The organism is Vallitalea longa (genome assembly GCF_027923465.1).
In the GTDB taxonomy this organism is placed as follows: domain Bacteria; phylum Bacillota; class Clostridia; order Lachnospirales; family Vallitaleaceae; genus Vallitalea; species Vallitalea longa.
In genome coordinates, this window is sequence record NZ_BRLB01000013.1 from 1 (window position 1) to 57671 (window position 57671).

52 protein-coding genes, 2 pseudogenes and 1 riboswitch (1 of these 55 running past the window's edge) are annotated in these 57671 nt (G+C 30.3%); of the genes and pseudogenes, 47 read left to right on the plus strand and 7 right to left on the minus strand.

The features are described from left to right. Positions 1-69: 69 nt before the first annotated feature. The 10 genes from QMG30_RS17310 (at position 70) to QMG30_RS17355 (ending at position 12219) form a co-directional block, all read left to right on the plus strand. The gene (locus QMG30_RS17310) at positions 70-579 is read left to right on the plus strand and encodes a DUF6106 family protein (RefSeq protein ID WP_281817533.1); all 510 of its coding nucleotides are present in this window, start codon (positions 70-72) and stop codon (positions 577-579) included. 256 nt (positions 580-835) lie between these two features. Further along, positions 836-2287 carry an IMP dehydrogenase gene (gene guaB / locus QMG30_RS17315; RefSeq protein WP_281817536.1) on the plus strand — a complete coding sequence of 484 codons (1452 nt, stop codon included), beginning with the start codon at positions 836-838 and terminating at the stop codon, positions 2285-2287. Positions 2288-2604: 317 nt separating this feature from the next. Continuing rightward, positions 2605-3543, plus strand: coding sequence for a phosphate ABC transporter substrate-binding protein (locus QMG30_RS17320; RefSeq protein ID WP_281817537.1), 939 nt, complete (start codon positions 2605-2607; stop codon positions 3541-3543). A gap of 196 nt (positions 3544-3739) precedes the next feature. Next, positions 3740-4708 (plus strand): phosphate ABC transporter permease subunit PstC, encoded by a 969-nt coding sequence (pstC, locus tag QMG30_RS17325; RefSeq protein ID WP_330680773.1) that lies wholly within the window; start codon positions 3740-3742, stop codon positions 4706-4708. Beyond that, a complete protein-coding gene (gene pstA, locus QMG30_RS25070) occupies positions 4708-5823 on the plus strand; it encodes a phosphate ABC transporter permease PstA (RefSeq protein ID WP_281817539.1) in 1116 nt (371 codons plus the stop codon). The genes pstC and pstA overlap by 1 nt, the downstream gene beginning before the upstream one ends. Positions 5824-5836: 13 nt before the next feature. Next, on the plus strand, positions 5837-6595 hold the full coding sequence (gene pstB, locus QMG30_RS17335) for a phosphate ABC transporter ATP-binding protein PstB (protein ID WP_281817540.1): 759 nt from the start codon (positions 5837-5839) through the stop codon (positions 6593-6595). Positions 6596-6621: 26 nt separating this feature from the next. Continuing rightward, positions 6622-7269, plus strand: coding sequence for a phosphate signaling complex protein PhoU (phoU, locus tag QMG30_RS17340; RefSeq protein WP_281817541.1), 648 nt, complete (start codon positions 6622-6624; stop codon positions 7267-7269). 66 nt (positions 7270-7335) lie between these two features. Continuing rightward, positions 7336-8037, plus strand: a complete 702-nt coding sequence (locus tag QMG30_RS17345; RefSeq protein WP_281817542.1) for a response regulator — start codon at positions 7336-7338, stop codon at positions 8035-8037. 20 nt (positions 8038-8057) lie between these two features. Further along, on the plus strand, positions 8058-9809 hold the full coding sequence (locus QMG30_RS17350) for an ATP-binding protein (protein ID WP_281817543.1): 1752 nt from the start codon (positions 8058-8060) through the stop codon (positions 9807-9809). A 106-nt stretch (positions 9810-9915) separates the two neighbouring features. Then, positions 9916-12219: a family 65 glycosyl hydrolase domain-containing protein gene (locus tag QMG30_RS17355; RefSeq protein ID WP_281817544.1), complete on the plus strand. Its 2304-nt coding sequence runs from the start codon at positions 9916-9918 to the stop codon at positions 12217-12219. A gap of 110 nt (positions 12220-12329) precedes the next feature. On the opposite strand, the gene QMG30_RS17360 is transcribed toward QMG30_RS17355, so the two are convergent. Next, a complete protein-coding gene (locus QMG30_RS17360; RefSeq protein WP_330680774.1) occupies positions 12330-13328 on the minus strand; it encodes a LacI family DNA-binding transcriptional regulator in 999 nt (332 codons plus the stop codon). A gap of 611 nt (positions 13329-13939) precedes the next feature. On the opposite strand from QMG30_RS17360, the gene guaA reads away from it, so the two are divergent. Next, complete coding sequence (gene guaA, locus QMG30_RS17365; RefSeq protein ID WP_281817547.1) at positions 13940-15475, plus strand: glutamine-hydrolyzing GMP synthase; 1536 nt, start codon at positions 13940-13942, stop codon at positions 15473-15475. A gap of 96 nt (positions 15476-15571) precedes the next feature. On the opposite strand, the gene QMG30_RS17370 is transcribed toward guaA, so the two are convergent. Beyond that, a complete protein-coding gene (locus QMG30_RS17370; RefSeq protein ID WP_281817548.1) occupies positions 15572-15922 on the minus strand; it encodes a hypothetical protein in 351 nt (116 codons plus the stop codon). 183 nt (positions 15923-16105) lie between these two features. Here QMG30_RS17370 and QMG30_RS17375 point away from each other — a divergent pair. The 7 genes and pseudogenes from QMG30_RS17375 to QMG30_RS17405 form a co-directional block, all read left to right on the plus strand. Beyond that, positions 16106-16342 (plus strand): annotated as a pseudogene (locus tag QMG30_RS17375) (tyrosine-type recombinase/integrase); the annotation flags it as partial. Next, positions 16339-16662, plus strand: coding sequence for a plasmid mobilization protein (locus tag QMG30_RS17380; RefSeq protein WP_281817549.1), 324 nt, complete (start codon positions 16339-16341; stop codon positions 16660-16662). The pseudogene QMG30_RS17375 and the gene QMG30_RS17380, both read left to right, overlap by 4 nt. An 82-nt stretch (positions 16663-16744) precedes the next feature. Continuing rightward, on the plus strand, positions 16745-16909 hold the full coding sequence (locus tag QMG30_RS17385; RefSeq protein WP_281817551.1) for a hypothetical protein: 165 nt from the start codon (positions 16745-16747) through the stop codon (positions 16907-16909). Between the two features lie 260 nt (positions 16910-17169). Beyond that, a complete protein-coding gene (locus QMG30_RS17390; RefSeq protein WP_281817552.1) occupies positions 17170-18885 on the plus strand; it encodes an N-6 DNA methylase in 1716 nt (571 codons plus the stop codon). Next, entirely contained in the window at positions 18885-19418 is a 534-nt protein-coding gene (locus tag QMG30_RS17395) for a hypothetical protein (protein WP_281817554.1), read from the plus strand. The genes QMG30_RS17390 and QMG30_RS17395 overlap by 1 nt, the downstream gene beginning before the upstream one ends. 379 nt (positions 19419-19797) lie before the next feature. Beyond that, the gene (locus QMG30_RS17400; protein ID WP_281817556.1) at positions 19798-20415 is read left to right on the plus strand and encodes a class I SAM-dependent DNA methyltransferase; all 618 of its coding nucleotides are present in this window, start codon (positions 19798-19800) and stop codon (positions 20413-20415) included. An 89-nt stretch (positions 20416-20504) separates the two neighbouring features. Beyond that, entirely contained in the window at positions 20505-20879 is a 375-nt protein-coding gene (locus tag QMG30_RS17405; RefSeq protein ID WP_281817557.1) for a restriction endonuclease, read from the plus strand. A gap of 366 nt (positions 20880-21245) precedes the next feature. On the opposite strand, the pseudogene QMG30_RS17410 reads toward QMG30_RS17405, so the two are convergent. Next, positions 21246-22712: pseudogene (locus QMG30_RS17410) on the minus strand (IS6 family transposase). A gap of 175 nt (positions 22713-22887) precedes the next feature. Between QMG30_RS17410 and QMG30_RS17415 the strand changes: the two are divergent. The 12 genes from QMG30_RS17415 (at position 22888) to QMG30_RS17470 (ending at position 33960) form a co-directional block, all read left to right on the plus strand. Continuing rightward, positions 22888-23502 carry a zinc ribbon domain-containing protein gene (locus QMG30_RS17415; protein ID WP_281817558.1) on the plus strand — a complete coding sequence of 205 codons (615 nt, stop codon included), beginning with the start codon at positions 22888-22890 and terminating at the stop codon, positions 23500-23502. 258 nt (positions 23503-23760) lie between these two features. Next, the gene (locus QMG30_RS17420; RefSeq protein WP_281817559.1) at positions 23761-24264 is read left to right on the plus strand and encodes a hypothetical protein; all 504 of its coding nucleotides are present in this window, start codon (positions 23761-23763) and stop codon (positions 24262-24264) included. A gap of 34 nt (positions 24265-24298) precedes the next feature. Then, positions 24299-26083 carry a hypothetical protein gene (locus QMG30_RS17425; RefSeq protein ID WP_281817560.1) on the plus strand — a complete coding sequence of 595 codons (1785 nt, stop codon included), beginning with the start codon at positions 24299-24301 and terminating at the stop codon, positions 26081-26083. Further along, complete coding sequence (locus QMG30_RS17430; protein WP_281817561.1) at positions 26084-27439, plus strand: small ribosomal subunit Rsm22 family protein; 1356 nt, start codon at positions 26084-26086, stop codon at positions 27437-27439. Positions 27440-27452: 13 nt separating this feature from the next. Further along, positions 27453-28394: a DUF1848 domain-containing protein gene (locus tag QMG30_RS17435; protein ID WP_281817563.1), complete on the plus strand. Its 942-nt coding sequence runs from the start codon at positions 27453-27455 to the stop codon at positions 28392-28394. A 107-nt stretch (positions 28395-28501) separates the two neighbouring features. Next, positions 28502-28606: an RNase H1/viroplasmin domain-containing protein gene (locus QMG30_RS17440; protein WP_330680777.1), complete on the plus strand. Its 105-nt coding sequence runs from the start codon at positions 28502-28504 to the stop codon at positions 28604-28606. Between the two features lie 360 nt (positions 28607-28966). Continuing rightward, complete coding sequence (locus QMG30_RS17445) at positions 28967-29431, plus strand: nucleotide-binding domain-containing protein (protein ID WP_281817564.1); 465 nt, start codon at positions 28967-28969, stop codon at positions 29429-29431. Positions 29432-29853: 422 nt separating this feature from the next. Further along, positions 29854-30480, plus strand: coding sequence for a TetR/AcrR family transcriptional regulator (locus QMG30_RS17450; RefSeq protein WP_281817565.1), 627 nt, complete (start codon positions 29854-29856; stop codon positions 30478-30480). Beyond that, complete coding sequence (locus tag QMG30_RS17455; RefSeq protein WP_281817566.1) at positions 30464-31249, plus strand: alpha/beta fold hydrolase; 786 nt, start codon at positions 30464-30466, stop codon at positions 31247-31249. The genes QMG30_RS17450 and QMG30_RS17455 overlap by 17 nt, the downstream gene beginning before the upstream one ends. A 424-nt stretch (positions 31250-31673) precedes the next feature. Further along, positions 31674-32288, plus strand: a complete 615-nt coding sequence (locus QMG30_RS17460) for a DUF6273 domain-containing protein (RefSeq protein WP_281817569.1) — start codon at positions 31674-31676, stop codon at positions 32286-32288. A 356-nt stretch (positions 32289-32644) separates the two neighbouring features. Next, positions 32645-33241, plus strand: a complete 597-nt coding sequence (locus tag QMG30_RS17465) for a hypothetical protein (RefSeq protein WP_281817570.1) — start codon at positions 32645-32647, stop codon at positions 33239-33241. Between the two features lie 98 nt (positions 33242-33339). Continuing rightward, entirely contained in the window at positions 33340-33960 is a 621-nt protein-coding gene (locus QMG30_RS17470) for a TetR/AcrR family transcriptional regulator (RefSeq protein WP_281817571.1), read from the plus strand. Between the two features lie 129 nt (positions 33961-34089). Here the strand turns inward: QMG30_RS17470 and QMG30_RS17475 are convergent, their stop codons facing one another. Beyond that, complete coding sequence (locus tag QMG30_RS17475) at positions 34090-34650, minus strand: nucleotidyltransferase domain-containing protein (protein WP_281817574.1); 561 nt, start codon at positions 34648-34650, stop codon at positions 34090-34092. 621 nt (positions 34651-35271) lie between these two features. On the opposite strand from QMG30_RS17475, the gene QMG30_RS17480 reads away from it, so the two are divergent. From QMG30_RS17480 to QMG30_RS17545, 14 genes are all read left to right on the plus strand, one after another. Next, a complete protein-coding gene (locus QMG30_RS17480; RefSeq protein WP_281817575.1) occupies positions 35272-36075 on the plus strand; it encodes an ABC transporter ATP-binding protein in 804 nt (267 codons plus the stop codon). Continuing rightward, entirely contained in the window at positions 36068-36805 is a 738-nt protein-coding gene (locus tag QMG30_RS17485; protein ID WP_281817576.1) for a hypothetical protein, read from the plus strand. The genes QMG30_RS17480 and QMG30_RS17485 overlap by 8 nt, the downstream gene beginning before the upstream one ends. A gap of 9 nt (positions 36806-36814) precedes the next feature. Further along, positions 36815-37222: a YxeA family protein gene (locus QMG30_RS17490; protein ID WP_281817578.1), complete on the plus strand. Its 408-nt coding sequence runs from the start codon at positions 36815-36817 to the stop codon at positions 37220-37222. Positions 37223-37342: 120 nt separating this feature from the next. Continuing rightward, complete coding sequence (locus QMG30_RS17495; protein WP_281817580.1) at positions 37343-37663, plus strand: DUF4234 domain-containing protein; 321 nt, start codon at positions 37343-37345, stop codon at positions 37661-37663. A 307-nt stretch (positions 37664-37970) separates the two neighbouring features. Further along, entirely contained in the window at positions 37971-39311 is a 1341-nt protein-coding gene (locus tag QMG30_RS17500) for an NCS2 family permease (protein WP_281817582.1), read from the plus strand. Positions 39312-39381: 70 nt separating this feature from the next. Then, positions 39382-39462: riboswitch (ZMP/ZTP riboswitch) on the plus strand. 143 nt (positions 39463-39605) lie between these two features. Then, the gene (gene pflB / locus QMG30_RS17505) at positions 39606-41828 is read left to right on the plus strand and encodes a formate C-acetyltransferase (RefSeq protein WP_281817584.1); all 2223 of its coding nucleotides are present in this window, start codon (positions 39606-39608) and stop codon (positions 41826-41828) included. A 68-nt stretch (positions 41829-41896) separates the two neighbouring features. Then, positions 41897-43450, plus strand: a complete 1554-nt coding sequence (purH, locus tag QMG30_RS17510) for a bifunctional phosphoribosylaminoimidazolecarboxamide formyltransferase/IMP cyclohydrolase (RefSeq protein WP_281817586.1) — start codon at positions 41897-41899, stop codon at positions 43448-43450. A gap of 352 nt (positions 43451-43802) precedes the next feature. Further along, a complete protein-coding gene (locus QMG30_RS17515) occupies positions 43803-46310 on the plus strand; it encodes a hypothetical protein (RefSeq protein ID WP_281817588.1) in 2508 nt (835 codons plus the stop codon). An 11-nt stretch (positions 46311-46321) separates the two neighbouring features. Next, on the plus strand, positions 46322-46708 hold the full coding sequence (locus QMG30_RS17520) for a hypothetical protein (RefSeq protein WP_281817591.1): 387 nt from the start codon (positions 46322-46324) through the stop codon (positions 46706-46708). Between the two features lie 309 nt (positions 46709-47017). Further along, on the plus strand, positions 47018-47266 hold the full coding sequence (locus QMG30_RS17525; RefSeq protein ID WP_281817594.1) for a hypothetical protein: 249 nt from the start codon (positions 47018-47020) through the stop codon (positions 47264-47266). A gap of 424 nt (positions 47267-47690) precedes the next feature. Beyond that, positions 47691-49319 (plus strand): DNA cytosine methyltransferase, encoded by a 1629-nt coding sequence (locus QMG30_RS17530; protein WP_281817596.1) that lies wholly within the window; start codon positions 47691-47693, stop codon positions 49317-49319. Then, entirely contained in the window at positions 49312-50610 is a 1299-nt protein-coding gene (locus QMG30_RS17535) for a hypothetical protein (RefSeq protein WP_281817599.1), read from the plus strand. The genes QMG30_RS17530 and QMG30_RS17535 overlap by 8 nt, the downstream gene beginning before the upstream one ends. Continuing rightward, complete coding sequence (locus tag QMG30_RS17540; protein ID WP_281817600.1) at positions 50610-52571, plus strand: DEAD/DEAH box helicase; 1962 nt, start codon at positions 50610-50612, stop codon at positions 52569-52571. Before QMG30_RS17535 ends, QMG30_RS17540 begins: the two co-directional genes overlap by 1 nt. Continuing rightward, positions 52552-53541 (plus strand): protein NO VEIN domain-containing protein, encoded by a 990-nt coding sequence (locus QMG30_RS17545; protein WP_281817602.1) that lies wholly within the window; start codon positions 52552-52554, stop codon positions 53539-53541. Before QMG30_RS17540 ends, QMG30_RS17545 begins: the two co-directional genes overlap by 20 nt. A gap of 236 nt (positions 53542-53777) precedes the next feature. On the opposite strand, the gene QMG30_RS17550 is transcribed toward QMG30_RS17545, so the two are convergent. Together QMG30_RS17550 and tnpB are read right to left on the minus strand one after the other, a co-directional pair. Further along, on the minus strand, positions 53778-54008 hold the full coding sequence (locus QMG30_RS17550; protein ID WP_281817603.1) for a transposase domain-containing protein: 231 nt from the start codon (positions 54006-54008) through the stop codon (positions 53778-53780). Further along, complete coding sequence (gene tnpB, locus QMG30_RS25255; RefSeq protein WP_353511681.1) at positions 53956-54138, minus strand: IS66 family insertion sequence element accessory protein TnpB; 183 nt, start codon at positions 54136-54138, stop codon at positions 53956-53958. The genes QMG30_RS17550 and tnpB overlap by 53 nt, the downstream gene beginning before the upstream one ends. A 151-nt stretch (positions 54139-54289) precedes the next feature. Between tnpB and QMG30_RS17555 the strand changes: the two genes are divergently transcribed. Continuing rightward, a complete protein-coding gene (locus QMG30_RS17555; protein ID WP_281817605.1) occupies positions 54290-54457 on the plus strand; it encodes a hypothetical protein in 168 nt (55 codons plus the stop codon). Between the two features lie 120 nt (positions 54458-54577). After that, a complete protein-coding gene (locus QMG30_RS17560; protein ID WP_281817606.1) occupies positions 54578-54865 on the plus strand; it encodes a hypothetical protein in 288 nt (95 codons plus the stop codon). 253 nt (positions 54866-55118) lie between these two features. Here QMG30_RS17560 and QMG30_RS17565 read toward each other — a convergent pair whose 3' ends face one another. Beyond that, positions 55119-55949: a metallophosphoesterase gene (locus tag QMG30_RS17565; protein ID WP_281817608.1), complete on the minus strand. Its 831-nt coding sequence runs from the start codon at positions 55947-55949 to the stop codon at positions 55119-55121. Between the two features lie 275 nt (positions 55950-56224). Here QMG30_RS17565 and QMG30_RS17570 point away from each other — a divergent pair, with 275 nt between their 5' ends. After that, on the plus strand, positions 56225-57671 hold the 5' portion of the coding sequence (locus tag QMG30_RS17570) for a multicopper oxidase family protein (protein ID WP_309298654.1). It continues 758 nt past the right edge of the window; 1447 of the gene's 2205 nt are visible here — the first part of the coding sequence; its start codon is at positions 56225-56227; the stop codon falls past the right edge of the window.

Sequence of the window (57671 nt, forward strand, 5' to 3'; positions counted from 1 at the left end):
AATTATATTTTGTTTCATTAATTATTGTTTAACTAGTGGTAATAGCAAAATAAACATAGGAGGATAAGTATGGGTGATATATTTAATGAACAACTAGTTGCAAAAAGTAATTCTCTAAAAGATAATATAATTAGAGTAGCGATTATTATTGGTGGTATATTATTAATTATGGTATCTTCAATGGTGCCTTTTTTAGTAAGTTTTCTTGTTCCTATAGCAGTTGTTATAATAATTGGTGCTGTTTTCTTAATGAGAAGACTAAATATTGAATTTGAATATGTTTTTACAAGTGGAGATTTAGATATTGATAAAATATTTAATAAGAATAAGAGAAAGAAATTTTTAACTATAGATGTTAGAAATATTGAGATAATGGCACCAGTAGATAGTAAAGATCACGCCAGCGAATTATCTAATTATGAGAAAGTTGTAGATTGCAGTAGCGGTATGAAAAAGAATAATACTTACGCAGCAATGATAGTAAAAGATGGGAAAAAGCTAAAATTGATTATTGAACCTAATGAAAAGATGATGAAAGCTATAAAGAAATATATTCCAAGAAAAGTAATGCAATACTAAAAAATTTAATAAAATTAATAATTAATGTTGACAAATCGGAGGTTTTTTGTTAAACTCTCAAAATATATATTAATAAATATAGGATTTATTTAGTTGTTATATATATAATAATTTCCTATAATATTTATGGAGGTTAGGGATATTAGCATTCCTAATCTTTAATAATAAATAATTATATTTATACTATTACAAATATAAAAGAATAATTTTTACTAATACTATTAAAAATTCGAATAAAAAGAAAGAGAGGATTATAATGCATAAGATTGTGAGCGAAGGAATAACTTTTGATGATGTACTATTGATACCAGCACATTCTAAGGTACTTCCTAATCAAGTAGATGTTTCTACTAATTTAACAAAAAAAATAAAATTAAATATTCCATTTATGAGTGCAGGTATGGATACTGTTACTGAATCAAGGATGGCCATAGCTATGGCTAGACAAGGTGGAATAGGAATAATTCACAAAAATATGTCTATAAGTCAGCAAGCAGAGGAAGTAGATAAAGTAAAAAGATCTGAAAACGGTGTAATAACAGATCCTTTCTTTTTATCTCCAGAACATTATGTGTATGAGGCAAATGCGTTAATGGCAAAATACAGAATATCAGGAGTACCTATAACAGAGGGTAAAAAACTAGTAGGAATATTAACTAATAGAGATCTAAGATTTGAAACTGATTTCAATAAAAAAATTAAGGAAGTCATGACTAGCAAGAACTTAATAACTGCTTCAGTTGGTACAACTCTTAATGAAGCAAAAGAAATAATGGGACGTCATAGAATCGAAAAACTTCCTTTAGTAGATAATAAGGGAAATCTTTCAGGCCTAATTACTATAAAAGATATTGAAAAAGCTATTAAATATCCACAGTCTGCTAAAGATAGCCAAGGTAGATTATTGGTAGGTGCAGCAGTTGGTGTAACAAAAGATTATATGGAAAGAATTGATGCATTAGTAAAAGCTAGTGTAGATGTTATAGTAGTTGATACCGCACACGGACATTCAGAAGGAGTAATCAATACAGTAAAAGGAATGAAAGAAAAATATCCAGATTTACAATTGATAGCAGGAAATGTTGCTACTGGTGAAGCAACTAAAGCACTTATAGCTGTTGGTGTAGATGCTGTAAAAGTTGGTATTGGTCCTGGTTCTATATGTACAACACGTGTAGTATCAGGGGTAGGGGTACCTCAAATAACAGCTATATATGATTGTGCAGAAGCTGCAAAAGAATCAGGAATACCTATTATTGCTGATGGTGGTATCAAATACTCTGGTGATGTAGTAAAAGCTATTGCAGCTGGTGGTAATGTATGTATGATGGGTAGTTTATTCGCTGGTTGTGAAGAAAGTCCTGGAGAAACAGAATTATACCAAGGAAGAAAGTATAAAGTATATAGAGGTATGGGTTCACTTGGAGCAATGGAAAAAGGAAGTAAAGATAGATATTTCCAAGAAGATGCTAAGAAATTAGTACCAGAAGGTGTTGAAGGAAGGGTTGCTTACAAAGGACCTGTAGAAGATACAATCTATCAAATGATTGGTGGATTAAGAGCCGGAATGGGATATTGTGGTACTCCAACTATTGATGCTCTAAGAGAAGATGGAAGATTTACTAAAATAACAAGCGCTTCTCTAAAAGAAAGTCATCCTCATGATATTCAAATAACAAAAGAAGCTCCAAATTATAGTGTTAGTTAAATAGATTAGTATATAAATAAAATAGAAATATATTATAAAAGCCTTGAATAATTTATTATGATTATTCAAGGCTTTTATTTTTTTGCTCTAAATTTGCACTCCAAGTACTAATAAAGTGTTCTATCTTACTTATTATAGTATAAAAATTATCTTGTATGATAGCTGTAAATTTGATGGTTACTCATGGCATGTAACTTTACACAGATTTTACATAAGCATTATATTGCTTTAACAGATAAGTGTTAAATTATTATTGTGTTAAATAACAAAAAATAAAAAGTAGATTATTATTCTAATAATAATTGGGAGGACAAATAATGAAAAAATTAAAGAATGTATTAATGGTAGCACTTATCGTTTTATCTATTGTAGCTATTGCTGGTTGCAAAAATGATGATGGTAATGAAACTACAAATGATAACAAGGAAGTAAATAATAGCGTAGACTCGAATGATGACAAAAATAATGATGATAATGATAAAAGTGATACAGATAATTCTGATAATGCACAAGAAGATGATTTAAGCGGTTTGGTTTCAGTTTCAGGTTCAACTTCAGTAGAAAAAATAGGAATTGCTACAGCAGAAGAATTCATGGCGCTGAATCCTGATGTTACAGTAACATATGAAAGCATTGGTTCATCTAATGGCGTTAAAAATGCAAAAGATGGTGTAACGATATTTGGTACTGCTTCAAGAAATCTTAAAACAGAAGAAAAAAACTGGGGCTTAACTGAAACAGTCATCGCTCATGATGGAGTAGCAGTGATAACTCATCCAAGCAATTCAGCAAATGAATTGACTAAAGAACAAGTTCAGGCCATATATAAAGGTGAAATCACTAACTGGAAAGATGTTGGTGGAGAAGATGAAGAAATCGTAGTTGTATCTCGAGAAGATGGTTCTGGTACAAGAGGTGCATTTGAAGAAATAGTCGAATTCGAAGATTCATTAACAAAAGATGCCATAATAGCCAAAGGTAATGGAAACGTACAAACAACAGTAGCTAAAAACGAAAAAGCTATTGGATATGTATCTTTCACATATATCAATGATACAGTAAAACCATTCAAAATAGATGGAGTAGAACCAACAGCAGAAAATGTTGTTAACGGAGACTACAGTATTTCAAGACCATTCTTAGTGATTTATAAAGAAGAGAACATGACAAAAGAAAGTAAAGCTTTCCTAGAATTCGTATTAAGTGATGAAGGACAGATGATAGTTGAAGAAAAAGGCGGAATTAAAGTTAATTAAATTTTTCTAAATATATATTATGCTAATAGTTATTTAAAAATGCTTTGCAGGATAAATGTATAGGTGCTCTTCTATCATTCATTTTGCAAAGCACACTCTAATCTTTAGATGTTCATTACAAAATGGATATGAAACGGCGAATAGTAATATTAGAATATTTCTGAATTTATATATGGTTTAGTTAGGAGAAAAATACATGGATATAAATTTGAATATGGTTGATGATAATAAAAATAAATTAATTGATAAATCAATAGATATGAAAATAGATAAGAGACGTGTAGTTTTAGAGTCAGTAGCTAGAAAAATGTTTTTATTAAATGCATGTATAGCAGTTATTAGTGTAGCAGCTATAGCTTTTTTTGTATTCTACAAAGGGTTACAGCCATTTTTTTCTAATAATGCTGAAGGAACTTATAGCTTGATTGATTTTTTGACTGGAACAGAATGGCGTCCCAATGATAATATTAGTAGTGCCTTGTATGGTATTTTATATATGATATGTGGCTCACTAATGGCGACAGCAGGTGCAATTATGATAGGGGTACCTATAGGTATATTAACAGCTGTTTTTATATCAAAAGTAGCACCAATAAGAATTAAAAAAATAATAAAACCGGCAGTGGAACTGTTGGCAGGTATACCCTCAGTAATCTATGGAGTTTTTGGTCTTGGGGTTATTGTACCTAAGATAATGCAGATATCTCCTCAGTCACAAGGCCAATCCTTATTAGCGGTTATATTGGTTCTTACAATTATGATATTACCTACAGTGATAACTATTTCTGAAAGTGCTATTGAAGCTGTACCTAAGGCTTATATTGAAGGTTCATATGGTTTGGGAGCGTCTAAAATTCAAACTATATTTAAAGTTATACTGCCTGCTGCAAAATCAGGGATTCTTGCAGGTGTTGTCCTTGGAATAGGTAGAGCCATTGGAGAAACCATGGCAGTTATGTTAGTTGCAGGTAATCCTATTGCAGGTATACCAACCAGTATCTGGGACCCTATAAGACCATTAACTACTAATATTGCTATGGAGATGGGATATGCATTTGGCTTGCATCAAGAAATTCTTTTCTCTACAGGTGTAGTACTATTTATATTTATTATTATACTTAATCTTATTTTAAATAAAATTACAGCGAAGGCAGGAGAAAAATGATGAATAGAAGTATGAAAGATAAAATAATGTACGGATTCATTGGTTTAGCTACGGCTTTTACTGTTGGGATTTTATTGTGGATTATAGGATTTGTTTTCGTAAACGGACTTAAGTATATTGATATTGATTTTCTGACTTCCAATTATGATTCCAAAACAGCCTATGTTAATATACCTGTATCAAATAATAATACTGATAATAAATTAGGAATTACTTTTGAGTTGAAAGAATATGAAGGTATTAATTATCCTGTTATAAAGTCCATTGATAAATCTTCTAGAGTAAAAGAAGCAATTGATAAGAAAGGTAACACGATTAAATTACGTAAAGGAGATATAATCAAAAAAATTGACAGCCAGTCAACAGATAATCTTCCCATCGTTAAAATAAATGATACTATAAATAATATTGAATCTGATACTATATTAGTTAAGGTTACTAATAAAGGTGAGGGTATATTCCCTATGCTCATAACTACTTTGCTAACTATTTTGTTATCATTAGCAGTAGCTTGTCCTATTGGTATTTTTGCAGCTATCTATTTAACTGAATATGCTAAGCCTGGTAGATTAGTAAGAATAATAAGATTTGCTACAGAGAGTTTAGCTGGGATTCCATCAATTATATTTGGACTTTTTGGAATGATATTTTTTGTTGTGTATCTAAAATTAAATTATTCAATATTGGCTGGTTCTTTGACTCTAAGTATCATTCTGTTACCAGTAATAATTAGACAAACAGAAGAATCATTGATAGCTATTCCTAATTCATATAGAGAAGGCTCTCTTGGGTTGGGAGCTACTAAATTACAGACTATCAGAAAAGTCGTTCTACCTAATGCGATATCTGGTATTGTTGTTGCGATTATACTCTCTATTGGAAGAATTGTAGGTGAATCAGCGGCTTTGTTACTTACTGCTGGAACAGTGGCTAGAGTACCGCAAAATCTCTTTTCTTCTGGTGCAACATTAACAGTTAAAGCTTATGCTGTTGCTGAAGAGCAAGGAGATATTGGCATGGCATGTGCAATCGGATCAGTTGTAGTTATCCTTATACTAGTATTGAACGGATTATCAAAGGTAATATCAAAGAAACTTAATAGAAATAGAGCATAATAGGGGTGAAAGTATGAAAAACAATATAAAATTTACTGTAGAAAATTTAGATTTGTTTTATGGAGATTTTAAAGCATTAAAAGATATTAATATGAAGATAAATGCAAATAAAATAACTGCACTTATAGGTCCATCCGGATGTGGAAAATCAACATTCTTAAGAACTCTTAATAGAATGAACGATTTGATTGAAGGAGTCAAAGTTAATGGTTCCATTAAGTTGGAAGGTGATGACATTTATGGTGATATAGATGTCATAAAGTTAAGAACAAGAGTCGGTATGGTGTTTCAAAAACCTAATCCTTTTCCAATGAGTATTTATGATAATATTGCATATGGTCCTAGAGCTCATGGCATCACGAAAAAAACTAAATTGAATGAAATAGTAGAAAAGAGTCTTCGTAGAGCTGCTATCTGGGATGAGGTAAAAGATAGATTAAAAAGGAATGCAATCAGTTTATCAGGAGGGCAACAACAAAGGATATGTATTGCACGTGCTTTAGCTATCGAGCCTGAAGTATTGTTGATGGATGAACCAACTTCAGCTCTTGACCCTATTTCAACTATGAAAATAGAAGATTTAGCAACTGAATTGAAAAAAGACTATTCAATCATAATGGTTACACATAACATGCAACAAGCTGCAAGAATATCTGACAAGACTGCTTTTTTCTTGTTAGGAGAATTAATAGAATATGATACTACAGAAAAAGTATTCAGTAATCCTGATAATAAGAAAACAGAAGCCTATATAACAGGAAGATTCGGTTGATAAATTATAGAAGGGATTGACAAATTATGCCAATAAGATATAATTTTGAGAAAAAGATTAATGAACTCCATAAGGATTTAATAAAAATGGGTACACTTATCGAGCAATCATTAGATGATGCCATTCAAGCATTAATTAAACAAGATGTATCTCTTGCAAAAAAAGTAATAGATAAAGATGATGAAATAGACAATATGGAATTAAGAATAGAAAAAGAGTGTCTATTGCTAATTGTTACTCAGCAACCTATAGCAACTGATCTTCGAGATATAGCTTCTGTATTAAAAATCATTACTGATCTAGAAAGGATAGGGGATCACTGTACAGATATATCAGAATATACTATCAGACTTGCTAATGAACAATATATAAAGCCTTTGATTCATATTCCTCAGATGGCTGAAGCAGTCAAGAGTATGATAAAAGATACTATAGACAGTTGTGTAAAAAAAGATATTGATTTAGCTAGAAGTGTTTGTCAAAGAGATGATACTATAGATGACTATTTTGATGAGATAGTTAATGAATTAATGTCATTGATGGTAGAAAAAAGTAGTGTTGTCAAACAATGTACAGATTTTCTTTTCATTGTAAAATATCTTGAAAGAATGGGTGATCATGCCACTAATATTGCTGAGTGGATAATATTTACTGTGACAGGAGAACATATATAAATGGTAGTACTTTTTATGTTATAATATATAAAAATACTTACTTTATATATTATAGGAGGTGTAACAGTGACTACGAATGTTCTTATAGTAGATGACGAAACACATATTTTAGAGTTACTTAGTTATAATCTAGAAAGCAACGGTTATAATGTCATTCAGGCTGAAACTGGTGAAGAAGCACTAAAAAAACTAATAAGTACTAACATAGATATAATATTACTTGACTTGATGCTACCAGGTATAGATGGTTTAGAGGTATTAAGACAAATAAGAAGTACAGAAGCTCATAAAAATATACCTGTAATCATGTTAACTGCCAAAAACGAAGAATTTGATACTGTTCTTGGTTTGGAAATGGGAGCAGACGATTATATAGGAAAACCTTTCGGTATACATGAATTATTAGCAAGAATGAAAGCTGTATTCAGAAGAACAAAAGATAATAATAATAATTTGGATGAGGTAAAAGAAGATTTACTTAATATTGATGAACTAATGATAAATAAGAATACACACGAGGTAACAATTAGAGATAAACAGCTAGAATTACCACTAAAAGAATTCGAATTATTATATATTCTAGCCAAAAATAGAGGCCGTGTTTTTGATAGACAATATTTATTAGATAAAATATGGGGATATGATTATTATGGTGAAACAAGGACAGTTGACGTTCATATCAGGAGCCTAAGGAAAAAAATTGAGATAGATGATAAGAATCCACAACATATTAAAACTGTTAGGGGAGTAGGTTATAAATATAAATAAACATTGTAGAGGTGTAATGGATGCAAAAAAAACTAATGGCAACTTATATTTTAATTATTTCATTAACTATTATTATTGCTGTTTTATTTTGCTGGCATATGGGTAATAAATATTTTAAAGATACTACTTTGAAATATACAGAAACCAAAGGCGAATTGTTGACAGATATACTAGCTAATGAAGCGGAAAAAGATAGATTGGATTTTAGTTCTTTTGTTGATGAATACTCAAGTAAATCCGATGTAAGGCTGACAATAATTGATGTTGATGGTACAGTTGTTGCAGATTCAGATGAAGATTTTCGCATAATGGATAATCATATTTACCGTAAAGAAGTTTCTAGTGCTATTAAAGGTGAAATTGCATCTAACATTAGATATAGTGAGACAATAGGAGCTTATTATTTATATACTGCAATACCTATCGATATAAAAAATTTTAAAGGGGTATTGAGATTATCGTTACCATTGATTGAAATTAGAGATATAGCTGTAGATATGATCATATATGTTATATATGGTATTTTGATTGGAGCAGTTGTAGCTGTAATAATTGCATATATTGTTACAAGAAAATTTATGCAACCTCTTGAGCAGTTAACAAAGGCCGCGATAAAAATATCAGAGGGAAACTACAATGAAAAAATATATATCAGGAATAAAGATGAAACTGGAAAGTTGGCCGAAGCATTTAATGATATGACAGTGAAACTTAGTCTTAATATGTGGAAGCTGGAGAAAAGGAATCATGAATTCGAATGTGTATTAAGTAGCATGATAAATGGTATCATAGCTGTAGATGAACAATATAATGTTTTTTTATACAATAGTAAGTTAGGTAAAATATTAGATATAGATACAGATATTGTCGGTAAATCTATTTATGAGATTATACGAAATACTACGATCTTTAATGTTCTTGAAAAATCTATAGAGCAAAATGAGTATATTGTTGATGAAACAGTCATTAATGATAAGATTATAAGAGTGTATGCTAACCCTATATTTGCACCTATACGGTCAAGTATCAAAAATATGGGAACTCTATTAGTCATTCGTGATATAACTGATATCAAGAAACTAGAAACCATGAGAAGTGATTTTGTTTCGAATGTTACTCATGAATTGAATACTCCTCTTACATCAATAAGAGGATTTGTTGATACACTAAAGAATGGAGCAATCAAGGATGAAAAAGTAGCCTCAAGATTTTTAGATATTATTGATATAGAAACAGAAAGACTTACACTATTGATTCAAGATATATTATCGCTGTCAGCCATAGAAAATATGGAAGATGAAAAGAACAACAATGTAAATAATATGGCATCAATTATTAATGAAGTCATTGAGATATTAAATCCAAAGATAAAGGATAGAAAGATTAATGTAAATATTCAAGTGAATGATGATATAACTTATAACTGTAATAGGAACAGGATTAAGCAATTAATAATAAATTTAACTGATAATGCTATCAAATATACGGAAAAGGGACATATAGACATAATATGTAAAGAATCAGATGCAAGTATAATAATTGAAGTTTCAGATACAGGCATAGGCATTGAAGAAGAGCATATACCAAGATTAATTGAACGGTTTTACAGGGTTGATAAAGGTCGCTCAAGAAATATGGGTGGAACGGGTCTGGGACTATCTATTGTAAAACATATCGTAAGTCTTTATAACGGAAAAATAGAAGTTGACAGTATAATTGGAGAAGGAACTACTTTCAGAGTATTACTTCCTAAAAAATCAAGTGTAAAATAATAATATTTTACACTTGATTTATTTTAAAAACTATACTATAATTTTAAACATCAACGCAACCGTTTGCACTATAAAGATTTACTAATTTAGGAAGGTGGAGTATTAAGTGAAAGAATATTTTAAAAGTGATGAATTTCTTATTATTGAGGAAGGTTTTGAACCTTCATATAATAGGGTAAGTGAAAGTGTTATGAGCTTAGGCAATGGTCATATGGGTATTCGTGGTAATTTTGAGGAAAAATACTCTGGAGACAGTCTTTCAGGTTCATATTATGCGGGTATTTATTATCCTGACAAAACTAAAGTTGGATGGTGGAAAAACGGTTATCCCGAGTGGTTTGCAAAAGTACTCAATGGAATTAATTATATCGGGATTGATGTAACTATCAAAGGATTAGAACTGGACATTGCAAAATGTGATGTGGTTGATTTCAGACGTATATTAAATATGAAACAGGGTTATATGGAAAGAAGTTTTGTTGCTATTGATAAGAATAATAATAAAACTAAAATAGTCAGCAAAAGATTTCTTAGTATGGCAGATTCGCAGATAGCGACAATCAAATATACTGTTATACCATTAAATTACGAAGGAGAAATTATTTTACAGCCATATCTTAATGGAAAAGTGGTTAATGAAGATTCTAATTATGATGAATATTTCTGGGAAGAAGTAGATAAAAAAGCCGATGATCAAGTATGTTATCTAAATATGGAAACCAAAAAATTAGGTTTTCGTGTTGCTTGCACTATGAAATATGAAATCTATAATAAAACAAAAAAAATCGAAGCTCAACAGACTAAGTCAGTATGCCAAGAAGGTTATGTGGCTAATGTAATCAAAATACCTGTAAAGGCAGGAGATGAAATTACTCTTAATAAATATATATCAGCAGTTACTAATAGAGATTATAGCAACGAACAATTAGAAGATGTATCGATTAAAGAAGTGACAAAAGCTTACGATAAGGGATATGAAGCATTACTAGAAGCCCATATATCAAAATGGGATGAAAAGTGGGAAGAGAATGATATTACCATTAAAGGAGATGTAAAAGCTCAGCAAGGTATTAGATTCAATATATTCCAACTAAATCAAACATATACTGGTGATGATCCAAGATTAAATATTGGACCTAAGGGATTTACAGGAGAAAAGTATGGAGGTAGTACATATTGGGATACTGAAGCATATTGTCTACCTTTCTATTTAAGTACTGCACCTAGTAAAATAGCTAGAAACTTATTGATATATAGATATAATCATCTTGAAAAAGCAAAAGAGAATGCTAGAAAATTAGGATTCAAAGGTGCGCTCTATCCAATGGTAACTATGAATGGTGAGGAATGCCATAATGAGTGGGAAATAACATTTGAAGAGATTCATAGAAATGGAGCGATAGCTTACGCTATCTATAATTATGAGAATTATACAGGAGATAAAAAGTATCTAGCTGATTATGGAGTAGAAGTACTTGTTGAAATAAGTAGGTTCTGGGCTGATAGGGTAAACTTTAATAAAGAGAAAGATAAATACATGATATTAGGTGTAACAGGACCTAACGAATACGAAAATAATGTGAATAATAACTGGTATACTAATACAATAGCTAGTTGGACAATGGAGTATACAATAAAATCTCTGGACTATATAAAAGAAGATCATCCTACAATCTATGATAAATTATTGACCAAGCTGGAATTAAAAGATCATGAAGTAGACAAATGGAAAGATATCATTTCAAAAATGTATTATCCATATATTGAAGATAAAAAAGTTTTTTGTCAGCAAGACGGATATATGGATAAAGAACAGATTCTTGTCAAAGATCTACCAGAAGGTAATTTGCCTATAAATAAAAATTGGTCATGGGATAGGATACTACGTTCATGTTTTATCAAACAAGCTGATGTATTACAGGGAATATATCTATTCAATGAAAGGTATGATTTAGATACCATAAAAAGAAATTTTGATTTCTATGAACCAAGAACTGTACATGAATCATCTTTATCACCTTGTATATATTCAATTATTGCTAGTCAGTTAGGATATGAGAAAAAAGCATATGAGTTATATCTAAGAACTGCTAGACTTGATATCGATAATTATAATAGTGATAGTGATGATGGACTTCATATTACAAGTATGGCAGGTACATGGATGTCTGTAGTATATGGTTTCGGTGGATTAAGAGTAAAAGATGATGAATTATGTTTTTCACCATTTTTACCAAAATCATGGACTGGATATTCTTTTAGAATAATGTTTAGGGATAGTCTACTTAGTATAAAAGTTGATGATACTATAGTTATTGAACTTATTTCAGGAGCAGATGTAATGATTAATATATTTAACAATAAATATATACTAACTAAAACAAATAAGGTGGAAATTGATAATAACTAAACATAGTAAATAATTATTGATACTATGGTAATTCAATTTATAAAAAATATACTATATTATTTAATGTAATTCAAATAAATAATTATTTGAAGGTAATGATATAGTATATTTTATTTTGTTGAATCTCTTTCAATAAATTTAGTATCTATAATATAGTTAGTTGTATCAACTTTTTGTTTTTCGATATGATTTATCAATAATTTCGCTGCAAACATACCCAATTTTTCTGCATTGATATCAACTGATGAAATACTAGGTATTTTATACATGGATAATACCGTATTATTGAATCCAACTAGAGATATATTACCCATATTATTTTCTATTAGTGCTCTTTGCGCACCAAAAGCAATTAAATCATCTGTAGTTACTATAGCGTCAGGCACACAATATTCCAATAGTTCTTTAGTGGCTTCGTAAGCAGCATTTTCAGTATAATCTTTTTCATATATAAGATTAAGGTCAGCTTTTATATTATTAACTTTTAGAGCTTTCAAATAACCTAACAATCTGTGTTTGGTTACTTTGAATTCATGTGCACCTCCTATGAAACCTATGTTTTTCTTGCCTTTTTTAATTAGAAGGTCAACAACTTGAAACATTGCTTTTACATTATCGTTATCTACCCAATAAGTATGTTCCTCATCATCAGGTTTTCCAATGACAACAAAGGGATGTTTTTTTTCTTTTAGAAAAGCAATACTTTTATCATTATCTTTTACTGTTGTTAGAATTATTCCGTCAACCCATTGACTTCCAACTAGATTGGTTAGAACTTCGACTTCGTCTTCATCATTATCTGCATGAGTAAACAGGATATAATATCCTTTTCCTTTTGCATATGAACTGATTCCACGCATTGCTTGAACAAAGAAAGGATTCAATAATAAATCTTCCTGAGAACCAGGTAGTAGAAGTCCTAAGGTTTTAGTTGATTTGTTAGTTAGACTTCTTGCTATTAAGTTAGGTTGGTAATTTAATTCAGCCATTGCAGCTCTAACACGTTTTTTAGTTGCATCGCTTATTCTGGAATTGTCTGAGATTACCCTTGATACTGTTGAAGGAGAAACGTTTGCACGAGAAGCTACATCTTTTATTGTTACGGACAATTGATACACACCCTTTATTATATTTTTCTAGAGTACAACTTTACCTGTAATTGATTTTAAACTAGTTATGAGCAAAGCCGAACTAATAAAATTATTATATAACAATAAAATTTCAAAAGCAACATTCTCTTATAGTATTATTGATTTATGTAGTGCATAGGGTTGTACAATAAATAAGATATGTATTAAGAAATGGATTGATATATAATATTCTTACGGATATGTTTTTTAGATATTTGTAGGAGTAATGCTAATAAATGGATAATAATTATATGAAATAGTAGAATAATAATATAAAAGTTGAATAAATAAGTAAAATGAGTTGACAGGCTACATATGTCTAGGGTATTATTTTAATATTAATGAATAGATTACTTAATTTTCACAGCTATAATTTAATGTAGGTAAATAAGTCAATGAATCTTTGGTAACCAAATGAAAATATTAATTTTATTTAGTTATTATTAATTAATTTGCCTTGCATATTAAGGTTGGAAATTAGAAGAAATTATGATAGTTAATATATGGTTGCAATAATTGCATATAATCATCTATTAGCTATAGAATTACTATAAATAAGGTTGATAACTATCTTTAGGAGGATATAATCTATGAAACATGAATTAGTCATTGTTCTAGATTTCGGTGGACAATACAAACAATTGATTGCAAGACGTGTTAGAGAAGCTAACGTATATTGTGAGGTTATGCCTTATGATACTCCACTTAGCACAATAAAAGAAAAAAAACCTATGGGTATTATTTTTACAGGTGGACCAAGCGTAGTTTATGAAGAGAATGCGCCTATGATAGAAAAGGAATTTTTTGAACTGGGTATTCCTATTCTTGGTATTTGTTATGGTTCTCAGCTTATGGGATATGTTCTTGGTGGAAAAGTAGAAAAGGCAGAACATAGAGAATATGGAAAAACAGATCTAACAGTTGATACTGATAATGTGATGTTCCAAGATGTAGTAAAAGATTCAACTTGTTGGATGAGCCATACTTATTATATAAGCAACCCACCAGCTGGTTTCGACGTTATAGCAACTACAAAAACATGTCCAATAGCTGCTATGGCAGATATAGATAAGAAATTATATGCTGTTCAATTTCACCCAGAAGTTGTACATACACCAGAAGGGACTAAGATGTTAAGAAACTTCTTGCACAATGTATGTGGTTGTAAAGGTGATTGGGTAATGACTGATTTTGCTGAGGAGCAAATTAGATTACTAAGAGAAAAAATCGGAGATAAAAAAGTATTATGTGCTCTTTCAGGTGGAGTTGATTCATCTGTAGCGGCTGTACTTATCCATAAAGCAGTAGGAAAACAATTAACTTGTATATTTGTTGACCATGGTCTTCTTCGTAAAAATGAAGGCGATGATGTTGAAAGGATATTCACTAAAGAATTTGACATGAATATTATTCGTGTCAACGCTGAAGATCAATTTTTAGATGCTCTTGAAGGTGTTAGTGATCCAGAAAGAAAACGTAAAATTATTGGTGAAGAATTCATTAGAGTTTTTGAAGCAGAAGCTAAAAAAATAGGAACTGTTGATTTCTTAGTTCAAGGTACTATTTATCCAGACGTTATTGAGAGTGGAACCAAAAACGCAGCAGTCATAAAGAGTCACCATAATGTTGGAGGACTTCCTGATTATGTTGATTTCAAAGAGATTATTGAACCTCTTAGAGATTTATTTAAAGATGAGGTAAGAGATGTTGGAAGAGCTATTGGTATCCCTGAGTTCCTAGTAAGCCGTCAACCTTTCCCAGGTCCAGGACTTGCTATAAGAATTATCGGAGATATAACTAGAGAGAAAATTGCTATTTTACAAGATGCTGATTATATCTTTAGAGAAGAAGTCAGAAATGCTGGTCTAGATAAAGAAATATGGCAGTATTTTGCAGTATTGACTAATTCAAAAAGTGTTGGTGTAATGGGTGATGAAAGAACATATCATTATACTATAGCATTAAGAGGTGTGACAAGTATTGACGGAATGACAGCTGATTGGGCTAGGATTCCTTATGATGTACTTGAGAAAATGTCTACGAGAATTGTTAACGAAGTGGATAATGTTAATAGGATTGTTTATGATATTACTAGTAAGCCACCGGCTACTATTGAGTGGGAATAATAAACACAACCCCGCAATGCCTTATAAATAAAGGTATTGTGGGGTTTTTATATTTGGTTTGATATTAAATTGATATTAAATACTAAAATTAAAGTTCTAATATAGTTCTGGGAGTATTTCTCTATACTTTTCTGAACTATCTGGCCAATTTATTTTCCATTCATAATATTCATCTTGAGTAATTTCATTATTTTCAAGTGCTTTTTTCTTGTCATACCATTCTTCTAAATACATATCTAGTGCTGTCATTGATAGTTTTATAGTTTTTAGATTTTCGCCTTCTGGAGTTATGTATTCCTTTGCTTGCATTTTTAGTTGATTGTATTCATCTAAATAAATAAGCGTATGAATAATTTCCTCTGTTTTTGTTAAAGACGGAGCCATAAGATAGTCGGGGTTGACCTTTAAAGCCTCAGCTATTTTTAGAATTACCGCTTGTTTTGGCACTCTTGTTCCAGATTCATACTAAGCCATACGGATATCTGCGGTTCTTTCGTTAAAACCTATGGCAAGTCCTAATTCCTTTTGGGTCATCTCTCGTTTTATTCGTATTTTTTTAATTTTATCTCCAATAGCCAAATTATCACTTCTTTCCAAATTTAGCATAGTCACATATTTTAAGTATACTCAATACATAATGAAATGAAACGAGGGAGCAAAGAACAAGGAATCAAACGAATTAGAATACATGACTTAAGGCATTCATATGTATCATTACTTATTGAAATGGGATTTTCTGCTGTGGCTATTGCAGATAGAGTAGGTCATGAAAATATTGATATTACTTACCGTTATGCTCATTTATTCCCATCAAAACAAGTAGAAATTGCAGATAAACTTAGCATAAAGAGAGGGGATATTGAATGAAGAAAAAGTTAGACCATAAAAATCGGTGGCGTAATAAATTAGTATCCTTTAGAATGTCACCTGAAGAAGCAGAACAACTTAATCATTTTGCTAGATTATCAGGGTTAACAAAACAAGAATATCTAATTAATAGAGCGTTACAAAAGCATGTTATCGTAAATGGCAACCCTCGTGTGTATAAGGCTTTACGCAATCTATTTAAAGAAAATCTTGAAGAATTAAAAAGACTAGAAAAAATAAGTGAAGAAAACTCTGAGCTTTTAGAGCTGATACATTACATGTCAACGATTATAGAAGGATTAAAGGAGGGGCTTTCTTGAAAGGAAAAGTCGGTTTCATGAGAGAGGGGGTCAGAAGAGCAGTCTTTATCGGATAAATGAACAGGTTGTTATACGAAATGAAATGGATAAGATTGATTTTGATTCATTGATTGAAAATGAAAAGCCGGATGTGAAGAAGGTAAATGATTCAAAGGATATAATAGATTTTGAATCAAATAATGAAACTAAAGCTAATGTGTTTAAAGAGCTGTTAATAATATGTAAAAGAGCTGTTAATAATATGTAAAAGGGCTTTTCTTATATACTGTCATGGGGGCTGTGACAGGTTTTCACCCCTTGAATTATAAACACTATAAAGGATATTGAAATAGAAATAATTATACTGTTATATATATTGGATTTTGTTTTCTTAGAATAAAAGTAACACAGAAATAATCATGGTTATGAAAAACCATTTGACAAACTGGGAATTATGGTTTATCATAACCATATAATTACTTGTGGTTATTGATAACCACGAAATTGATAAAGTAGGAGGAAAACGGATTGGATAAGAAAACATATTTAGAACTTAGGAAAACTGAGTTTAACAGTATTGAGTTGAAGATACTAGATACACTCAGAGGCGAAGGAAGAACGGACGATTACTTAGTTAATGAAATAGCTATAGCTTTATTAGCAATACTGGTTAAAGAAGTTAATGATTATAGTCAGTTATCAGAATTAATACAGGTAAGATTTGAAGAACCAGTTAAGATGTTTCTTGATAGGGTTGCCAACAAGTATGAAGAACTGATTACTGAAACTAGCAAGAGCAGTGATAATAACATATTAAGAGCTATAATAAGCTTTGCAGGTAATCCTGGTGATAAAGGAAGAGCGGAAGATTCAACGCCAGATGGTATTTCTCAATTATGCATCAAATTATTGGAAATCGATGAAAATGATACTGTGCTTGATATGGGTTCTGGGACTGGAACATTTTTAACTCAAGTGTATATGGAGACAGACTGTAAAGAGCTTAAGGGTGTTGAAATTAATACTAATAGCTTTCTTGTATCAAAGTTACGAAGTTCTGTTCTGGATAATAGGTTTGAATTGAAACTCGGGAATGCAATAAGCGAAAATTATTTACCATTAGAAGCAAACAAAGTCTTTTCTAATATGCCACTTGGAATGAGGTTACCAAACTTGAGAAATAGCCTTAATAGCAATGATGAATTAAATAAGTTTTTTGAAAACTCTAAAAGAACAGTATCAGGAGACTGGATATTTAGTATTGCTGCATTCTTAAATACTGTACAACCTGGAAAGACAGTTTCTATAATGGCGAATGGTGGGATGTGGAATAAGCCTGATGAAGGCCTTAGAAAAGAACTGATAGAACAAGGCTTGATTGAAGGAATTATACAGTTACCAGAAAGGTTATTATCAAGTACAGGTATACCTGTAACAATTTTGATAATGAGTCAAGGCAATGATGAAATCAGAATGGTTGATGCATCTAAATATGCAACAAAAGGTAGGCGCCAAAATACCTTGGAGAATCGTGATGTCAAAAACATTTTGAATGCATATCATACAGACACAGATATCAGTAAAAGTGTGTCTGTTGATGAAATTGCCGCAAACGAGTACATCCTTAATCCGAATCGTTATATGGAAGTAGAAGTGGAAATAGAAAATGGAATTTCATTAGGGGATCTTTGCTTATCAATAAACAGAGGTGCAATGGTTAAATCTAAGGATTTAGATAATATGGTCAGTAAAACCTCAACACAATATCACTATCTAATGCTCCAAAATATAAAAGACAGTTTGATTGACGCTGAACTTCCTAATCTTAAGGATATAGGATATAGGTTAAGTAAATATTGTATTCAAGACAAGAACTTAATTATCTCAAAAATATCACCTTTTAAAATAGCAACGGCTAAAGTAAAGGACGGAGAGAGAATACTTGCTAATGGAAATCTTTACTTTGTTGAAATTGATGAATCTAAAGTAAATCCAACATATGTTGAAGTTTTCTTACAAAGTGAAGCCGGGATGTTGCAACTAAATAAATATGCTAAAGGGGCTGCGATGCGAAGCATAAGCATTCAGGATCTCAAGCGCATTCAAATACCAGACATTCCAAGGAAGGAACAAGATAAAATTGCTGATGAATATACTTTGCTTACTGATCAGTTGATTGTCATGCAAAAGCAAATAGATTTGGTTCGTGACAAAAAAATGCGATTAATGGAGGAGGTGCTTTAATGCAAATAACACAAGATGAACTCTTTGACATTATTGCTGAAGCATCGAATAGACTTCATGTAGATATCCGTGATGCATACAAGAGCGGATTATTAGAGGGATACCTTTCCGGTATTGGAATGGAAGACCTTATACCAAACAAAAGTGATGAGAGAGGATATGAATCATATACTGATGGTAAAATTCTTATATTTGGTGACTCTATGGTTAAGGATAAGGATATTTTAGGTTGTGTTAAGAGTTTGGGAATATCTAAAGAACGGATTGAAATGCATTTAGGATATACAGAAGCCAAAAAGTTTAACTTCAAGAATCTGAAGTATGCTCCAAACTATCGACTTGTAATGTTTGGGCCTGTTCCACATTCAGGAAAAGGCAAAAGCGAATATTCAAGTATAATAACTCAAGTGGAGAATGAAGAAGGGTTTCCAAAGGTTGTTAGACTTACAGATGGACATAGCCTGAAAATAACCAAGTCAAGTTTGAAAAATGCGTTAAATAAAGAACTTGAAATGGGATATATTTCTCCATGAAATATTTTCACAAGATAATTAGAGGTTTACCTGTGGTGTTAATAAAATATATCTAGATATGGCATATGCTATTTGTGCAATATAAAAAATATCTAAGCACTTTTACAAATAACCTGGATAAGTTTCATAATTTTCATTGTTTTAAAGGCTCATAATGATATAATTAGAAGGAAGAATTCATAAACTTAAGCTACTTAATATGGTGTAACAAGTATAAGATTGATAGATTACTATGTTAGCGATTGTGAATATTATTGAAAATAGAGGAGAAAAAAATGGCAAAAGCATCAGCGAAGAAGCAAAAAAGTATAGAGCAGGCATTATGGGAGTCAGCTAATAAACTACGAGGAACCGTTGAACCTTCAGAATGGTTCTTAGCTTGATTTTCTTGAAATATGCAGGAGATAAATTTGAGGAGCGTAAACAAGAGATTATTAAAGAAGGTAAAAAAAGATATATCGATATGGTCGAGTTTTACACTATGAAGAATGTGTTTTATCTGCCGGAGGAATGTCGTTGGAGTGTAATAATCAATTCTGCAAAAACAAACGTAAAAGGTTTAGCGCTAACCATAGATACAGCACTTTCAACAATAGAAAAGAAGAATCCGTCACTTAAAGGAGCTTTACCAGATAATTACTATTCAAGATTGAGTTTGGACTCAAGTAAGTTAGCGTCATTATTAGACGAGATTAATAATATTAAGACATTGGAAGATAAGGAAAAGGATATTATCGGGAGAGTATATGAGTTTTGTTTGAGTAAATTTGCACTTGCAGGAGGCAAAGGAAAAGGAGAATTCTATACTCCGAAGGCAATTGTAAATTTAATTGCTGAAATGATTGAACCGTATAAAGATAAGATTTATGATCCTTGTTGTGGTAGTGGAGGTATGTTTGTACAGTCCATGAAATTCATTGAAAGTCATAATGGAAATAAACGTGATATTTCTATTTATGGGCAAGCGAATACAGCGACCACTTACAAACTAGATTGAAAGAAATGTGCAAGAATAACTGGAGTACGAAAAGCACTAATATACATCAAGTTATTCAAGATGATAACTCAGAAGATACATAAGTCGATTTGAACGAATTTATTTTGGACAGAATTTCCGAATTCATTATACGTAAGTTTAAAGGTCATGATATGGAGTGGCTTATTGAAGAAATACTTAAAGCAAAAGGATTTACAACATATAGAAGTCCTGAGGGAGCAAACTATTGCGTAGATATTTTAGCTTCGGCTGATACTTTAGGTTTTGGCTCACCAAGGATATGTGTTCAGATGAAATCGACTGATGGAACTGTTGATAGACCTACATTGGATCAATTAATTGGAACGATGAGTAATTATAATGCAGATTATGGGTTGCTTATTTCTTGGAGCGGAATTAAAAGTTCTGTGAATAAGGAAATCCCAAAGCAATTTTTCAAAGTGCGCTTGTGGGATTCAGAATAGAATAATCGAAGAAATTTTTGAAAACTATGATAATTTAAGTGATAAGATTAAAGCATAATACCTCTAAAGCGTGTTTGGATGTTGAATGAGGAAGAGTAACAGGGTAGTGTAAAGTAGCCTATGAAAAACAGAAACAAAAAAATAAGTAAGACTTAAAAGAAAAAAGGGGTAACAAAAATGGCTCTTGGTAACTTACGCCACCCTTGACAGCACCATTAAACAATGCTTAAAAAGGTTGCCGACGGTGAAGAACTCAAGAACAGATAGACCTATCCCGTCGTAATCATGGCATTGTAGCATTGTTTAATGATGCTATCAAGGGCATGTCCCTGCGGGATGGCTGTATCAGTGCCTCTGGTTCAAAATCTAAGAACAGATAGATTTTTTAGATTGTTGCTCTTGTAAATGAAGAATGGTTTTTTGACCAAGGTATATAAGGAGTTGCCATTTACCAGGCATGTTATCAGCTTTGGAAAGCAAATTAACCCTATTCAAAGGCTTTTTATAGCAAGTAACTTTATGGGGACGTAGGAAATTGTAATAAGCTACCCATAAAGACAAGGCATAATTAGCACCATCATAATTATCGTAACCATTGGTGACACGATAAGAAGCTTTAAAAGTTCGGTTAAGGCGTTCTACAATCTGCTTGAATGGGCGAAATTTTTTTGAAACTTCATCATCATTGGAAAGACCTATTACCTGAGTGATATCAAACTTAAGAGGATCTTTCTCAAGGAGAGCGAATTGTTGGGAAGCTAAAGGATAAGCACTATAGCCATCAGCAATAAAACGGAATTTATCAGGAAGCTTTTTGAGGTTGCGAAAAGCCATACGCATAGCAAGGATACAAGGGCCGACGCCACGATTATCAGATACCCTGTAACCAAGGATAGAACGAGAAACGGCGTCCATAATGAACCAAATATAACCTTTGATACCACGGACTTTGATATAAGTTTCATCGGCTATCATAGTAGAGGAATGATTGTAATCATAATTATCAACAAAAGGTTTAATAAGAGTAGCAGCGGAATGAGCATAATTAGCAACCATAGTATGAGAGATATCAATACAATGAATGTCTTTTAAAGCCTGAGCAGTTTTTCTTAAAGATAGTCCAAGGTTTACATGATAAGACAAACAAAGTCCCATGATATGAGCACTTTTACTACGGAATTTAAAAGAAGAAGCATTTTTAGGAAGAGAATCCAAATCCATAGCAAAAAAATCTACAGAGAATTCACGGTAGATATAGCGCAATTTATACTTATAGCGATCAGAATGTTTTACGTGATTAGGTAATTTACGCACATTGGATATATAGTAAGAGCACTTATTATTAATACACTTATGTACAGTAAAATGTTTCCTATCCTTTTTTGCAACAAGAGAATGATTACAATAAGGACATTTAAGAACAAGAGGAGAAGAAACTTGTTCACCGGTAACAAAAGTTTTTTGGCAAACTTTACATTTAAACTGGCCCTTACCACCATTATTATCGTAAATATATTGATGAGGAGCACCACATAAAGGGCATATGGTATGGTTAGGAACATTACGGATTTTACCTTTTTGAGTCCTAACAGGTTTTAAAGGTTTACCATAACGAAGGAGATAATATTCAGTCAAAAATTACCAATCTTGTTTAACAAAGCGTTTAATAATAGGTAGTTTATCTGTCTTGAATTTCTGATACTTAGGTGAATGAGCATCATCAAAAGCCCATTGCTTAAGAGGGATAAATTTGGAGATAAAAAGAAGTAACCAAGAAATTTGTTGATTTTGGTATTGAATTATATCAAGTAAATAAGTTATAATTGAAGGCATAGCAATGACATCCTTTCAGAAATATTTGGTGTGTTGGAACTTCAATTATAACTGAAAATAGGGGGTCATTGTTATTTTATTGCAAAAAAACTGTGAAACCCTTATAAATAAAGAATTAAAACAAACAGTGTAGTGTAATATTTTACACTACCAGTAACAGCAAGGGGGGAGATATATGAGCATAATCCAATGTCCGAAATGTGGATCTAAGATATCAAATAAGGCAAGAACCTGTCCATATTGTGGATTTTCAAGTAAAGATATAACAAGGCCAATTAATGAACAGGACAAATATAAGATAGTTCCTATTTTTCAATATGAACTTGATGAGTGGAAGCCTAAAACTGAAACATTGACTTTTTTTTCAGAAGAAGATAATAAAAGCCTGATTCAGTACTTTGGTGATTGGGACAGCATAAAGGTTAATCTACCAGATATAGCACAGATTATTCAGGAGATGCGTTCTAGAGATAAGATCCTTGTTGCAGAGATTGATACGTATGTTAAAGATTTAATTGATAAAGGGATATATAAGTTTTCGATTGATAAAAATGGTGAAATCTTACCAACTATTAGAGAGGGATCAACAATTCGTAAGATGGTAAGGTTAAAGGAAGTAAATGTTGCACCAGAGTTAGGGAAACCTTTAAGCAATCTTTCAACAAATGCTGTTATGATTAGAATTTTAGATGAAATCGAGTATGTCGGTAATGTAATTAAAGAGATTCAAATCGAAATGCAGGATGATCGCTTAGCAATAGTAGAAGCTTCAAGAGATAAATTGCTTTAAGCAAGGAAAATCCATGATACTAGGTTGAGAGAAATAGCGGTTCTTAATGTAATTAATTCAGCTACTGATGGTAAACTTACTTTAATAAAAAAATTCAATCAAAACTTAGAGTAAATTAAAAGTAATCCACAAAAATCTCTTATCTATAGTGTGATTAATCAAAATAAAGGAAGAGACTTCGATGAAAAGTCAATAAATTCATTTCAAACACTTATTTCTATTACTAATGCCATTCAGCTAGAATGTGAAGGATACGCAATGCTAGGAGAATATGAAGCGGGAAAAGAATGCTTAAGACAATTTAAAGAGTTTATTATAGATAATAAACTAAACGAACGAGATATATTGATACTACTTAATGAGAACTTGAAGCAGAAACAAATAAATGTGGTAAATGATTTTTCTAGTATTGCAGATGGAATATCAGAGTTCGATGCTACTAAGAAGATAGAAAGTCATATAAATGATGTTCTGATTGAAAGAGAAGTGGGGGTTAATGAAAATGTTCGGAAGAATGAAAACGATATTGACGAAGGACCACGTTATTGTAAGAAGTGCGGATGTGAACTAGTGAGTACTAATAAGCGGAATCTTTGTGCTAATTGTCAAAGAGAAAAGGGTAAGGGAATCAGAAATGGTATTCTTACAGGTCTCGGAATGTTCATGGGCATAATAGCGCTAGGGTGGCTTAATGACCAAAATGGTGAAGATACTGATGAAGTATCTTTGAATAAAGAGGATAATGATGATACTAATGCCTAGAGGCAAAATTGATTACCTACTTAGGAGGAGTGTAATGTATTTATTTGTAAACCTGTTCAATGAAAAGACGGTAGAGAGAAAGAAATATTATCTAAGTGAAAACTTCTTAAAGCCAACAATTGCATCATTTAACGAATATTGTGAGTTGGACACTTCAAAGATAAAAGGGTGTATAGGTTATTTTATGACAAAGGAGTACTCTAATGATGGTGTATTCTTAATGCAAGTTAATAATATTGTTGCGACTGAAAAGGAGTTTTCATTCGAATTTGAAATTCAGGAAACAATGATTCAAACGAATAAACAGATAATTAGTAATTTATATAGAGTAGCAGCTTTAAATGACTGGTTAGATGAGAAGGGTTATAGTCCCAATGCTTATATACTGGACAAACAGACCTTTAATCTAGTTAGAAAGGGACAAATAAACAAAACAAAACAATCAAGTTATACCTCACAAATACAAGAGCTTAAAGGTAGGTATGATTGGAAGGGGATAATTGACTTATTTAGTCCTATTCAATCAATTAAAGAAGGGCATGAACTTTGGAAGAATGTAAATGACTTATATGAAATTGGTTTTGCCTGCAGTAAGTTAGGTGAACCTAAGAATGGCAAGACTAGAGATAGAGAACATTTGAAGGAAGTAGCGGAATTTCGAAATCATAGTATTCGATTGTATAAGAGATGTATTGAGTTAGAACCATTAGATTTTAGGTATTTGTCAGCATTAGCATATAGATACTATCTGAACGCAATAGAGCTGTCAAAGCAAAAAGGTAGAAATGATGGGAATAAAGATGAAGAAATAGAGAATGCAATATCCTATTTTCAAAAGGCGACTGCATTAAACAGTAAATCAATTAAAGATAATTATAGAATGGGAAAACTAATTCTTGAATATAAAATTAAACAGATGAAATATAAATCACATGTGTGGGACCGAGAGTTCTTTGAAGAGTTTCAGATCGTAGAACAAAAGGGGATTGAGGCGATTACCAAAGCCATAAAATCATATGGAAGTCTGGATATAGAAAGAAGAAAAAACTACAACAAAGAATATATCAAGTCATGTTACTGTCTTGGATCGTATTATTTACAAAAACCACAGATACCAGTAATAGAGTCATTAATGAGTAAAATATCTGCAACTGAATATTTGACATCAGTAAATAAGGATGATATACAAGATGTCGCGAATGCTAGACATTTTCTTGAGGAGACATTTATTACAGAATCAGGATATGATATTTCAGAGGATCTGAGTATTGAAGAGTTATTGAAACAACAAAACAGATGGACTATTTCTCCGATGGATGTCTTGTACAAATTAGCTGTGGTATATTTGTATATGTATTTCATTAAAGATAATTACACAACTGATAATGTAAGCGCATTGAGATACAAAGAAAATGCATTGAGGTTGATGGATATAACTCACCAAATTGGAAGTCAAGGAAGAAAGAAAAGAATTGTAAATAGAAATACATGGTTTATCAGTGATAAATATGCATTATTGCATATCTTAAATGGAAATTATACAGATGCAATAAAACTTATCAAAAATGCAAGAGATGGATATATTATCAATACTTTATGTTTGGCATATTTATTAGAAGGAAAAGAAGATGTTTATTCTAGGTGTATTGATAAACTTAATGAAGCAGTTTCAAATAAATATAACCTAGCAAAGCCTGTAGCCTATGCATTAATGCTATATATTTATAAAAAACAAGGCGATAATGTGAAATATAACGAACTTTTAAGCACTTTAGATAAATCGAGCCATAAGTACTTTAAATGTTTAGGAGTGAGTTAGATGTTTGTTGATAAGTTAGACCAATGTTTGGTTATGGAGGAAAATGATTTAAAGAGTACTTTGACTGAATTTAGCCAGAACAGAATTATACCTTTATATATTGAAAAGGGAATTTTGAATTACATATTTCAGAAAAATGGTATTTCGTTTATGTCGAATGGCAGGCTTGATGATCTTCTAATACATTTACCTGATGAAGTAACTGATAAAATAATTCACGATGTTAAAGCAATGTTTTTTTCAGGAGGGAAGATAAATTATAAGAACTTTTATGAATCATATTTGTTTTATTATTTTGAAGCAAACATATTCAAGGTTTGGAAACCATTATTAGATATACAGTTAAGCAATTTGTTGAAAAATGAGTTGATTATTCTTGATATAGGTACTGGTCCGGGATCTATACCAGTAGGAATTATTGAATATTATAAATTATTAAGTAGTAGATATCCTGATATTGATTTTAGTATTGTGATAGATATTATTGAAGCGGAAGAAGATTTTATTAAGATAGCTGAACATATGGTGTCAGAGGTTATTGATCCATCAATAACTAACCTTGATATTGTATTAAGGAAGAGGGTGAATCAAGTTCTTGACTATGAGTTTGATTATACTATTCTCGATACATATGATTTAATTACAATGAGTAATTTCTTAACAGTTAACGAAAGAGAGAATGTTGCAAAAGGCTCAGAAATATTGAAGAAACTTTCTGATCATCTCAAAGAAGATGGAGCTATAGTAGTAATTGAACCAGGTGATACTGAAAATGGAAAGCTTATGAAAGATATCCGTAATACTATTTCAGATGGAACTAATATAAATGTTTTTGCTCCCTGTACGGGTGTTTGGGATCAAAAGAAAACGTATAATTGTAATTGTTATAGCCCAACTAGAGCTTATTGGGAAATACCTAGATTACATAGATTTCTTTATAACAAAGGTTTGAGCAAGGCTGGACGTGAGCAACTACCTTTCCAATATATAGTATATAGATTAGATGGGTTTACTAAATATAATATTATAAAGAACAGACAACATTATATACAGTTAAAAGATTTGCATAAATATATAAATATGAAGGTTAATGTGAAAGCTAATATTAGGTCGGTTATTGAAAGGAAATTCTCGAATCAATGGGCTGTTCTACTTTGTGATGGTAGCTGCACATTTGAAAAAAGAAACTCAGAGATTAAGACGGTTATTAAAGATGACTTCTTAGGTGAAATTGGATTGACATTGCCAATAATTGCAGGAGAGAGAATAACATTGAAGAATGTACTTGTAAAAAGTACAAATTATGGCTTTGAACTAGAAGTTACAAAAGAATCAATTATAAATATTGAATATTAAGGAGTGGCTTTAAATGATATTAAGTATAAGTAGAAGGAGTGATATACCGGCATTTTATACAGACTGGCTCATTAAAAGATTTGAGGAAGGGTTTGTCTATGTTAGAAATCCGATGAACTTTCATCAGGTGAGTGAAGTCAAGTTATCACCTGAATTAATTGACTGTATTGTATTTTGGACTAAAGATCCAAAAAAAATTATTCCTAAGTTAGACACGTTCAATAAATACAAGTATTACTTTCAGATTACAATAAATTCGTATGGCATAGACCTTGAAAAAAATGTACGATCTAAAAGTGAAATAATTAAAAGTGTAATAGAGCTTAGTAGGTTAATAGGTAAGGAGCGAATTATTTGGAGATATGATCCTGTTATACTTACAGAAAAATATGATTTTGCATATCATGAAAAGTACTTTAGAAAGCTTATGGATATGCTTAGCCCTTATTGTGATAAATGTGTTATCAGTTTTTTAGATATTTATACAAAAACCAAACGTAACATGAAAGAAATTGACTTTCAAGAAATAACTGATAAAGATATGAGATATATTGCAGAGGCCTTTACAAAGATTGCTTCAGAATATAAAATGACTATTGAGACTTGTTCCGAGTTGATTGATTTATCTGATTTTGGGATAAAGCACGGCAAATGTGTTGATGATAAAATGATTTCAAAGTTAAATAATTGTGATGTAGTTATATCAAAAGATGCTAATCAAAGAGATATTTGTGGCTGTGTTAAAAGCATAGATATAGGTGCTTACAATACATGTAATCATAATTGCTTATATTGTTATGCTAATTTCAGTGAAAAGGCTACAATTAATAATATTGGGAAACACGATGATGGATCTCCTTTCTTGATTGGAAATATAGAAGAGGGGGATGTTGTGAAGGAAAGAAAAATGGAAAAGTACTGTACCGGCTTTGAACAAGTTAGGTTATTTGATTAAGATTAATCATTAAATTTACTTAATTTATTGTGTTATATAAGATGGAATCATATAATAATAATAGATGAGTAAATATAAGATTAGATTATGAATATAAAGGAGAAAGTATGGGGAAAAAACACTATGCAGTAAAAGTTGGTAAAGTCACAGGTATATATTCAACTTGGGATGAATGCAAAGCACAAGTTGAAGGTGTCAGCGGTGCATTATAAAATCAAAGAACTTATTAGTTTGATTATAAGAAAAATAACCAATGGAGTTTAGCTAATGGATGAAATCGTACAGGAGAACCGTTTTGCATGACAGTTAATCAAAAATAAAGATGCAGTGTAAAGTGCATAAATTCCATTTATGCGTTCTACACTGCATCTTTTAATGAGACCAAGTGTGAAAAGTCAATACAAAATTAGGTGTTGATGATTTCAAAGATATGATTAAGAAATCAATAACGAAATTATTAGAATTTAATAAATAGAAATGTAATCAGACACAGTATGCAGAGTGGTTCAATGAAAAATCAAAGAAAATAATGAATAGTGGATTCGCTTTAAAATATTGTGATTGTTAGAAAGATGTTATATTCACTGTTCAATATTGATTATACCAATTTAGTAGAATCACAGTATGTTCTTAGTAATTATGACAGCTATTTGAATAACAAAGAGACTAAGTTGTTTTCAGGGGAAAAGCTAATTGGAGATTATTTCGATCTTGATTTAAAACATTATATTAAACTTGAGTGTAATGTTGATCAAAATGGTTTTAGACGTCAACCGCTATCAAAATACCTCCTGAAAAAAGCAAAAGAGTCTCGAGTTTTTATCAAAGAAACTAGTGTGACTGGTGATTATAAATGTTTTTGGAAAGTAAGAAATATTGGAGTTGTAGCAGAGAATAAAACTAATATTTTTGGTCAAACAGATATAAAAAAATCAGCTTATTCAAAAAAAGAGGAAACTAGTTTTAATGGCCCTCACTATGTAGAGTGTTACATTGTAAAGAATAATATGCTTCTGACAGAATTGAAGTGCATATAAAATAGAAAAGAAGTATAAGATTTAACTGTATATTTTATAGTAGTACAGAATGTGCTTTGACTGCCTTTTGACTATAAGCCATGTGATAGTCAAAAAAATTTATGATAAATATGCAAATAAAACCAACGTAAAACCAACGAAAATAAGCTGTTTACAAAATGGCGGGGCGAGTGGAAATAGTCTAAAACTTATTCATATTATCACAAGATAATTGTATTATAGTTAAATAGCTCTATTATTTACAAATACATAGTGTATTTAAGCTTGTAGAACTTTTTAATATTAGAACAACAAATCTAGAGTATCCATGATTCTTTTATCTATGGTACTCTAGTTTTTTTATTGCAATATTACTCCTTCCCCAAAACGGTCAATGGATGTACAATGGTATTAACCGATTTGACCAATAGAGAGGTGCAAACATGAATGAGAAGTTTTACAAATTGAATGAGAAGAAGCAAAGGAAGATTATTAATTCTGGCTTTAAGACTTTTGCAGAAAATACTTATAAAAAAGCATCAATGCAGTTTATTGCAGATGAAGCAGGTATATCAAAGTCACTGCTCTTTTATTACTTCAGAAATAAAATGACATTATACCAATGGCTTTTTACAAAAGCTCTTGAAGAATTCCAACAGTTAAAACCAATAGTATGTTATGAAAAGTCTGATTTTTTTAAAATGATTGAAAGTGAGATTTATAGGCGAATCGAACTGATTAAAGCCTTAGAACTTCCTTTTAGATTTGTAAGAAGAGTTTATGAAGAAAGTAAGGAAAATAGTAAAAATGAATTAGAGGTTTTAATGAATCAAATAACTGAAACTAGGAAAAAGAATTTTCTAGAAGCAGTAGATAAAAGTAAATTTGTTTCTGAAAAAGAAGTAGAGATTCTCTACGATATTATTTATGATATGGCAGTAGGATTCTATGACAGTAATGGATGGATAGTGCAAGGTTCAAATGAACAACAACTGAAAAAGTTTAGGTTATATTTAGCTACTTTAAAGTGTAGATTTTATAAGGGAGATTACTGTGGAAAAGTATTATAAAACTGAGTCAGCAAATATATGTTATAAAGTGCATCAACAACAAAAAAAGAAGGCTATTGTGTTTATTCATGGCTTTGGTATTACTAAAGAGATGTGGGATAAGCAATTGGATGATTTGAAAGCATATAAAGTTATAACAGTAGATGTACCACATCATGGAAAGTCTACATCACAGAAACCATTGAATCTTATACATGTTTGTAAAGAGATTGTTGGTATACTAGATCAAGAAGGCATTGAGAAAACTGTAATTGCAGGATTATCTATGGGGAATTACATAGCACAAGAGTTTGTAAGATTATATCCGGAAAGAACTCAAGGTATTTTTTTAGCAGATGGCTCACCGATTTATATGCGTTACTCTAAGTGGGAGACTCTTTCTTTGAAAAGGTCTCAACCTCTGTTTAAGCTTTATACATGGGAAAGACTAAAAAAAGCTATGGCAAGGCAATCTTCCGTAGTAAATGAAGTGCAAAGCGAACTTATTAAAATGTTTGATACACAGACGAAAGACTCTTTTATCAGATCTTGGTCAGCTATAGCAAATGCTCTTCATGAGGAAGATGTAAACATTATTTCTCCTATGTGCTATGTATATGGTGAACAGGATAGAACAGGAACAATTCAATTACATGTAAAGGACTGGCAAGTGTGCTATCCTAAGTGTGAAGTACATATGATTCCTAACGCAGGACATGTATCTAATATGGATAATCCAAAAGTGTTTAATCAAATACTTGTTGATTTTCTACAGAAAATATATGTCTAGGTTAAAATGCTTGTATGTTGGCATTCGGTGAGAGGGGATAGAGTTGTTATATTATTTTGATATTAAAAAACTTAACAATCCCTAAAAAAAACAACCATAATTGACATAAAAACATAATATAGCACTAAACAAATAAGTATAGATTATAAAGAATTTTTATATCAGAGACTACCTGTAATAGATGGTAGTTTCTTTTTATTTGTACTTGTAAGTTAAGTTAGTAATGGTATAATTCATACAGAATGAAACAGTTTTATGAAACATATAAAGATGATGACATAATCTCACCAATGGTGAGACAATTAACCTTGAACAAAAGAAAAAACGTTAATTATTGCTATAGATATGGAACAATAAATTATGATATCATAAAAGAACAAACATTCGACATATATTATTTTTAAAAGAAAGGGGGAGCAGGCGAATGGATAAACTTAATATCGGTCAGATAATTTCATTTGGTAGTTATAATTGGCGTATTCTTGATATAAAAAATGATAGTGCTTTGATTGTAACTGAATATATTATAGAACAGCGGTCTTACCATGATGTTTATACAGATACAACATGGGCAGATTGTTCATTGAGAAAATATCTTAATGGGGAATTCTATGACCAATTTGATGAAGCTGAAAAATCAAGAATAATTCCAGTAATAAATAAAAATACTGATAATCATTGGTATGGTTCAAAAGGCGGAATAGATACAGAAGATAGAATATTTTTACTAGATATTGAAGACGTTGTATGCAGATATTTTGGAGATAGCAGTGAAAAACTATACAAACCAGGTAAAAATCAAAGATATTGGTTTGAGAGAAAAGATAAGAATAATAGTAATAGAAGAGCACTACTTAAGGATAATAAAAAAAGTGTTTGGTGGTGGTGGCTTAGGTCACCTGGTCGAGTGAGTGTAAAAGCTGTATACATACATGGTGACGGTAATATTGGCATTCAAGGTAATAATATACTTAAAGGTAATATTAGTGATGGTAAGTGTACAGGTGGTGTTCGTCCAGCTTTATGGTTGAAGTTATAAAATTACATATGATATATTACATTTAGACCAAGCCATGCGAGAAAATGGAAAATTTTATACAAACTTTTTGCCAGCAATGAGTGGAAAAGCAAAAAAAGCTATAAGAAAAGAAATGAAAAGTTGAAAATTGCAACTAAAATCAGATAAGACTCTGAATGACATTGCAAACATGATTGATTAAAAAGACTTAGACTTATATAAATAATACGAGAGACTTCATTTAGAAGCTCTCTTTTTTTTAGATAAAACTTATGATATATCTTGATATGTGATAATTATTATACACAAAATAAAAAAACGTGAATATACTATGAGTGTACTCAAACATGAGTTTACTCATAATTCAAGGAGGATATATGGATCATAATAAAAAGATTAGATGGGAATATGAAGGAAAACCAGATTATATCAATGGAACTGGTGCGTATACTGAAGAAAAAGTATTAGGTTATATCGGTGGAGCTCTGTTACCAGCTTTAATGATTTTTCAGTTAGCAATGGGACATATGCAGTGGAATATTGTTCAGATTATAATTGGATTGTACTTTGCACTAGATCTTGGAGGTGGTTTAGTAAGTAACGCTCTTAATTCTTGTAAGAGGTATTATGATACACCTATAAAACCTGAGGAGAAAGGATTTGCTGGTGCTGTGAAAAAACTGCCAGTTTTCATAGCATTGCATGTTCATCCTTTGGTTATAGGACTATTATTTAATGATATGAATTGGGCATATGCTTTTACTTGGTATGCTGCATTTCTAATTTCAGTCTTTATAGTATATAAAACACCTTTATATTTAAAAAGAGCAGTAGGGAAATTACTTGCTATGATAGCTATTGTGGCTAGTATATACTTATTTACACCAGTTCCAGGATTTGAATGGTTTATTCCTGTTTTGTTCATGAAAATTATTACAGGTCATATGATTCCAGAAGAGCCTTATGATAAGTAGAGATTGATTAATGTATCAGTTAGGAACAATAAACTTGTATCTTTTTGACATGTTATAAAATGAAATTGGATCTATTTATGGTGTTTGGAGGAAGTAAGATGGGATTAAGAGAAAAGAAGAAGCAGAGAACTAGAAAAGCAATACTGGATTATTCAAAACAAAGATTTATAGAAGATGGGTATAAGAAGGTAACAACATCAGAAATCGCCGGTGCATTAGAAATAGGGGAAGGTACTATATTTAATTATTTTAATTCAAAAGGACAATTATTTATAGAATGTTTAGTTGAAACAGTTAAAATGGAAAACTATAGCTTTAATTCGATTACAATAAAGAATGAAGAAGATGTTGTAAAAGAATTAGTGAATTTCATAGAAGCGTATTTGAATCCTTTTAAAAAGCTGGATAGTTCTTTGTTAAAAGAGTATATATCCGTTTTATATGATGTTAGTAATAGTGTTAAATCTAATGAAAGTGTTATGCCGTTTATTGATGAATTTTTTTTAACACGATTAAATAAATTATTAGATTCATTTAAGACTTTTGAGTGGTTTAATATAGATATTGATAATGAAGATGTATCATTATGTGTTATGGGTTGCATAATAACTCAGTTTACTTTTTATGTTTATGATGAAAGATATACTTATGAGCATATGATTACTAAAATACAAAGGCTAGTGTCTCTAATTTTACATGGCAATATACTCAAATGTTAATTATTCATTGAGTTATTTATTAATTGTTGCACCGCTTATGAGACAATTAATAGTTCAAAAGTTGACAATGACAAATCCATATCTATATTATTTATATCAGTTTTTTATATATAGATTTTTATGTGGTATTCAGGCTTCTAACAACTCCACAATTGCTGTCGTTACTTCCTCCGGCAACTTTTGCTCAAGTATACGTTTTAGTAGCTCAGGATGGTTGACTCCTTTCTTCTCAAAGTAGTCTCTGATTATTTTAACTTTCCATTCTCTACCAATCATTAACATGTAGGCTACATACCAATCCTCCAATGAGGTGTAAGGAATTTTTGTGCCATCTATATGTTCTGTTCTGACGATGGAAGAGTTATCCAAAAGGAAATCATAGATACCTTCACAATGTCTGATTCTAAAGCCTGACATTACATCCATATCCACACCATCTATGTTAAATGTATAAAAATGATGTGTCACATATTCATCTTTTTTAGGAATTGGTATGGGTACTGCAATATGCTCCAAAACGTTGATGGCTTTCTCTATATCAGGTAGGGCCACAATGATGTCAATATCATGAACTTCTTCTACAAGATCCAGAGACTGTAACATCAACGATGCACCCACGGCCCATTGTATTTCAGCGTTGTTTAATGCTTTTGCTACCTTTACTAAAGAGGATTCAATTTGATTTGTCATTTTCTCACCCTTTCATATTACATTTAAATGTGAAAATCATAGCTACTAAATCCTATCGCCGCTTATTTTAGGGGTTGTGCTTCAAATAATCTTATAAGAATCGGAGAAAGAGATTATTTATTTAATCATGATAAATATTATGATTATTGATTCTGTGATAGGTTTAATTAGTAGTTACTTCTTCAATGATATAATTATAAACTGAATACTGATATTCGTCAAAATTTCATTATCTAGATTTCTTTTTACTATAAAATGAATAAGTATAGGAGGGGGAGTAAAAACAAAAGTTCTAAAATTCTTGTTTGAAGGGTTTTAGAACTTTTTTAGTAGGTAAAATTATTGCTATAAGGTTTAATTTAAGGAGATAAACTAATTTTTTATGTGACAAAATTGAAAGGTAAGCGTAAGACTAATCAATGGCAAAGAATATTTAATCATAATATACTAAATACAGATAGTTAACCTGTTAAACATTTCACTAAAAAAATTAAAACCATATAAAAAAACAAAAAATAAAAGTAATGGAATTGAGGTATCTTGCTAACAGTAAATCAGCATTAAGAATGGGTTATGGCGTTTCATAAACGTCTAACTAACGACGCAAATAAGGAGGTTAGTATGATAAAAATAGATGCACTTGATAAATATTATGGAGATTTCCATGTGCTCAAAAATTTAAGTTTGAATATTAATAAAGGTGACATTTTTGGATTGATTGGTAAAAATGGAGCAGGGAAAACTACTATTTTTAAAATAATATTAGGGCTATCTGATTATAAAGATGGTAATCTCAGTATTATTGGAAGTGAAAATAATACTGATTTGCAAAAAAAACGAAAAGAAATAGGTTTTTTTATTGGAAAAAATTTTTTTGATTACCTAAATGCTAAGGATAACTTGAAGTATTATTCAAAATTAAAGGGTATAAAGGGCGAAGATGAAATTGATAGAGTTCTTAAAATCGTAGGACTTAGTGGAGTTAATTCAAAGTACAGGTCTTTCTCCATGGGAATGAAACAAAGATTAGGTATAGCCAATGCTATTTTAGGTAATCCATCCATTTTAATACTCGATGAGCCTATTAATGGATTAGATCCACAAGGTATCGCTGATGTTAGAGAATTGATTAAAAAGTTAAACCATGAATATGATATGACAATTATTGTATCGTCACATATCTTAGGGGAATTAGAAAATACCGCTACTAGATTTGGAATAGTACATGAAGGCAGGGTATTAAAAGAAATAACAAATGATGAGTTGGATTTATCTGTTGATAGTGTTGAAATATCAGTAGATGATTTAAATAAAGCTAGAAAAATATTATTGGATAATAATATTAAAATTACTGACGAAAAATCAATTAGTAAAGGGCTAGAACAATATTATTTTGAGCTAGTTGGAGGTAAGAAAAATGATTAATTATATAAAAGCGGATATATATAGAATAATGAAGAAAAAATCACTTAAAATTACTTTGGGTTTTTATATATTATTATTTTTATCTATTATTTTTATACTGTATACGAATTCATTTACTGGACAAGATTATTTGTCTAAGACAATTACTTTTATAGGATTTTATCCATTAGTGGTTGGACTTGGTATTTTCATTAGCATATATTTTGATAATTTTAGGAGTAAATCAATACACGTAGCCATTGGTCATGGTGTTCCAAAAAGTAAAATAGTAATGTGTTATTTTGTAACAACTATTTTAGTAACATTATTTGTAACTATCATATTTTCGTTATTTATGATTGGAATACCATCCATTATTAAAATACCATTGACAAATGCTATTGTAAGCAAGCTGTTATTGAATTTATTTATGCAGTATTTACGAATAATAGGATATGCAAGTATTGCAAGCATTTTAATATTCTTCTCACAGAATGGAATGTTAGGAGTAGTAGCTTATGTATTATTATCTTCAAGTACAGTGCTAATGATTCTAACGGTTATTTTATCTCAGGAGTTTTTTGTTACTACATTTGGAGATTTAACTCAATATTTGTTTACAAATACATTGAACAATATAATTGTTGCATTATCAAGTAATGGTTTAAAAATGATTGTAGCAACTAGTTATTTTGCTATTTCATTAGTAGTAAGTATGCTAGCATTTAGAAAAAAAGAATTAGAATTTTAGGAGGTTATTATGAAAAGTAAAACATTAATTTTATTGGTAATATTTGTTCCTCTAATAATAGCAGGAGCAATATGGGCAAAAGGATATTATAACGATAGATATGTAGCATCAGATATTTTTTATACACAAATACCATCTGATGAAGTGAACGAGGATTCTTGGCTATTAAATGATAAAGGTGTTAAACAAGAAAAAGGTAAACAATATGAATTAATGGGCTATAATGAAAAAGGAGAAGAAAGAATAGTTCACTTTTTCAAAAAAGGTGTGGCAAAGGATTATTTTGCTCCTGGAACATATATGAAAGTCACAGTGAGTAAAACAATAGAGTTAGGACAAAAGGTTGTAAGTGAAGGTGACATACCAAAAAGTGTTTTAAAGATGATAAAAGAAAAAGGAACCAAAATAGATAAATAAGTTATAATACCTCTTTCATATTAGTATTGAACCGAACTACCGATTTATTTAATTGAAAATCCATGATATATTGGATTATATTTCAATTACTGTGTAAAAACTTGAAAAAGGAGACCAACTATGAAAAGGAATATATTATTAACTATTATATTATCGTTTATCACATTTGGTATTTATTTAGTATACTGGATGTACAAAGTTAACAATGAATCTAATAAATTAGCCAATGGTGATTATCAAACAGAAAGTATAATAGTCATACTATTTACGATAATTACATTTGGAATATATGGTCTATACTGGGGTTATAAACAAGGAAAGAATTATTGCTTAATAACAGGGAGTGAATTTCCTCCAGTGATATTTATGATATTTGTGCCTACTTCAGGGTTCCTGATTCCTACTATTTTACTACAAGTGGCAATTAACGATAAATATTAGAAAAGATTAAATTACTCGGGTAAAGATAAAATAAAAAATACGCTACAAAACTTATAATTGATATGTTTTGTAGCGTTTTAATATGTTCAATCCATTTATAAAATGCGAAAAAATTTACTTTATCTTATACCAATTCAGTTACACAATTTCTACTAAAAAAGACATATTATAAAATAATAACCCCATAAGCTACAAAAAAACCGAATATTTATCCTTAAATAACAAAAAACATTCGGAAATATATTGACATGGTAAAATATCTCTGATAAAATAAATCTGTAATAGAATATCGGATGGAGGGTTAAAGATGGAAAAATTCTTTAAACTTAAGGAAAACAATACCAATGTAAAGACTGAGATATTTGCTGGTATTACGACTTTTATGACAATGGCGTACATATTGATTGTTAATCCAAACATATTATCTGGATTGCAAACAGCTGAGGGATTTCAAGCAACTGGTATGGACAAAGGTGCTGTATTTACTGCAACTGCTTTAGCTGCAGTTATAGGTACATTGATTATGGCATTAGTGGCTAATTATCCATTTGCACTTGCACCAGGTATGGGACTTAATGCTTTTTTTGCTTATACTGTAGTATTAGGTTATAAACATGACTGGAGAATAGCTCTTGCGGCAGTTTTAATTGAAGGTATTATTTTCATAATATTAACATTTGTTAATGTTAGAGAAGCACTATTTAATGCTATACCAATGAATCTAAAGTATGCTGTTAGTGCAGGTATAGGTTTATTCATTGCTTTTATCGGATTACAAAATGCAGGTATTGTAATTGGAGATCCAGCGACTTTAGTTAAGATTGGTACTATGACTGAACCAACAGTAATACTTGCTGTAATTGGTTTAATAGTGACAGCAATACTAGTTGCAAAAAGAGTTAAAGGTTCTATATTATTAGGTATCTTAATAACATGGGTTATTGGAATGTTAGCTCAAGCTATAGGAATATTCAATCCAGCGATTAGTGTTATTCCTACTGATATTTTTTCCAAACCTCCTAGTCTTGAACCAATTGCTTTCCAATTTGATTTTAGTATATTAGGAACATTTGAGTTCTGGATTATTGTGTTCTCGTTCTTGTTTGTAGATTTATTTGATACATTGGGAACATTAATAGGTGTTTCAAGTAAAGCAGGATATCTTGATAAAGAAGGTAAATTACCTAGAATCAAACATGCATTATTCGCAGATTCAGTTGCAACAGTAGCTGGTGCATGTCTAGGAACTTCTACAACAACAACATATGTTGAGAGTGCTTCTGGTGTAGCTGATGGAGGTAGAACAGGTTTAACATCATTAACAACAGCTGTTCTTTTTGCTCTTGCACTATTCTTCTCACCATTATTATTGACAGTACCAAGTTTTGCCACAGCTCCAGCATTGATAGTTGTAGGATTTTATATGTTAGAATCTATTGCTAAAGTAGATTTTACAGATTTTACACAAGCTATTCCAGCTTTCTTAGCAGTTCTTGTAATGCCTTTAACATATAGTATTTCAGAAGGTATAGTTTTTGGAGTTGTTTCTTATACAATTATTAATTTAGTTGTAAATAAGGGTAAAAAAGTTCATCCATTGATGTATGTTCTTACTATATTATTCATATTGAAATATATATTCTTATAGAATATTTATTTATAAAACAGGAAGTTGTACTTCCTATTTACCTTAAAATTTTAATGAGGTATAGCCTCATTGTTCTCTGTATGACTGGCGGAAGTGGGAGTACCCACAGGGAGTACAGAAATAAATTATGCCGACCGCCTGGGCAATAGACCGTTATAGAGTCTATATGCTCAGGCGGTCTTTAATTTACTATCAAGAATTTACATATGCATTTAATTCTGTTTAAACTAAGTGTACTGGAGTGAAAGACACATGTAAATAATTGAGTATATTAAAAGAGAGGACTAGATAACTATGAAACAATGGCATAATTTTAACGATGGTATATGGAAAAAAGAAATCAATGTAAGAAATTTTATACAGAAAAACTATATTCCTTATGAGGGAGACAGTAGTTTCTTAGAAGATTCAACAGAAAGAACTAAAGAAATCAATAATAGGTTTGTTAGGCTGAAAGAAAAAGAATTAAAAAATGGAGTTCTAGATATTGATACGAAAACAGTATCATCTTTATTGACTTTTAAACCAGGTTATATCAATGAAGATAAAGAAATCATAAAAGGATTACAGACAGATAAACCTCTTAAAAGAGCTATTAATCCTTTTGGCGGTATCCGTATGACTAGAAATGCCTGTGAGGCATATGGTTATAAAGTTGATGAAAAAGTAGAAGAAGAGTTTAAATATAGAACAACTCATAATGATGGTGTATATAGAGTTTATTCAGATGAAATGAAATTAGTAAGAAAAACAGGTGTTATTACAGGCTTACCTGATGCTTACGGAAGAGGTAGAATAATAGGAGATTATCGTAGAGTTGCTCTTTATGGAATTGATTATCTAATAGAACAAAAACAAGCAGATAAAAAAAGATATAGTAAAAAATTTATGTCTGATGAAAACATTAAGCTTATGGAAGAGTTATATAGGCAAATAGATTTTCTGGATAAATTAAAAGAAATGGCCAAGATGTATGGTGATGACATTTCATGTCCCGCAGTTAATGCAAGAGAAGCAATACAATGGATATACTATGCTTATCTTGGTGCTATAAAAGAACAAAATGGAGCTGCAATGTCATTAGGGCGTGTCAGTACATTTATAGATATTTATATTGAAAGAGATTTACAAGAAGGAGTTATTACGGAAGTCGAGGCACAAGAATTAATTGATGATCTAGTGTTGAAATTACGTATGGCAAGACAACTTAGGACACCTGAATATAATGATCTTTTTGCAGGAGATCCAATGTGGATTACAGAAGCTGTAGGAGGTATGGGTGAAGATGGAAGAACATTAGTAACCAAGAATTCCTATAGATTCGTTAATACTCTATATACGTTAGGTTCAGCACCAGAACCCAATATAACAATATTATGGTCAAAGGGATTACCTGTACATTTTAAAAAATTCTGTACTAAGGTATCAATAGATACGGATTCCATACAATATGAGAATGATGATCTTATGCGTCAACGTTATGGAGATGACTATGGAATAGCATGTTGTGTATCAGCTATGAAAATAGGAAAGCAAATGCAATTTTTCGGAGCAAGATGTAATATGCCAAAAGCATTATTAATGGCTCTTAATGGTGGAAAAGATGAAGTAAAAGGATTACAGGTAGGACCTAAGTTAAAGCCTATAGATTCAGATGTATTAGCCTATGATGAAGTTGTAAAGCGTTTTAAAGAATATGAAAAGTGGTTGTGTGAGTTATATGTTAACACTATGAATGTAATCCATTATATGCATGACAAGTATGCTTATGAAAAACTTCAAATGTCTCTACATGATACAGAAGTTGAGAGAACCATGGCTTTTGGTATGGCTGGTTTGTCGGTAATGGCAGATTCCCTTAGCGCAATAAAATATGCAAAAGTAAGTCCAATAAGAAACAAAGATGGATTAATTATAGATTTTGACATTAAAGGTGATTATCCTAAGTTCGGTAATGACGACGATAGAGTAGATAGTATTGCAAAAGAATTAACAACTAGTTTCATTAATGAACTTAAGAAGCATGAGACATATAGAAATTCTACTCCATCTTTATCAATCCTAACAATAACATCTAATGTAGTATACGGAAAGAAAACTGGTTCTACACCAGATGGTAGAAAAAAAGGGGAACCTTTTGCCCCAGGAGCGAATCCAATGCATAATCGTGATTGCAAAGGTGCACTTGCTTCACTTAATTCAGTAGCGAAGATACCATATGATAGTTGCCGTGACGGTATTTCATGTACTTTCTCTATACAGCCTAGAACATTAGGTAAAACTAGTTGTGAACAGGTAAATAATCTTGTTAGCATACTAGACGGATATTTCTACCAAAATGGGCATCATATTAATGTCAATGTTTTGGATAGAGAAAAATTAGTAGATGCAATGGATCATCCAGAAAAATATCCTAGCTTGACAATAAGAGTATCTGGATATGCTGTTAATTTTAACAGATTAAGCAGAGAACAACAGGAAGAAGTTGTTAGTAGAACTTTTCATGGTAGATATTAATATTACTTCCTTTCAAATACAATTAATATATAAATAATAAAAAATAATCATAGAAGGAGATAAAAGATATGAGAAGAGCATTAATAAGTGTTTCAGATAAAACAGGTATAGTTGAATTTGCAAAGAAGTTAACGGAACTTGGAGTTGAAATTATTTCAACTGGAGGAACTGCAAAGAAACTTATTGAAAATGGTGTAAAAGTAATTGGTATTTCAGATGTTACAGGATTCCCAGAATGTCTTGACGGAAGAGTTAAGACTCTTCATCCTAATATTCATGCTGGATTACTTGCTATTAGAGATAACGAAGAACATATGAAACAATTGAAGGAATTGAATGTGACACCTATTGATTTAGTAGTAGTTAACTTATATCCTTTCAAACAGACTATTCTAAAAGAAGGAGTAACTAGGGAAGAAGCCATTGAAAATATTGACATAGGTGGTCCTACAATGCTTCGTTCAGCAGCTAAGAATTATCAAGATGTAGCAGTAGTAGTAGATCCAGAAGATTATGATAAAGTACTAAATGAGATAAGTGAAAAAGGCGACGTTTCCTACGAAACTAAATTCAATTTATGTTGCAAGGTATTTGAACATACTTCACATTATGATACATTGATAGCTAATTATATGAGAAAAGAGAGAAATGCTACTGATTATCCTGAGACCATTAGTATGACATTTGAAAAAGTTCAAGATATGAGATATGGAGAGAATCCACACCAAAGTGCAGCATTTTATAAAGAAGTAGGAAATACGAAAGGTTGCATTACTAATGCTAAACAATTACATGGTAAAGCTCTTTCATTTAATAATATTAATGATACTAATGGAGCACTTGAGTTATTGAAAGAATTTGAGGAGCCTACAGTTGTTGCTTGTAAACATGCTAATCCATGTGGTGTTGGTAGTGATACTAATATATATGATGCTTATGTTAAAGCGTATAAAACTGATCCGGTTTCTATTTATGGTGGAATTATTGTTGCTAATAGGGAAATCGATAAAAAGACAGCAGAAGAAATCAATAAAATATTTGTTGAGATTGTAGTTGCTCCAAGTTATAGTGATGAAGCTGTTGAGGTTCTTACTAAGAAAAAAAATATTAGAGTTCTTGTATTAGAGGATATATTACAAAAACAACCTAAGACAGCTTATGATCTTAAAAAAGTTGGTGGTGGATTACTTATTCAAACTATTGATAGCGAGTTATTACCAGAAGGACTAAAGGTTGTTACAAAAGCTCAGCCAACTAAAGAGCAAATAGAGGATCTGAAATTCGCTTGGAAGGTTGTTAAGTTTGCAAAATCTAATGGTATTGCGATAGGAAAAGATAAGAGGTCTCTTGGTGTTGGACCTGGACAGGTTAATCGTATATGGGCATGTAAACAAGCTATAAGTCATGCTGTTGAACATTTGGGAGAAGATGTTCTAAAAGGAGCAAGTCTTGCATCTGATGCTTATTTCCCATTCCCAGATTGTGTTGAAGAGGCAGCTAAAGCTGGTATAAGTTGCATAATTCAACCAGGTGGTTCTATAAGAGATCATTTATCTATTGAAGCTTGTGATAAATATGGTATTGCTATGGTGTTTACTGGAATGAGACATTTTAGACACTAGATATTATTTAAAAAGCATTTAAGTTAGATACTTAGGTGCTTTTTTTTATTCCTTGAAATCTTTTATGAAGCGTAACTTCTTTATTCTTGTGATTTGATAAAAATAGACTATATAACTTTCACAAATATAACCGTTGTTTTTTGTCTATTATTACTTTTGAATGCATTCTATCCCATAAAACATGTCGTTTATCAGGATTTGTTGAAAATCATTATTGAATTGTTATATCATACTCATGTATCAATTATTTATGAATTTATTTGTCATATAATCTAAAATATTTTCTTATGAATAATTATATAAACCACAGTTACTAATGAAAATTGGTTAACGATGAATGAGGATGAGAAATTTGTATATTAATGCTGACAGTTTAGAAGATGAAACTCATACTTTATCAAGTATCTGCAGTAATATAGACGGTAAATACTATGATTTGAATAACACTAAATCTGGTATTGAATATGAAGTTAGGTCCAAAGATTGTATTGATGAACTATTCAATACTTGTATAAGACAACTTAATGATATAGTTTATAGAATGGATTCATATATTAAGTTTATCGGTGATTCTGTTGATTCGTACCATGATGCTGAAGACCAACTTTCTTCATTGGCTGATATATTGAAAGAGGGATATGAAAATCCCACACCACAAACTGGATTTACAAAAAGAACACTAGAAGAAATGGCATACTTTTATTCAGGTGGAAAATCTTCTAGCCCAACCTTCAAATACGAAGAAGATATTGCAGATTTAAAGAAGGCCATGCAAGATATGTTTAAAGATAATTCTCTTGCATATGAGATTGACTTCAAGAACTCACATGGGGAATATGATAGTGACATAGACTATGATTTTGATAAAGAAGTATTGTATTTCTTAAATAATTGTGAGAGCTTTAAAAATAAAAATACCAATCTGCAATCAACTTACGAATCACTACCTAAGGAATATAGACTTATGGTATTAAATCATTGGGTAAAGCTAATGCAAAATGATACTGATATCAATATGGCTAATGTATTACCCGATGAATACCTACAAAATATACCTGCATTACCACTCACAGACAGTAAACTTGGTAATATAACTTCAGAAAACAAATATGCCAGTGAAGAAGCTTATGACTACTTTGTCAAATACTTTTATCCTAGAGAAGCAATTTATCAGATGCAAAAAGGTGATTTAGAACAATTAAAAAGAACGGCTTTCCTAGAATGGGTAGAATTTGTTTATAATTCAAATGAAAAAGAATCTATAGAAGAACCAATAGAGGAATATGAATACATAGAAGATACCATAGACCTAAAAAGGACCATGGAAGAAATGTTTAAAGGTAATACCCTTGCATATGAGGTTGACTTTAAGAACTCCCATGGGAAATATGATAGTAATATAGACTATGATTTTGATAAAGAAGTAATGTATTTCTTAAATAACTGTGAGAGCTTCAAAAGTAAAAATACCAACCTACAAACAACTTACGAATCATTACCCAAGGAATATAGGCTTATGGTATTGAAGCATTGGGTAGAGTTGATGCAAAATGATATCAATATCGATATGGCTAATGTATTGCCAGATGAATATTTTGATAACATACCTACATTACCACTCACAGACAGTAAACTTGGTACTATAACCTCAGAAAACAAATATGCCAGTGAAGAAGCTTATGACTACTTTGTCAAATACTATTACCCTACACAAGCAATATATCAAAAGCAAAAAGGTGATTTCGAACAATTAAAGAGAACAGCCTTCCTAGAATGGGCAAGATTCGTTTATGGTTCAAGCAAAAAAGAACAGGACCAAGAATTTAGAGGAGGATTAATTTGGGGTTTAGTAAGTTGGCCACTGAAAACAGCTTATGATACAATAGAAGGGGTTTATTCAATAATTACAAATCCAAAGCAATTAGGATCTTTTTTGACATTAGTAGGAAGTCTTCCGTTTTCATCAAAGAACAGAGAAGTATTTGCAAGCATGATAGAGCAGACTATAGAAGAATGGAAAGCTGCATATAATGATGCTGAACCTGAAGACAAAGGTTTTATGATTGGTCAGTTGATAGGTGAGGCAATTTCCATTGCAGTAGGAGCAGGCTGTGCTATAAAGAGTACAAAAAGTTTTATTAAATTTGTGAAAAGTGGTAAATTCAAAAAAGCTGTTGGAGGAGTTATTAAGAAAGCTAAACATAATCTTAGCAAATTAAAGAACATGAACCCATCTAAGATTATTGACTCAATTAAAAAAATAACTAAAAAGAAAAATCATTATGAAGTTATAATGAATAATGATGACTTAGTAACAATATCTTTTGATGAATTAACGAATGTACAGAAGAGCAAATTTGATGGTTTAGCTGATTCATATAAAGGTAAGGATATACCTGATAGGGTTAATGGTGAAGATAGTGTTGGGGTTGTAAATGGTATTGAGGGGACTAGTGAACTTGCCTATAAATCTACAAGTGGAGCTAAGTTGATTACTACTCCTGATGAAACTACAACCATTTTAGGAAGATATGGTGATGATATTCAATACATTATTGATGAGTTAAATCTTAAAAAGACTTTAGATTATAGTGGAAATCCAGGAGGATTTAATGTACTAAATGTACCTGATGAACTCTATGTGAATCCACAGCAGTTTTGGGATGAATTTAACGCACCATTCTTAGACAAGGCAATTTCTCGTGGTGATATAATAATAATGTCTACAGAACCTGTGGGAAGTGCATTAAGAGACCCTATTTCAGGTGCATTAACTGGATTTGGTAGAGAATTTGAATATCTTACAAATGCTGGATATATCTATGATAACGTTAATAAAGTAATGAGATTGCCAAAATAAGGAGAGTTTTGATGGAAAAAGAACAATTTAAAATGAAATTTCAATGTTTAATGAATGAACTTGGATTTATTACTTTGCAAGAAGACGAGTACTCGCTGAAATATCAAAATGATAAAGTATATATTCAAATGTTTTTTGGCAGGTTAACAGAAAAACCTGATATTTTCATAAGATTTGAAGATGGTGAAATACCTGAGCAGTATAATATGTCATCAATGTTATTTTTAGATGACTTAAATAAGGGAGTAAATTCATTGAGTGGTATTGAGGATGTAGAGAGGCTTGACAAATTGATAAATTATTTCGCCAATAACCATAAAAGTTTACTAAAGAAAAAAAACTGTAAATATAGTAAAATTAAATTAAATAAATATATTGATGAAACTTATCATAGATAACTATATCAAATTTGACAATAAAATTTTAATATAACCATGAAATTGACTAAACCAGTCCTTTCATGGGTTACTTTTTAGTTAAAAACATACCTATATTATTATTTATAGACAGTAAACTTAATCTACACAAGCAATATATTTAAAATACAACAAGAGGATTTTGAACAATTATTAGATTTTTCAAATGGGAAAGATTAGTTTATATTTCAAGGTGAGAAAGAGCATAATCAAGAATTCAGTGGAGATTTATTTTGGGTATTGCCACTTAACAAATAAAAATAGAAAAATATAAACTAAATAGGAGATTGTATGTTACATATAATACTTGATTATTTAGATAAAAGAAGTAAAAAATTTAATAACTTTTGCGATATTTTAAGAAACTATATTTATAATACTCAAGCAGATGTTATAATAATATTGAAGAAAGTAGATGATAAGTATGTTTTGGGTACAAGTGAAAGAGGAAACGATACAATTAAATTAATATTCAACGTAGAGAAGAAGCATTGCTTTATTAAAAGTACTATTGATAGTAATTCATTTAGAAAGGTATAATTACGTAGTTAATCTGATAGAAATGTTACCTTAAGATTAATTTTAGATTTATAGTTTTATATCATTAGAAAAAGAAGATTATAAAAAGTGATTAAGTTACTAAATAATTTGGATAAAATTTAATTTATAAAAAGCAACTACAGTTAATACTTGATATTATATTGAAATATGGTGTATTAAGTATTATAATAATGTAGTTAGAGTTATATATTTATATTAAGTAATATATTAATTTAATATTAAGGTGATGAATCAGGTGGAAAATTTTTTAACAGTTATAATTTTAATTGAAATATATATAGTAACAACTAAAAGTTGTTATAGTATAAAATTTTGTGACGATAGAGTTTTGATAAATATTTAAAAATATTAATAATTATTATAGACATAATTAATAAATTTTAACATCTTGGAGGAAACAAAAATGAAAGTAGTAGATTTTTTTTGTGGCGGAGGTGGTTTCTCAGAAGGTTTTCGACAAGCTGGTTTTAATATAGTTTTTGCTGTAGATAAATGGAAACCAGCTGTAGATACACATCATGAGAACCATCCAAATTGTCATACAATAATGGATGACATAGAAAGAATATCTTGGTTACCAGACGATGAATTTGATAAATTAATACCTGATACAGAAATAATTATTGGGTCACCACCGTGTGTAGCATTTTCTAATTCTAATAAATCAGGTAAAGGTGATAAATCATTAGGAATTAGACTATTAGAATCGTATTTAAGAATTATTGCTAGAAAAAAATTTAAGTCTGATTCAATCTTAAAATATTGGGTGTTAGAGAATGTACCTAATATAGAAAAATATGTGAAATGCAAATATACTATGAAAGATTTAGGATTAATAGAAAGTTATAATATTGATTTAAATGCTAGGTTAATTGTTTTGAACCATAGTTCAGGTGTTTATAATGTAAAATATTTTGGTGTAGCTTCAAATAGAAAGAGATTTCTATGTGGTGAATTTCCAACTCCTCAAAAAACGATTGTTGAGGATTCATCACTTGTTAAATTAGGAGATATTTTAAAAGGATTAGGTCAACCAAAAGAAAATGCTGAGAGTAGTATAAAAGATCCTAATTATGATTTTTTCATGGTATCAAAAAATATTACTGACCATCACTATATTAAAGAAATTGCAGAATTTGAATGGAAAAAGGCTAGGAGACTGAAACAAGATAAAGGTTATATGGGTAGAATGTCTTTTCCTGAAAATCTTGATAAACCTGCTAGAACTGTAATGGCTACAATGTCATTTTCCTCAAGGGAATCAATGATATTTTCTTATAAAACCGATAGGTTTAGAGCTCCAACTATCAGAGAAATAGCTTCAATAATGAGTTTCCCTTTAGATTACAAATTTTATGGAAACTCAATTGGGATTAAATATAGATTAGTCGGTAACTCTGTACCACCCAAAATGTCTTATGCTATAGCACGAGCTATTGCAGTGAACGAAAACTTAGATATCAACGATGAGTATGTTCCAATTAAACATGCTAATAATTTAGATTTCCACAACTTGAATTTTGATATCTTTCAAATTAAAGAAGAAAAAAATAAAAAAATTACAGCAAAGTTTAAATATCATATACCCTATCTAATTATAAATGCATATAGAGTTGAATTAACAAATTATAAATCTGATTTTGATAATTTAGAGTTCAAATGGGTTGTTGAATTACATAAAAGCCAAGGGAAGAATGCAAAGAAGTTTGTTCCTAAATTAAATAGTGATAATATAAACAATAAACTTTTAGCAAAGATAAATAAGTTTTATGATAGGTTAACTAAAGAGTTGGTAGGATTTAATGAATTTCAAAAAATATTCTGTCTTTCTGATAAAAATAGAATAGGGTTAATAGGACCATATGAAATTCTTAATCAAATTAAAGAATTTATTGATAATAACCTATCAAAAGAAGAGCAAAGTAAAATAGTATTTTTAGATGATAATCCTTGGGAATTACCGATGGGTATTGTAGCGGGATATTATTTGATAGATAAATTAATTGAACATATGGGGGATTTAAATGGATAAAGAATTAAGAATTAAAAAACTACAAGAAATACAGGCTGATAAGGAAAATATTTATATGACTGGTATTAGAATTAAATATAAAGGAGACCCTAAAATATTTAATGCATATAAGATACCATTAGATTATCTGATATATAATAAACACAATGGAAGGATTGGTTCGTCAGTAAAGTCATTCGAAAAACAATATAGAGAATTAAATTCTGAGATAGAAATAGATAAAAAAATAATTGAAGATTTCTTGTGGAAATCAAAGGCAGATAGAAATAAAATTACAATGAAAAGTTTAGTAGAAAATCATCAACAACGATATGGTATTGTTACAAATGATGGTACAATTATTGATGGTAATAGAAGAGCAAGTCTACTTAATAAGATATATACAAATAGAACTAGCTGGATAGATAAAGATGTTGACCATTGTCAATATTTTATAGCTGTTATTTTACCTCAAGGTGCTGATAAAAAGGAAATAATAAAACTAGAAACATCTTATCAAATGGGAGAAGATGAAAAACTAGATTATAATCCAATAGAAAAATATCTTAAATGTGATGATTTAGTTAAAGCTGGATTTAGTGCTGAAGATATTTCAAAAATGATGGCTGAAAAAGAAAGTAAAATTAATGAATGGCTTTCAATTTTTAAACTTATGGAATCATATTTAGATAACTTTGGATATCAAGGTATTTATACTAGATTGGAAAAACGTGAAGGACAATTTGTTGACTTAAATAATTATTTAACTAAGTATAAAAAAAGAACAAAAACTGGAGCAAGCTGGGGATATACTGATTCAGATGTTGCAGATTTAGAGGTTATTTGTTTTGATTATATTAGGTCTCAATATGAAGGCAAAGATTTTAGAAATATTGCGAAGACAGGAAATAATGAAAATGCAAGTATATTTTGTAATGAAACTATTTGGAAACCATTTTCCCAAAAACATTTTGAAGAGGTTGATAATATACTAGAAAAGCCTATACAAGAAATAAGAGAAGAGGATCCTGAAGGTGATTTGTCTAGGCAATTGAAGGAAAGAGATGAACTGTGGAAAAACACTGCTCATAATGTTTTAGAAAATAATCTAAGATATTATACGAGAAAACTAGAAGATAGTAAAGAGTCAAAGGAACCTCTTAAGCTTTTAAAGAAAGCTAAAGATGCATTAAACTATATAGATACTGATATTGATTGTTTTTATACTAAAGAAGCGAAAGAACTTATTTATGAAATTAATTCAATTACATATGAATTTAAAAAAAAATTAAAAAGTAGAGTGAGTAGCTAATGTGTACTATAAATATTCAAATTGAAGAAAATCAGAAACGATTTGTCTTACAGGGAGAAATAAAAAATTTAATAAATTCAAGACGAGCAAAAAGATATATAAAGGATTATCTAGTTTCAGATATATCTTACTCAGATAAAATATATATATATTATGAAGATGGAGATAAAGAAAAAGTATTAACTAAAATAAGAAAAATGTTAAAGAAATTTAATTTATTAGAACAAACTACAGATTTAGTAAAAGATGTATTAAGTGATTACTATCAAGAGGAGATTAACTTTGATAATTTTAAGAAAAAAGCATATTCAATAAGAAATAATAAGTGTAATAAAATAGATTTTAAACAATTTACAGATAGTTTATATAAAAATCTGTCAAATAGAAGGTTATATGAACTTCAATTATTATCCTCTTATCATTTAGCTTTTTCTCAAAATGCTTGTAATTTTTCGGTTCCTGGTGCTGGTAAAACTAGCATAGTTTATGGTTCATATGCATTCTTGAGTAATCTGGAACATGATAATCCTAAATATGTTAATAAACTTTTAGTTATTGGACCTTTGAGTTCTTTTGGACCTTGGGAAAATGAATATTATGAGTGCTTTGGTAAAAAGCCTACTTCAAAACGATTATCAGGTGGAGTATCAAAAAGTAAAAAAATTGATTATTTAAGATCATATAATACTTCAGAAATTACCCTAATATCTTATCAGGGTATTATAAATATTTTAGATGATTTAATTATATTTCTAAAGAAGAATAAAGTTATGGTAATTTTAGATGAAGCACATAAAATAAAAAATACTGATGGTGGAATAATTGCTGATTCGGTTTTAAATCTTGCTAAGTATTGTAAGTCTAGAGTTATATTAACAGGAACTCCTTCGCCTAATGGGTATGAGGATTTATTTAATCTTTATAAATTTATATGGCCAAATAAAGATATAATTAAGTATCATTTATATCAATTGAAATCTATGTCAGATAATTTGAATGATACTAGAATAAGTAATTTAATAGATAATATATCACCATTTTTTATAAGGATTAAGAAAAGTGATCTTAAGATACCAGAACCTATAAATAATCCTCCTTTAATTGTAGATATGGGACCTGTCCAAAGAAAAATATATAACTTTATTGAAAAAGAATATATGAAACATTTTATTAAGGAAAACAAAATTAATAGGGATTTCAAATCATACATTTCAAAATCACGATTAATTAGATTAATGCAAGTAGCTACAAATCCCGCACTATTGAAAAGACCAGTTGATGAATATTATTTAAATCAAGGATTGTCAAGTAGTACTTTTATAGATGATTCAGAAATAATCAAAGAAATTCTTTCTTATGAAAAATTTGAAACTCCAAGTAAATTTATTGAAGCTGGAAAACTAGTAAAACAAATAATCAATAGAAATGAAAAAGTTATTATTTGGACAACTTTTGTACAAAATATTCTAGAATTAAGTGATTACTTATTAACAATAGGTATTAAATCAAAACTACTTTATGGTGAAACACCTGTAGATATGAACGATTTAGATGATAAAATTGATACAAGAGAATCTATTATACAAGAGTTTCATAAAAAAACTTGCGAATTCAAAGTTATAATAGCAAACCCTTTCTCTGTGGCAGAATCAATCTCATTACACAAAGCTTGTCATAACGCTATTTATTTAGAAAGGACGTTTAATGCATCTCACTTTATTCAATCCAAAGATAGAATTCATAGATATGGGTTAAAAAAAGATGATGTTATTAATTATTACTATTTAATATCTAACAATTCTATTGATGAGACAATACATGAAAGATTGAATTTTAAAGAGGAAAGAATGAATAAAATAATTGAAAGTGAACCTATTCCTTTATTCAATAATATTGATGAAGAATTTGCAGATGTAGATATAAGGACATTAATAAAGGATTATGTTAATAGACATAAGTAAATATAATAATCTTGGGAATATTAATGAAATTGAATTTATGATAACTAATATATTATCAGATAATCTTGTGAGAGTTGAAGATATAGAGAAATATTGTTTGTATAATAGTTTATATATTAGGATGCCCGTTAAAGGAATTTTATGTTTGTTGAATTTTATTTCATTGATTGAAATTCAAGAGAATAGTGTTTGCTTAAATAATAGAGGAATAAATATAAAATCTAAATTAAGAAAAGGTTCAACTTTAACACCTCTTATTGCAACAGACTTAATTAATAGATTGTTTTTTGGTAATAATTGTATGCTGGATATTAATAAAATAAAATATAATAAAATATCAAACATTTACACTATAAGAAATAGTGATATATCTATTAAATTTAGCAATTTAAGAAATCTAATAATAAATGTTGGTATTTTTCAATTAAATCAATACTCTAAAAATAATTTGAAAATTAATAATGAGTATATAAAGTGTTTTAAAATGGCTATTAAAAACAAGCGATTAAAAATGAATTTGAAAGAATTAAAAAAACAATTAATCATACAGCAGGAATTAGGTAATGAAGCTGAATTATTTGTAATAAAATATGAAATTAATAGACTACAAAATCATCCTACTAAAGAAAAAATTAGTAGAATTTCTGAAATTGATGTTACAGCAGGTTATGATATTATATCATTTGACTCTATAAATTCAATAGAATTTGATAGGTATATAGAAGTTAAATCTTATAATAAAAATGTAGGTTTTTATTGGTCTAATAATGAAATCCAAGTATCTGAAAATTTACGTGATAAATACTATATCTATCTTGTTGATAGAAACAAAATAAATGTTGATAAGTATAAACCTATCATTATAAAGAATCCATATAAAAATATTTACAATAATAATATGTGGAGTATAAAACCACAAAATTGGTTTGTAGAACCTATTAAAAAAATAGATTTCATAAATTATGATTAAAATGTGGAATTCAAGATAACGTAGTGGATAGATTGTAAAAAGAATCATAAGACTAGGTACCAGGAAAATAGTAATTAGTTATGTTAATGGTATTAATACCTAGAAGAACTAGTGTCTAGCTGATAGGAAGTATACAGTAAATAATTAGTACCTTGATAAAAAATGTGATCCACTTGTGGATAGCATTTTTTTAAGTCGTTTTCTTGCATTCAGTTGGTAATGTTTTTGACCATTATCTATGATGGATAAGTCTTATCTTCCATGTGTATAGGAATTTCTTCAAAGAGATATTTAAAGTAATCATATAGCTTTAGGCCATTTGCTTTGGCACCGGTTATCGTGTCTATTAGTTTCTGGTTTTTGCGACCGACAAAAAAACCACCAATTTCAAGTCTTTTATTAAAGAAGAAAAAATTATCTCCTTCCCAATACGATTGTTCTCCTACCACAGAAGAGGATGAGTACATTCTGGAAAGAATCAAGTTCAAATTCATTTTGAACAATGGTAGCTAGTTCGTCAATACTCCTATGAAGATTAGTATAGCCACAAGTAATGTAAATAGCATCATAATCCACAGGTGAAGTATTATTAAACATGCAATATCACTTTCATGATATTGCTAAGAACCTTCATAGACGTATCATTGGTAATTTAACCTTTAATCTGATTTTTAATATGCAGGGATTCTTATTTGACTTATGTAACCAAAAGTACTATAATAGTTTTGGACACAAAAGGAGGTGAAAAATGTCTAGTAAAAAAATGGGTAGACCTACCTCAGATCCTAAACCTCATAGTTTACATGTTAGAGTAAATGATAGCGAGCTTAATATTCTTGATGAATATTGTAAAAAGAATGATAAGACTAGAGCACAGGGGATTAGAGATGGTATTAATACATTAAAAGACAAATAAAAGAAGTGGCTCCTCACTGCTATGAAAGTACCACTTCTAATAATAACACCACTATTGAAAATAGAGGTAAATCTATTATACCCAATTTTTGATAGTAATTCAACATTGGAGGTAAAATAAATGAATGATTTTGCATGGTATTTTGATAATTTTACAGCACATATGGTAGAATATGTAAGTAAGCATTATAAGTTGACTAATATGGAGTATCAAGAGATTGAGAGTTATTTACATAGATATGAGAATAGATATAATTTGATTATAGAATCTTTAGATGAAAATGATAGAAAATTTATGAGAGAGTATATTAGAAAACAATTATATGAGATATCTTGTGTTACTGATTGTTTATATTTGGAAGGTTATAAAGATTGTGTTAAACTATTGAATAATATTGGTGTAATTTAATTTATCTTATAACAAAGACACAACTAAATAATTTGTAAATTAGTATTTGTGCTAGTGTAAAACTGTAATTATTTGTTTAGGGGAAAATTAATATAAGTATGGTATTGCTATGGTGTTAATGATTTTGAGACATTTTAGACACTAGAAATTTATTACATTTATAAGATAAGAAAAATATAATATAAATAAATGGATTCTATACTGTAAAGAAAATATAGTTGATTTTAAGTAAGAATCCATTTTTTATTTATTGTTATTTTAAATCTATGATAACTAATTCAGGACGGTTAAAAATTCTAGGTACACGTGTACTTTCTCTAGCAAGTCCTCGGCTAATAATCATTTCACCATTTTCAAAATTATACCTTCCACCAGAATATTTTGGGAACCATTTTTGATCAGGTGCAAATAATCCGTTAAGAAGCCATGGTATTCTCCATTGTCCGCCATGGGTATGACCAGCAAGTACTAGATCAAAGTTATAACTTAGATATGTTGAAATATACTGTGGTCGATGTGCAAGAAGTATTGTATAATAACCGTTGTCTGAAACACTTTCAAGTGACTCTAACTGGTTATAAAATGTATTTTTATTTGCATATTGATTTATATTCGGATCGTCTATACCACATATATTAATTTTTTGTTCATTGATTTCTATAGTTTCATATGTTCCTTCAAGTACTGTAACACCATATGAGCGGAACATATCTTTGATATTATTTACCTCGCCACTTAAGAATTCATGATTTCCACTAACGTAAAAGCTTGGGTATTTGTTAGCAATTGCTTTTAGTAAAAGTTCAGTGTTGTCATGAGGGAGTTTGTCATCACATATATCTCCACCATATAATACTAAATCAGGTTTTTGTTTATTAATTTCATTAATCAATGTATTTTGATTTTTTCCATATTGACAGGAATGTAAATCAGTAATCAACGCTATCTTAATCTTTGAATTAATTTTAGGCGATGATATAGAGTATACTGATGTTTTCATTTTCTTATTAAAAGCACATATAGTAATAACAACTATTATTAAAACAACAAGACTTATAATATATCTTCTTTTAGGTTTCTTCATAAAACACATCCTTCTTATATATAGGTTAGAACTTATTAGTCATAATTTAGAATTACACTCTGCTTATGTAAATTGAATTTTATAATTATAATAACATTAAAAGAAATATATGTCTAACGGTTAATAATTCATTTAATAGCATCTAAACGGTGATGAATATTGACTGTTAAACATAATTGGATTTCTTTATTATATTATACCTACACTCATATCATATTTAATATTACATCACATATATTAATATGTAGAGATAAATCCAAAAAGGAGGATTAAAAATGACCCAACCTTTAGATCCTAAAACAATTCCAAAATATGTTAATGAACTAGTTATTCCCCCTGTTTTTAAACCTATCGTTGCTACAGATCCATCTAATGATAAAATTTTGAGCCATAACTACACCATATTTGAAACCACATTAAAACAACAAATTCTTCCAAAGTGTTTTCCTAAAACACTTGTATTCGGATATGAAGGCATTATTGAAGATGGTTCGTGTTTCAGTAGTACGCCAGGACCCACTTTTGAAGCTATTAGGGGTGTGCCTGTGAATGTACAGTGGGTAAATAATCTTACTGAACCTCATTTTCTTCCAGTGGACCCGACGCTACACTGGGCAAATCCCAATAATATGCCCACACCAGAACCACCTTTTCTACCATTTCCACCAGGATATCCACTGGCACAAAGCCCTATCCCGGTAACAACTCACCTACACGGTGGAGAGGTTAGATCGGATTCAGATGGAGGTCCTGATTCGTGGTTTACAGCAGGAGAGCAGCAGACAGGTCCTGATTTCCTTAAATCTCGTTATACATACCCAAATAAACAACAACCTACTACTCTATGGTATCATTCCCATGCACTGGGCATCACAAGACTTAATGTTGTTGCAGGACTTGCAGGATTCTACTTGTTAAGAGATCCTAATAATCCTATAGAACCATTACTACCAAGTGGGCCATTTGAAGTGCCTATTGTTATTCAAGATCGTTCATTTAATAAGGATGGTTCATTATTATTCCCTAATGTCGGTGTTAATTATGAAGTTCACCCTTATTGGGTTAATGATTTTCTTGGAAATACCATTATGGTGAATGGTAAGGTATGGCCGAATTTTGATGTTAAAAGAAGACAATATCGTTTTAGGGTCCTTAATGGATCCAACTCACGATTCTATAACCTGAAATTATCAAATGGTCAATCTTTTATTCAAATTGGTTCTGATGGTGGATTTTTACCTTTCCCTGTTACATTAACAGAGGTTCTTATTGCACCAGCAGAGCGTGTGGATATTTTAGTTGATTTTTCAATGGTATGCCCTGGAACTAAAATTATTGTAACCAATGATGCTATTGCGCCTTTCCCAGGAGGTGATCCACCAGATCCAGATACGACTGGGCAAATCATGCAGTTTACTGTACTTAATACACCATCTGTACCAGCAATGCCTCTTCCACCAATATTAAATGAAATTCCTACGTTGGTTCCCGATGTTCCAAAAAAAATCTTAACTCTAAATGTTGTATTGAATGATAAAGGTCCTCTTGAATTACTATTGGATGGACAAAAATGGGCTTCTCCTATTTCAGAACTACCAATAGTGGGCTCAACCGTGGAATGGGAAATCCCTAACTTGACACGAGCTACACATCCTATCCACATACACCTTATTCAGTTCCAAATAGTTAATCGTCAACTCTTTGATTCTGATAAATATCTAG

Excerpts from the sequence above, each read along its gene's own strand:
- QMG30_RS17350 (WP_281817543.1), top strand. The coding sequence starts at position 8,058 with ATGCAAAAAAAACTAATGGCAACTTATATTTTAATTATTTCATTAACT.
- QMG30_RS17430 (WP_281817561.1), top strand. The coding sequence starts at position 26,084 with ATGTTTGTTGATAAGTTAGACCAATGTTTGGTTATGGAGGAAAATGAT.
- QMG30_RS17310 (WP_281817533.1), top strand. The coding sequence starts at position 70 with ATGGGTGATATATTTAATGAACAACTAGTTGCAAAAAGTAATTCTCTA.
- QMG30_RS17420 (WP_281817559.1), top strand. The coding sequence starts at position 23,761 with ATGCTAGGAGAATATGAAGCGGGAAAAGAATGCTTAAGACAATTTAAA.
- QMG30_RS17530 (WP_281817596.1), top strand. The coding sequence starts at position 47,691 with ATGAAAGTAGTAGATTTTTTTTGTGGCGGAGGTGGTTTCTCAGAAGGT.
- QMG30_RS17535 (WP_281817599.1), top strand. The coding sequence starts at position 49,312 with ATGGATAAAGAATTAAGAATTAAAAAACTACAAGAAATACAGGCTGAT.
- QMG30_RS17550 (WP_281817603.1), bottom strand. The coding sequence starts at position 54,008 with ATGTACTCATCCTCTTCTGTGGTAGGAGAACAATCGTATTGGGAAGGA.
- QMG30_RS17415 (WP_281817558.1), top strand. The coding sequence starts at position 22,888 with ATGAGCATAATCCAATGTCCGAAATGTGGATCTAAGATATCAAATAAG.
- QMG30_RS17385 (WP_281817551.1), top strand. The coding sequence starts at position 16,745 with ATGGATAAGATTGATTTTGATTCATTGATTGAAAATGAAAAGCCGGAT.
- QMG30_RS17425 (WP_281817560.1), top strand. The coding sequence starts at position 24,299 with ATGTATTTATTTGTAAACCTGTTCAATGAAAAGACGGTAGAGAGAAAG.
- QMG30_RS17380 (WP_281817549.1), top strand. The coding sequence starts at position 16,339 with ATGAAGAAAAAGTTAGACCATAAAAATCGGTGGCGTAATAAATTAGTA.
- pstA (WP_281817539.1), top strand. The coding sequence starts at position 4,708 with ATGAATAGAAGTATGAAAGATAAAATAATGTACGGATTCATTGGTTTA.
- QMG30_RS17475 (WP_281817574.1), bottom strand. The coding sequence starts at position 34,650 with ATGACAAATCAAATTGAATCCTCTTTAGTAAAGGTAGCAAAAGCATTA.
- QMG30_RS17525 (WP_281817594.1), top strand. The coding sequence starts at position 47,018 with ATGTTACATATAATACTTGATTATTTAGATAAAAGAAGTAAAAAATTT.
- pstC (WP_330680773.1), top strand. The coding sequence starts at position 3,740 with ATGGATATAAATTTGAATATGGTTGATGATAATAAAAATAAATTAATT.
- QMG30_RS17445 (WP_281817564.1), top strand. The coding sequence starts at position 28,967 with ATGTTATATTCACTGTTCAATATTGATTATACCAATTTAGTAGAATCA.
- purH (WP_281817586.1), top strand. The coding sequence starts at position 41,897 with ATGAGAAGAGCATTAATAAGTGTTTCAGATAAAACAGGTATAGTTGAA.
- pflB (WP_281817584.1), top strand. The coding sequence starts at position 39,606 with ATGAAACAATGGCATAATTTTAACGATGGTATATGGAAAAAAGAAATC.
- tnpB (WP_353511681.1), bottom strand. The coding sequence starts at position 54,138 with ATGTTTAATAATACTTCACCTGTGGATTATGATGCTATTTACATTACT.
- QMG30_RS17560 (WP_281817606.1), top strand. The coding sequence starts at position 54,578 with ATGAATGATTTTGCATGGTATTTTGATAATTTTACAGCACATATGGTA.
- QMG30_RS17545 (WP_281817602.1), top strand. The coding sequence starts at position 52,552 with ATGTTAATAGACATAAGTAAATATAATAATCTTGGGAATATTAATGAA.
- QMG30_RS17495 (WP_281817580.1), top strand. The coding sequence starts at position 37,343 with ATGAAAAGGAATATATTATTAACTATTATATTATCGTTTATCACATTT.
- QMG30_RS17470 (WP_281817571.1), top strand. The coding sequence starts at position 33,340 with ATGGGATTAAGAGAAAAGAAGAAGCAGAGAACTAGAAAAGCAATACTG.
- QMG30_RS17465 (WP_281817570.1), top strand. The coding sequence starts at position 32,645 with ATGGATCATAATAAAAAGATTAGATGGGAATATGAAGGAAAACCAGAT.
- phoU (WP_281817541.1), top strand. The coding sequence starts at position 6,622 with ATGCCAATAAGATATAATTTTGAGAAAAAGATTAATGAACTCCATAAG.
- QMG30_RS17540 (WP_281817600.1), top strand. The coding sequence starts at position 50,610 with ATGTGTACTATAAATATTCAAATTGAAGAAAATCAGAAACGATTTGTC.
- QMG30_RS17450 (WP_281817565.1), top strand. The coding sequence starts at position 29,854 with ATGAATGAGAAGTTTTACAAATTGAATGAGAAGAAGCAAAGGAAGATT.
- QMG30_RS17395 (WP_281817554.1), top strand. The coding sequence starts at position 18,885 with ATGCAAATAACACAAGATGAACTCTTTGACATTATTGCTGAAGCATCG.
- guaA (WP_281817547.1), top strand. The coding sequence starts at position 13,940 with ATGAAACATGAATTAGTCATTGTTCTAGATTTCGGTGGACAATACAAA.
- QMG30_RS17440 (WP_330680777.1), top strand. The coding sequence starts at position 28,502 with ATGGGGAAAAAACACTATGCAGTAAAAGTTGGTAAAGTCACAGGTATA.
- QMG30_RS17485 (WP_281817576.1), top strand. The coding sequence starts at position 36,068 with ATGATTAATTATATAAAAGCGGATATATATAGAATAATGAAGAAAAAA.
- QMG30_RS17435 (WP_281817563.1), top strand. The coding sequence starts at position 27,453 with ATGATATTAAGTATAAGTAGAAGGAGTGATATACCGGCATTTTATACA.
- QMG30_RS17555 (WP_281817605.1), top strand. The coding sequence starts at position 54,290 with ATGTCTAGTAAAAAAATGGGTAGACCTACCTCAGATCCTAAACCTCAT.
- QMG30_RS17565 (WP_281817608.1), bottom strand. The coding sequence starts at position 55,949 with ATGAAGAAACCTAAAAGAAGATATATTATAAGTCTTGTTGTTTTAATA.
- QMG30_RS17490 (WP_281817578.1), top strand. The coding sequence starts at position 36,815 with ATGAAAAGTAAAACATTAATTTTATTGGTAATATTTGTTCCTCTAATA.
- guaB (WP_281817536.1), top strand. The coding sequence starts at position 836 with ATGCATAAGATTGTGAGCGAAGGAATAACTTTTGATGATGTACTATTG.
- QMG30_RS17500 (WP_281817582.1), top strand. The coding sequence starts at position 37,971 with ATGGAAAAATTCTTTAAACTTAAGGAAAACAATACCAATGTAAAGACT.
- pstB (WP_281817540.1), top strand. The coding sequence starts at position 5,837 with ATGAAAAACAATATAAAATTTACTGTAGAAAATTTAGATTTGTTTTAT.
- QMG30_RS17520 (WP_281817591.1), top strand. The coding sequence starts at position 46,322 with ATGGAAAAAGAACAATTTAAAATGAAATTTCAATGTTTAATGAATGAA.
- QMG30_RS17460 (WP_281817569.1), top strand. The coding sequence starts at position 31,674 with ATGGATAAACTTAATATCGGTCAGATAATTTCATTTGGTAGTTATAAT.
- QMG30_RS17320 (WP_281817537.1), top strand. The coding sequence starts at position 2,605 with ATGAAAAAATTAAAGAATGTATTAATGGTAGCACTTATCGTTTTATCT.
- QMG30_RS17480 (WP_281817575.1), top strand. The coding sequence starts at position 35,272 with ATGATAAAAATAGATGCACTTGATAAATATTATGGAGATTTCCATGTG.